Consider the following 57,186-nt stretch of genomic DNA (forward strand, 5'->3'; position numbering starts at 1 on the left):
CGGTGGAGCTGCGCTGGTACCCACCGATGTAGCGGGACCTCAGGACTCGGTGACCGTCCGGTAGACGTCCTCGATCCGGGCGGCCAGCAGGACCTCGCCCTCGGTCAGCGGCTCCCCGTTGCCATGCCCGACCCGGATCTGGGTACTGTCAGCGTGGCGGCTGATCTCGGGGCGCAGGTGCAGCGCGTCGGCGACGACCTTCACCCGTTCGGTCAGCGCCGCGTGTTGGGTATCGTCGATCACGAGAGTCCGCCGGATCTGCTCGCCTTCCCGCGTCCAACCAGATAGCAAGGTCAACGCGTCGGAAAGGTAATCGTGCTTGGCCCGGCTGTTGAACAGCACGCGCATAACCGCACCCCCCAAGCGCCGTTGCCGGCTTGTGGCCAAATCGTCGCCATCCCGTGTCTTGTCGGTGCCCTCTAGTCTGTCGTCGCACGGAAGGGGTGTCCACGCCCACACTTCCGGGTTCTATTGACCTAGCGGCCGGTTACGGTACCCAAACCGCCGATTGATCTGGCACCCTGGACGCCCGTGCGGACCGAACGGGCTAATGGTGGCGGGCAGGCCGAACGACGGGACCTGAAGGTGATCGTGGGTGCGGCGATCATCCGAGACGGGCGGGTGCTCGCCTGTGCGCGTTCCGCCCCGCCTGAGGTGGCGGGGATGTGGGAGTTCCCCGGCGGGAAGGTCGAGCCGGGGGAGGCCGAGATCGATGCGCTGATCCGGGAGTGTTCCGAGGAGTTGGCCGTACGCGTGGAGATCGGCGACCGGGTCGGCCGCGACGTGCGGATGGCCCACGGCCGCTCGGTGCTCAAGGTGTACGCCGCCCGCCTGCTGGACGGCGACGAGCCGCAGGCGCTGGAGCACTCGGCCATGCGCTGGCTCTCCGCCGCCGAGCTGGACTCGGTCACCTGGCTCCCGGCCGATGCCCCCATCGTTGCCGCGCTGCGTCCCGTCCTCGCCGAGGGCAGACCACCGAAGCGCTGATCGGGCTGGCGGGCTCGTCGAGCCAGGCACGTCCGCCAACGTCATGATCAACGCCGGAAATGGGGACGGGGCCCCCGGCAGTGCCGGTGGGCCCCCGTCCTGGTGGTCGTGCTCAGTGCTTGTCCTGCTCCGGGTGGGCGAAGTTGAGGTGCTCCGGAGGCAGCGGGAAGGTCACGTCGTCGCCGAACGGCGACGGCGCGGCGGCCCGGTCGAAGGTGAGCTCGGTCAGCGGCAGCTTGCCCCGGTCGTCGACCGCTGGCGCGGTCGGGTGGGGCACCTCCCGTTGCCAGTTGACGCCGCTCTGCGCCTGCGCCTCGGCCTGCGGGTCGTGCGAACGGCCCGCGTGCGAGTGCACCCCGCCCCCGGCCGCGCCCGGCGACGTCGCCGAGCCCTGACGGGCGGTGGTCACGCTGGTCTGGGGCGTCTCGCCCCGACGGAAGATCTTGCTACCAAGCCACACAAGGGGATCGTACCTGCGGTCTACGACCCGCTCCTTCATGGGGATGATCCCGTTGTCAGTGATCTTGATGTGCTCGGGGCAGACCTCGGTGCAGCACTTGGTGATGTTGCAGAAGCCGAGGCCCTGTTCGGCCTGTGCGTACTCCTTGCGGTCGGTCCGGGCGTCCAGCGGGTGCATGTCCAGCTCGGCCGCCCTGATGAAGTACCGCGGCCCGGAGAACGCCTGCTTGTTCTCGTCGTGGTCGCGGATCACGTGGCAGACGGTCTGGCACAGGAAGCACTCGATGCACTTGCGGAACTCCTGCGAGCGCTCGACGTCGACCTGCTGCATCCGGTAGTCGCCGGGGGCGACGTCCGCCGGAGGGGCGAACGCGGGCGTCTCCCGGGCCTTCTCGTAGTTGAACGAGACGTCGGTGACCAGGTCCCGGATCACCGGGAAGGTGCGCAGCGGGGTGACCGTGACGGTCTCCTCGTCACCGAAGGTCGACATCCGGGTCATGCAGCCCAGCCGCGGCTTGCCGTTGATCTCCATGGAACAGGAGCCACACTTGCCGGCCTTGCAGTTCCACCGGCAGGCCAGGTCGGGCGCGTCGGTGGCCTGCAACCGGTGGATGACGTCGAGGACCACCTCGCCCTCGTTCACCTCGACCATGTAGTCCTGCAGGTCCCCGCCGGTCTCGTCGCCCCGCCAGATCCGGAACTGACGCTTCGCGCTCATCGGTTGTCCGCCTCTCCAGCGTCGACGACGAGGGCGTCGAAGTCGGCGAGCTCCTCGTCGGTGAGGTACTTGGCCAGCTCCGCCCGGTCGAAGAGGCCGATCAGCTCCGGCCGCATCTTCGGCAGCGGCTTACGGCTCAGCCGCACGGCGTCGCCGTCCAGCGCGCAGACCAGGTTCACCTGCCGCCACTTCGGCTCCATCGCCGGGTAGTCCTCCCGGGTGTGCCCGCCGCGCGACTCCTGCCGCTCCAGCGCCGCCTTCGCGGTGCACTCCGAGACCACCAGCATGTTGCGCAGGTCCAGTGCCAGGTGCCAGCCCGGGTTGTAGCGCCGGCCGCCGGCCGCGCTCACCTTGGCGACCCGCTCCCGCAGCTCGGCCAGCCTGCCCAGCGCGTCGGCCAGCTCGCCCTCTCTGCGGATGATGCCGACCAGATCGCCCATGACCGCCTGCAGGTCCTGCTGCAGGGTGTACGGGCTCTCGCCGGTGTCGCGCTGCAGCGGCGCCAACGCGGTCTCCACCGCAGCCTCGACCGCGTCCACGGCCACCTTCGGCCGGGCGGCCAGCCCGTCGGCGTAGCTGGCCGCGTGCCCGCCCGCCCGCTTGCCGAAGACCAGCAGGTCGGACAGGGAGTTGCCGCCCAGCCGGTTGGAGCCGTGCATGCCGCCGGAGACCTCACCGGCGGCGAACAGCCCGCGCACGTGGCCGAAGGCGGCACCGGAGTCCGGGTCCACCTCGACGCCGCCCATCACGTAGTGACAGGTCGGTCCGACCTCCATCGGCTCGGCCGTGATGTCGACGTCGGCCAGCTCTTTGAACTGGTGGTACATCGACGGCAGCCGCCGGCGGATCTCGTCGGCCGAGCGCCGGCTGGCGATGTCCAGGAAGACGCCGCCGGCGGGGGATCCCCGGCCGGCCTTGACCTCGCTGTTGATCGCGCGGGCCACCTCGTCGCGGGGCAGCAGCTCCGGCGGGCGGCGGTTGTTGTCCGGGTCGGTGTACCAGCGGTCCGCCTCCTCCTCGGTCTCCGCGTACTGCTTGCGGAAGACGTCGGGGACGTAGTCGAACATGAACCGCTTGCCGTCGGAGTTCTTCAGCACGCCGCCGTCGCCGCGTACCGATTCGGTGACCAGGATGCCCTTCACCGAGGGCGGCCAGACCATGCCGGTCGGGTGGAACTGGAGGAACTCCATGTTGATCAGAGTCGCCCCGGCGCGCAGCGCCAGCGCGTGACCGTCCCCGGTGTACTCCCAGGAGTTCGAGGTGACCTTGTAGGACCGCCCGACGCCGCCGGTGGCCAGCACCACGGCCGGCGCCTCGAAGAGGATGAACTCCCCGGACTCCCGGTAGTAGCCGAACGCGCCGGCAACCCGGTCGCCGTCCAGCAGCAGCTCGGTGATGGTGGTCTCGGAGAACACCTTGATCCGGGCGTCGTACGAGCCGAACTCGCGCTTGTCCTCCTGCTGAAGCGAGACGATCTTCTGCTGGAGGGTGCGGATCAGCTCCAGGCCGGTCCGGTCGCCCACGTGCGCCAGCCGGGGATACTCGTGGCCGCCGAAGTTGCGCTGGGAGATCTTGCCGTCCTTGGTGCGGTCGAAGAGCGCGCCGTACGTCTCCAGCTCCCAGATCCGCTGCGGCGACTCCTTCGCGTGCAGCTCGGCCATCCGGAAGTTGTTGAGGAACTTCCCGCCGCGCATGGTGTCCCGGAAGTGCACCTGCCAGTTGTCCCGGCTGTTCACGTTCCCCATCGCGGCGGCGGCGCCGCCCTCGGCCATCACCGTGTGCGCCTTGCCGAAGAGCGACTTGGAGATGATCGCGGTCTTCTTGCCGGCGAGCCGGGCCTCGATCGCCGCCCGCAGGCCGGCGCCGCCGGCCCCGATCACGACGACGTCGTAGTGGTGTCGTTCGATTCGCGTGGTAGTGGTCATGTCGGGGCCCTTTAGTTGATGAACCGCAGGTCGGAGAACCACTCGGCCGCGAGCGCCATGATGTAGAAGTCGGCCAGCGCCAGGGTGCCGAGGGTGATCCAGGCGAGCTGCATGTGCCGGACGTTCAACGCCGAGACGAAGGTCCAGGCCTTGTAGCGCACCGGGTGCTTGGAGAAGTGCTTGAGCCGGCCGCCGATGATGTGCCGGCAGGAGTGGCAGGAGATGGTGTACGCCCAGAGCATCACCACGTTGACCAGCAGGACGATGTTGCCCAGCCCGAAGCCGAAGCCCTTGGGGGAGTGGAAGGCGAGGATCGCGTCCCAGGTGTTGATCAGCGAGATGATCGCGGCGGCGTAGAAGAAGTAGCGGTGCAGGTTCTGCCCGAGCAGCGGGAAGCGGGTCTCACCGCCGTACGAGGCGTGACCGTCCGGCACGGCGCAGGCCGGCGGGGACAGCCAGAACGACCGGTAGTACGCCTTGCGGTAGTAGTAGCAGGTGAGCCGGAACAGCAGCAGGAACGGCAGGGTCAGTGCGGCATCCGGGATGACCCACCAGCCGGGCAGGAACCGGCCGAAGTGCGAGGCTGCCTCGACACACCGGTCGGTCACGCACGGGGAGTAGAACGGGGTCAGGTAGTGGTACGCGTCCACCCAGTAGTTGTCATGCTGGAAGACCCGGACCGTCGCGTACGCGACCCAGGCGCTGAGCCCGATCACGGTGATCAGTGGGGCCAACCACCAGCGGTCGGTACGCAACGTTTTCGCCGCGATGGCGGCGCGCGCCCGCGCTCCCCGCGGCCTCGTTGCCGTTGAAGTCATTCGAGTCGTCTCCTCGACGGGCCCGTACGGGCGGGCTGATCTTTCTCCGGTCGGCACGCGGACCGGCGAACCCGCACCCGCTGCCACGTCATGCGCACACCAACGACCACGCCGGATCGACCGACGCAGCTAAGTGACACACGTTACGCCGATCTTTGCGGGCCGTCCGCGCAAGGGAGTGTCCCGTGTGTCTGGCCTGCGGGAAAGCCCCGTCACGCTGATCGATGACGCGTTGTTAGAAACCTCACTGCCGGCACCGGGCCCGATCACCCGGAGGCGCCCCCGGTGAAGTGCCAGGACGCCAGCCGCACCGGCGGCGCCGCCCACCATGCACCGTCCACCCGGTCGGGTTGGCGCACCGGCCGGCCGCCCAGCCCGAGCACCGCCCCCGGCCCGAGCGCCCGTGGGTACGACTCGGTGAACCGCAGGTCGCGGACCGCCCGCACGACCGTGCCGTCCTCGACCAGCCAGACGCCGTTGCGGGTCAGCCCGGTGACGACCAGGCTCTTCGGGTCGAGCACCCGGGTGTACCAGAGGTCGGTGACCAGCAGCCCTCGGCGTACCCCGGCGACCAGCGCGGCGGTGTCCGCGTCGACCACGGCACCGGCCGTTGTGCCGGTGGTGCTCCGGCCCACCGCGCTGGCCGGCCCGGCCGCCGCCCCGGACAGGCGCAGGTTGCGGGCCATCGGGCCCCAGGTGGCACCACCCGCGACCGCGTGCCCAGTGGACTCCGCGCCGGCGTCGGCGGCGGTCCGCCGATCGTGCGCCACCGCCCGGGTCGTGCCCGCCTCGACCAGGGTCAGCGCCCGCCGGCCGGTGCCCTCGGCGTCGAACGGCAGCCCCGACGCGCCCAGCGGATCGTCCACCAGGGTCACCGTCGGGTCGAACTGGGCCGCCCCCGGCTCGGCGAACGACTGCCGCTCGGCGTACCGCTTGCCGTTGAAGCCGTACCAGGAGAGGTTCTGCAACAGGTCCGCCACGGCGGCCGGCTCGAACACCACCTCGTAGCGCCCCGGGGGCAGCTCGATCGGGTCGGCCGCCGCCTGCGCCTTCGCCGCGGCGTGCGCGCCCAACTCGGCGCCGTCGAGGTCGGACAGCCGGTCGGCGCAGCGCCGGGCCACCCCGTCCGCGCCGTCGCGGCGGGCGATGCCGTCCATCGCCGCCTCGACCGAGCGGCCGTGCGCGGTGTGTCCGGCAGAGTTGGCGAACGCCGACGAGCGGTGCGCGGTGCGGCAGTAGCCGGCCGTGCTGAGGCCAACGGCGGCGGCCACGAACGCGCGGACCAGATCGGCCCGCTGATCCGGCTCGGCGTGCGCGGTGGCCTCGTCGACGGGTGGGGCGGCCGGCGCGGGCGTGGGCGGGGCCAGCCCCGGCCAGCCCGGGTCGGGCGGGCAGAGCCGCGCCGCGGCCAGGGTGCGCTCGACCAGCGCGCGCAGCCCGTCGGCGGTGACCACGCTGCCGCTGCCGGCGGCGGTCCGCCCGTCCACGTGCAGCCGCAGCCGGACTCCGACGGTCGACTCGGCGACGTTCTGGTGGATGACCGAGTTGGCGAACCGGGTCAGCGCCAGGTCGGCCCGGGTCACCACCGCCTCGGCCTGCGTGGCCGGGCCACCAAGCCGCCGGACCAGCTCGATGACCTGCCCGGCCAGCTCCACCTCGGTCGACCCACTCGCGCTCACGCCGAGACCTCTTTCGTTCGCGACTGCGGGGCTCGCAAACCCGGCTCACTCCTCGCGCTCACGCCGAGACCCCCACCCGGACGTTGCGGAAGCGGGCCGGCGCGGACGGATGGCCGGTGTGCCCGGTCTGGCCCGGCTGGCCCTTGCCGCAGTTGGGCGTCCCCCAGGGCACCGTCTCGCCGGAGAGCATGTCCATCGAGCGCCAGAAGAGCGGGCCGATCCCGGTGTAGGTGGGGTTGCGCAGCATCCGCCCCCGCCGCCCCTTCTTGATCTCCCAGCCGACCTCGCAGCCGAACTGGAAGTTGAGGCGCTTGTCGTCGATCGACCAGGAACGGTTGAGGTCCATCAGCACCCCGTCGTCGGTGGCCGCGATGATCTCCTCCAGGGTGTGCGGGCCGGGTTCCAGGCCGACGTTGGTCATCCGCACCATCGGCAGCCGGGCCCACCCGTCGGCCCGTACGCTGCCGCCGTAGTCGAGGCTGGCCATGGCGGCCGAGTCCCGGCCGGCGAGCACACCCACCCACCGCCCGTCACGGACCGCGTCCCGCTTGACCGCGGGCGAGCCCTCGTCGTCGAAGCCGAAGCTGCCCAGCGCGCCCGGGATGGTCGGGTCGATGGTGATGTTCATCAGCTCGGAGCCGTAGCGCAGCGAGCCGAGCTGGGCCAGGTCCAGCCAGGACGTGCCGGCGAACGCGGCCTCCCAGCCGAGGATCCGGTCCAGCTCGATGGCGTGCCCGACCGACTCGTGGATCTGCAGGGCCAACTGCTCGCCGCCGAGGATCAGATCCGTCTCGCCGGCCGGGCAGGGCGGTGCGGTGAGCAGCGCCCGGGACTCCTCGGCGATCTGCGCGGCGTGCGCGGCCAGGTCGAGCGACTCGACCAGCTCCCAGCCGGTGGTGCCGTACTGCCCCCGGTAGCTGGGCCAGGAGCGGCGCTGGGTCTCGCCGTCACCGATCGACGTGGCCGAGATGCCACCGCCGCACTCGCGGATCCGCTGGTCGATCCGGTGGCCCTCGCTGGAGACGAACCACTTGGCGGTGTCCCAGATCTGGTACAGCCCCTCGGCCAGGTCGGCGCCGTGCTCGGCCATCGTGCGGGTCGCGCCGACCAACAGGTCGCCCTTGTCCGACAGCGGAACTCCGAGCGGGTCGATCTGGCAGCCGGAGGCCCAGCTCGCGGTGACGGCCTCGATCGGCACCAGGTCGACCGGTGGGCCGGGCACCCGCGCGCTCGCCATGGCGGTCCGCGCCGCGCGCCGACCGGCGTCGCGGGCGGCGGCGTCAGAGAGATCGGGTACGGCGTGAAAGCCCCAACTCGAACCGACCAGCGCCCGGACGCCGAGCCCGATGCTCTCGTCCTGGGTCAACTCCTCCACGTCGCCGTTGCGCGCGGTCATCGACTCGTAGCGACGGTGCATCACGCGGGCGTCGGCGTACCGGGCGCCCGCGTCGAGGGCGGCCTGGACGGCGGCGGTGGCCGCGTCGAACTCGGTCATGCGACCGACCCTAGCGAGCCGACCGGCGCCCGTCAGGCGAGCAGATCCTCCGGCCGGATGACCGCCTTCACTCCACCTCATGCCGGCGGGAATCCTCCCGGTGCTGCCGCCAAGGTGGTCGCACCCGCCGTGCGATCAGGGCATGAATGGCCATGGATGGCGAGGTGAGGGGTGTTCAGGCCGATGCCGACTCGTTACGCTCGGGCCCGCTGACAGGTGCCGACTTTGTAGCTTATTTTCACCCTCGGGACTTTCCTGTAAGTTCTCTTCGTCACTGAGGGAGGCAGCCGTGGACAGCTCGGATCCGGCGCCGTCCGGGGAACCGGACGACCATCCCACCGTGCCGGAGCAGCGCAGCACCTCGGACGCCTACCTACGGGTGACCGACCTGCGAGTCCGGTTCGACACCGAGGACGGCGTGGTCCGCGCGGTCGACGGCGTGTCGTTCTCCGTCGAGCGGGGCCGCACCCTCGGCATCGTGGGCGAGTCCGGCTCCGGCAAGAGCGTCACCTCGCTGGCCATCCTCGGCCTGCACGACGCCAAGCGGACCACCATCACCGGGGAGATCTCGGTCGGCGGCCGGCAGGTGGTGGGCCTCCCCGACGAGGAGATACGCCGGCTGCGCGGTCGCGACATGGCAATGATCTTCCAGGACCCACTCTCGGCTCTGCACCCCTACTACACGGTGGGCCGGCAGATCGCCGAGGCGTACCGGGTGCACCACCCGAAGGCCCGCCGGCGGGAGGCCCGCCAGAGGGCGGTGGACATGCTGGACCGGGTGGGTATCCCGCAGCCTTCGCGCCGCTTCGACCAGTACCCGCACGAGTTCTCCGGCGGCATGCGCCAGCGGGCGATGATCGCCATGTCGCTGGTCAACGATCCGGCCCTGCTGATCGCCGACGAGCCGACCACCGCGCTGGACGTCACCGTGCAGGCGCAGATCCTGGACCTGCTCGCCGACCTCCAGGCCGAGTACCACTCCGCCATCATCCTGATCACCCACGACCTCGGCGTGGTCGGTCAGGCCGCCGACGAGGTGCTGGTGATGTACGGCGGGCGAGCCGTCGAGCAGGGCAGCGTCGAGCAGGTGCTCCGCACGCCGCAGCATCCGTACACCTGGGGGTTGCTCTCCAGCGTGCCGTCGCTGCACGGCGACGCGGACGCGGACCTGCTGCCGATCCGGGGCAATCCGCCCAGCCTGATCAACCTGCCGCCCGGCTGCGCCTTCCACCCGCGCTGCCGGTACGCGGACCGCAACGGCGACCGGTCCCGCACCGAGGTGCCCGAGCTGCGTCCGGCGGGCGCGGACGGCCACCTGGTCGCCTGTCACCTGACCGCCGAGGAGCGCGCCGAGCGCTACGCCGAGGACATCGCATCCGTGGGGGTGGCCCGATGACCGACGAGCCGTTGCTGCGGGTCCGCGGCCTGACCAAGCACTTCCCGGTACGCCAGGGGCTGCGCTCCACCGGCCTGGTGCGGGCGGTGGACGGGCTGGACTTCGACGTGCGACCGGGCGAGACACTCGGCCTGGTGGGGGAGTCGGGCTGCGGCAAGACCACCACCGGCCGGATGCTGGTGCGGCTGTTGGAGCCGACCGCCGGCACCATCGAGTTCGCCGGGCGGGACATCACCCACGCCGGCCGGCGGGAGTTGCGCCCGCTGCGCCAGGACCTCCAGATCATCTTCCAGGACCCGTACGCCTCCCTGAACCCCCGGCACACCGTCGGCCGGATCGTGGCGATGCCGTTGCAGGTCAACGGCATCAAGCCGCCGGGCGGGATCAAGGCCCGCGTGCAGGAGCTGCTGGAGCTAGTCGGGTTGAACCCGGAGCACTACAACCGGTACCCGCACGAGTTCTCCGGTGGCCAGCGCCAGCGCATCGGCATCGCCCGCGCGCTGGCCCTGCGGCCCAAGCTGATCGTCGCCGACGAGCCGGTCTCCGCGCTGGACGTCTCGATCCAGGCGCAGGTGGTCAACCTGCTGCGGGACCTGCAACGGGACCTCGGTCTGGCGTTCGTGTTCATCGCCCACGACTTGGCCGTGGTGCGGCACTTCTGCCAGCGGGTCGCGGTGATGTACCTGGGCCGGATCGTGGAGATCGGTGACCGGGCGGACATCTACGAGCGCCCGCAGCACCCGTACACCAAGGCGTTGCTCTCGGCGATCCCGGACGTCACCCGGCTCGGCCCGGCGGGCCGGATCCGGCTGACCGGCGACGTGCCCACCCCGCTCGACCCGCCGTCGGGCTGCCGGTTCCGCACCCGGTGCTGGAAGGCGCAGGACATCTGCGCGACCGAGGAGCCGGCGCTGGTCCCGCGCGACGGCGGCCACCAGGCCGCCGCGTGTCACTTCCCCGAAGGGGAATCGGCCAGCACGAGCCCCGAAGGGGAAGCGGCCAGCACGAGCCCCGAAGGGGAAGCGGCCAGCACGAGCCCCGAAGGGGACGCAGCCAGCACCAGCGCGGGGTCGACCGACGCGGTCGTCGAGGAGGTGTCGTCGTGAGCCTGTCTCCGGTGGAGGGTGTGGCGCTGGCCGAGATCGAGTCCAGCGCGGGCGGGGGCGAGCCCGCGGCGAAGGGCGTCGTCGGCCGTTCACCTGGTCAGCTCGCCTGGCTGCGGCTGCGCCGCGACCGGACGGCCGTGGTCAGTGGCGTGCTGCTCGTCTTCTTCATGCTGCTGGGACTGTCCGCCCCGCTGATCGAGATGGTCTACGGGATCGGCCCGCGTGAGCAGTTCCAGAACCTGCTGGACGGCTTCGGCATGCCGTTGGGCTACGCCGGCGGCGTCACCGGGGAGCACTGGTTCGGCCTGGAGCCGGGACTGGGCCGGGACATCTTCATCCGGCTGATCTACGGGCTGCGGACCTCGCTCTTCATCGCGTTCGCCGCGGCCCTGATCACCGCGACGATCGGCGTCGTGCTCGGCGCTCTCGCCGGTTACCTCGGTGGCTGGCTCGACGCGGTGATCAACTGGATCACCGACCTGACTCTGGCCATGCCGTTCCTGATCATCGCGCTGGCGCTCACCCCCACCCTGACGCTGCGTTTCTACGGCGAGCGCGGGCAGGTGTCGTCGGCTTTCGGGGTGGGCGTGCTGATCGCCGTCTTCGCCGTGTTCGGCTGGACCAGCACGGCCCGGCTGGTGCGCGGGCAGGTGATCGCGCTGCGCGAGCGGGAGTTCGTGGAGGCGGCCAAGGCCAGCGGTGCGGGGCTGGGGCACATGCTCTTCCGGCAGTTGCTGCCGAACATCTGGGCTCCGATCCTGGTCTCGTTCTCCCTGGCGGTGCCGCAGTTCATCACCAGCGAGGCCGCGCTGTCGTTCATCGGCGTCGGCCTCAGCGACGAGACTCCCAGCTTCGGTCGGATGATCTATCGCAGTCTGGACTTCCTCCAGACCGACCCGGCGTACGTGTTCTTCCCGGGCATCATGATCTTCGCGCTGGTGTTCGCCTTCAACCTCTTCGGCGACGCGTTGCGTGACGCGCTCGACCCGAAGTCGTCCCGGTAGGGGTTTTCCATGGCGCGATTTCTGATCAAGCGGCTCTTCTCCGCCACGCTGACCCTGTTCGCGGTGAGCGTGCTGACCTTCCTGATGTTCTTCGCCCTGCCGCGTGACCCGGTCACTGGCATGTGCCCGAAGAACTGCAACCCGGAGCGGTTGGAGCGGGTGCGCACCGAGTTGGGCCTGAACGACCCGCTGATCAGCCAGTACGCCGGCTACATGAAGGGCATCGTCATGGGGCGGGACCTGGGCAGCGCCCAGGGCGGCCGGTGTGACGCGCCCTGCCTGGGCTGGTCGTACGTCACCAACGAGGCGGTCTCGGACACCATCGCCCGGGTGCTGCCGGTGACGCTGAGCATCGTGATCCCGGCGGCCATTCTCTGGCTGCTGCTGGGGGTCGGGCTGGGCATGGTCTCCGCGCTGCGCCGGGGCACCTGGCTGGACCGGGCCGCCATCGGCTTCTCGCTGACCGGTGCCTCGTTGCAGCTCTACTTCGTGGGCGCGGTGCTGCTGCTGGTGTTCGTCTACAACCTGCGGCTTCTGCCGGTGCCGAGCTACACCTCCATCTTCGACAATCCGGCGAAGTGGGCCAGTGGGCTGGTGCTGGCCTGGGTGGCGTTGGCCTTCCTCTTCTCGGCCATCTACGCCCGGCTGTCGCGGGCGCAGATGCTGGAGACCCTGTCGGAGGACTTCGTCCGCACCGCGCGGGCCAAGGGCCTGGCCAAACCCAAGGTGTACGGGCGGCACGCGCTGCGCGCGGCGATCACCCCGGTGGTGACCATCGCGGGCCTGGACGTCGGCGGTGCGCTCGGCGGCACGGTGATCACTGAGACGACCTTCGGCATCCAGGGTCTGGGTCGCACGGCGGTGGACGCGGTGCGCTCCGGTGACCTACCCACGATCATGGCCACCGTGCTGATCGCGGCCGTCTTCGTGGTGCTGGCGAATGTGCTGGTCGACCTGCTCTACGCGGCCATCGACCCCCGGGTCCGGCTGCGCTGAGCCGGGCGGTCGGCCGGCGTGTCCACCACCCGGCTGGCGGCGAAATTTATCGACAACTGTTACACAATCCGTAGGTTTTCTTCTTTACGATCCTCGAGACGTCGGCGGTTCTCGCCCCGGCGAACCGCACGGCACATGGGTGAAGGAGGTACTTCATGCGACTACGCGTGGCGGCCGCCGCAGGCGGCGCAATCGCTCTGGTTGTGGCATTGGGTGCGTGCTCGGAGAACACGGGCGAGGGCACCACGGTGGACACCGAGCGGCAGCAGACCGGGGTCATCGCGACCGACCCCAAGGAGTCCCAGGGCCCGGCTGCCGAGGTGAGCGGGGCCGCGAAGGGCGGCACCTTCACCATCATCCGGGAGACGCCGATCTCCCACCTGGACCCGCAGCGGACGTACTCGTTCGCCGGTCTGATGACGAACCCGCTCTTCGCTCGCTATCTGACCACCTGGAAGGACGACGGCAAGGGCGGCCTGGTTCTCGTCGGAGACCTGGCCGAGACGCCGGGCACCAACGTCAACAAGGACTGCAAGGTCTGGGAGTTCAAGGTCAAGGACGGGGTGAAGTTCGAGGACGGCCGCCCGATCACCTCCAAGGAGATCGCGTACGGCATCGCCCGCTCCTTCGACCCGGACCTCTCCGGCGGCCCGACCTACATCCAGGAGTGGCTGGCCGACAGCCCGGAGTTCGACACCAAGTGGGACTTCAAGAAGAACAAGACGTCGCTGCCGCCGGGCCTGACCACGCCGGACGCCAAGACGCTGCGCTTCGAGTTCGCCAAGCCCCGCTGTGACCTCCCGTTCGCGGTCTCGCTGCCGACCACGGCGCCGCTGCCGCCGGACAAGGACACCGGCGTCAACCTGGACAAGCAGCCGTTCTCGTCCGGCCCGTACAAGGTCGCCAAGAACCAGGTCGGCGTGCAGATCACCCTGGACCGCAACCCCAACTGGGACCCGAACACCGACCCGGTCCGGCACCAGTACCCGGACCAGTTCGTGTGGAGCTTCGGCGCGACGGCGGACGCCGCCAACAACCGGGTGATCGCGGACAACGGTGCCGACCAGAGCGCGATCGCCTTCAACGCCGTGCCCGCCTCGCTGGTCGCCAGGGTGGCCGGGGACGCCTCGCTGAAGTCGCGCAGCATCCTCTCGCCGACCCCGAGCGCCAACCAGTTGGTCATCAACAACCAGCGCGTCAAGGACCTGAAGATCCGCCAGGCGCTCAACTACGCCATCGACCGCGAGGGCCTGATCAAGGCGCTCGGCGGGCAGACCGTCGCCGCGCCGCTGACCACGCTGATGCCGCCGGCCACCATCGGCTACAAGGCGTACGAGGCGTACCCGGCGGGTGCCAACGGCAACGTCGACAAGGTCAAGGAGCTGCTCGGCGGCCAGACGCCGGAGCTGGTCCTCGGTGTCGCCGACAACACGACCGAGCAGCAGGAGGGTGCCCAGCTCAAGGCCAACCTGGAGCGGGCCGGCTTCAAGATCACCCTGCGGAACATCCCGGACGACGCCAAGCTCGACGAGGTCAAGAAGAAGGACAACCCCTGGGACCTGTACATCGGTAACTGGGCGGCGGACTGGCCGAGCGGTGCCTCGATCCTGCCGGTGCTCTACGACGGCCGCACCATCAAGGCCGAGGGCAACAGCAACAGCGCGTTCTTCAACGACCCGACGATCAACGCCGAGATGGACCGCATCCTGGCACTGCCCCCGGCCGACCAGGGTCCGGAGTGGGGCAAGCTCGACGAGCGGATCATGAAGGAGCACGCCCCCGTGGTGCCGCTCTTCGTCGACGTGGCCTACAACGTGCACGGGTCCAAGGCGGGTGGGGTCTTCATCTCCAGCGTCTTCGGCTACCCGGCGTTCGTGAACGCCTTCGTCAAGCCGTAACACCGCAAGGACGGGCCCCCGGTCGACAACGCCGTCGACCGGGGGCCGCCCTTTGCGCGGGGTCAGAGCAGGTGGGTACGGAGGAAGTCGAGCTCCAGCGGAAGCAGGCGCTCGGCGGTGCCGTTCGCGGCCATGTGGGTGGCACCGGTCAACGGCAGCACGGCGTGCGGACGGCCAGTGGCCAGCAGGGCCGCCGAGAGCCGCAGCGTGTGCGCGGCCACCACGTTGTCGTCGGCCAGACCGTGCACCAGCAGCAACGGCCGGGCCTGGTCCGGCCCGGTGACCGGCTCGGCCGCCATCTCCACCAGCGAGTGGTGCGCGTAGACGTCCATCCCGTCCTCCGGCAGCCCGAGATAACGCTCGGTGTACGCGGTGTCGTACAGCGTCCAGTCGGTCACCGGGGCACCCGCGATCCCGCACCGGAACAGTTCCGGGTGGCGCAGCACCGCCAACCCGGCCAGCCACCCTCCGAACGACCAGCCACGCACCCCCACCCGGCCCAGGTCCAGGTCGGGGTGCTTGCCGGCGAGTGCGGTCAGCGCGTCCACCTGGTCGGTCAGGATCACGTCGGCCATCCGCCGGTGGATCGCCTTCTCGAACGACGGGGCCACTCCCGGCGTACCCCGGTTGTCGATGGTGACCACCGCGAACCCGGCTTCGGCCCACCACTGCCGCTCCAGCCAGGCCGCCCGGGCGGCCACCACCTCCTGGTGCCCCGGGCCGCCGTAGATGTCCAGCAGCACCGGCAGCCGCCGGCCCGTCACATGGTTGTCCGGGTAGAGCACCGCCGCCGGCAGCCGCCGGTCGGTCACCCGTTCCAGCAGCGGCAGCGGAGAATACGGCGGGGTGGCGGCCAGCGAGCGCAGCTCGGCCACCTCCCGGTCGCCGCGGCGTACCGTCCACCGCACCCCGGCGTGGTCCAGCGACGCGAGGCCGACCGCCAGCACGTCCCCACCCACGGCGGCGGTGTGCCAGCCGGAGTCGGTGGTGAGCCGGCGGGCGTCCACCCCGCCGCCGATGGTGGTCCGGACCCGGAACAGGTGCCGCTCGCTCGGCTCGCCGTCGCTCGCCTCGACCAGCAGGTCCGCCGGGCCGCTGCCGTTCGGCAGCCGACCCACCACCCGCCGCACGTACAGCGACGGCGGGGTGAGCAGGGTGCCATCGGCGAACAGGCACCGCGCGTCGTACCCGTCGTGGGCCAGCTCGCCGCCGACCAGCACGCGGCCGTCCGGCAGGTGCGCCGGTGTGCCGGCGATCGGCTCGACCCAGCGCGGGTCGGCCAGCTCGGCGTGCACCTGCGTCTCACCGGTCCGTGGGTCGACGGCCAGTACCAGCCCGTGTTGCTGCGAGCGCCGCAGCACGGTGATCAGCGGGCTGCCCTCGGTCCAGCTGACGGCCGTCAGGTACGGGTAGGTCTCCCGGTCCCAGTGCACGTCGACCCAGCCGTCGTCCAGGTCCAGCAGGTGCAGGCTGACCTCCGCGTTCGGCCCGCCCGCGCGGGGGTACGCGACGGCGGTCGGCGGGCTCGCCGGCTCGGCCGGGTCGTGCAGGTGCCAGCGGGGCAGCCGGGTCTCGTCGACCCGCGCGGCGAGCACCGAGCGGCCGTCCGGCGCCCACCAGTAGCCCCGGAACCGGCCGAACTCCTCGGCCGCGATGTGCTCGGCCAAGCCCCAGCTCACCCCGGCGTCCTCGCCCGCCAGGAGGGTGTCGGTGCCGTCGGGGTCGATCACCCGCAGCTCGCCCCGGCGGACACCCTCGGCGGCGTCGGTCACGTACGCCAGCCGCTGCCCGGTCGGGTCCGGCCGTGGGTCCAGCACCGGGCCGTGGGCGGCCACCTCCACCACGTCGCCGTGCACCAGGTCGGCCCGGAACAGCCGGCCGGCCAGCGCGAACACCGCCACCCGGCCGGCGGCGTCCAGCGCGTGCGAACCGATGCCGGCGGCGCTGAGCCGCAGCCGCTCGCGCAGCGCACGCTCGCCGGGGGAGAGCACAGCGGCGTCGCCGGTGTCGCTGAGCAGGGTGGCCGGGTCGGCGACCAACCGTTCCTCGGCGGTGGCCACGTCCAGCAGCCAGAGCGCGTCCGCCGAATCCTCCGGGCCGGCGGAGCGCAGGAAGATCACCCGGGAGCCGTCCTCGGCCACGGAGACAGCACGCGGCGCGCCGTGGCTGAACCGGCGTGTGCGGGCGGCCAGCTCCGGAAAGTCCACAGGCCAAATCGTAGAGCCGTGCCGGGCGTGATGTGGCCGACCTGGGTGGACGCGTCGACGACTCCCGGCCGGAACCGCCGGTTAGAGTGACCGTCGTGACGACGCTGCCCGACCGCCGCCTGCTGCTGGTCCACGCGCACCCCGACGACGAGTCGATCGGCACCGGCTCGACGATGGCCCACTACGCCGCCGCCGGCGCGCACGTCACGCTGGTGACCTGCACCCTCGGCGAGGAGGGCGAGATCCACGTCCCGGCGCTGGCGCAGCTCGCCGCAGCCGAGGCCGACCAGCTCGGTGGGTACCGGGTCGCCGAGTTGGCCGCCGCCTGCGCCGCGCTGGGCGTCAGCGACCACCGCTTCCTCGGCGGCGCCGGCCGCTACCGCGACTCGGGGATGATGGGGCTCGCGACCAACGAGCACCCCCGCGCCTTCTGGCAGGCCGACCTCGACGAGGCCGCCGGGCATCTGGTGGAGATCATGCGGGAGGTACGCCCGCAGGTGCTGATCACGTACGACCCGAACGGCTTCTACGGCCACCCCGACCACATCCAGGCGCACCGGGTGGCGATGCGCGCCGTCGAACTGGCCGCCGCCGAGGGCTGCGCCCCGCTCAAGGTCTATTGGACGGCCATGCCGAGCAGCGTGATGGAAGCCGGCATGACGCACTTCGCCGAGTCCTCGGACAACCCGTTCGGCGGCATCGAGGACCTCGCCGACCTGCCCTTCGGCACCCCGGACGACCAGATCGCCGCCCGGATCAACGCCACCGACCAGCACGTGGCCAAGGAGGCCGCGATGCGGGCGCACGGCACCCAGATCCCGGCCAACTCCTGGCTCTACTCGATCGCCGGCAACTTCGGTGGCGAGTTCATGGGCGTGGAGTACTTCACCCTCGCGGTCGGCGAGAAGGGCCCGGGCGCCGGCCCGTACGGCTGGGAGGACGACCTCTTCGCCGGGCTGCCCGAGGAGACCGCCCCGGACCGGTCCCCGGCCGCGGCGGCCGGTCTCCGGTGACCCTGCCCGCCGCGCCGATGTCGGTCATGCCGGACCAGGACACCCCGCCGTCGGCGGGGCCACCGCCGCGACTGCTGGACCTGGGTCTGCGGCTGGCCGGAGGGCTCGTCGTGGTGGTGGCCGGGGTGCTGACCGGGGTGCTGGAGCTGCTGTTCGCCACGGTCCGCGTCGGCGGGCAACTGGTCGGTGTGTCGGTGCTGCTCGCGGTCGGGGCCAACATCGCGCTGGCGTGGTTCGCGCACGAGGTGGTCGGCCGTCGGTGGGCGGTGGCGCTGCCCGCGGTGCCATGGTTCGCGCTGATGGCGGTGGCCGCCATCCGGACCACCGAGGGCGATCTGCTGCTGGCCGGCGACAACTGGGTCGGCCTGGCCATGATCGTGGCCGGTGCGATGACCTTCGCGGTGATGGGCTTCCGGCAGATCCTCGCCCCGCCGCCCGCACTCGGTGGATGATGACGCCACACAGGTACGAGTGGTAGATATTCCTGCCAGGGATGCCGCCCCGCAACGGGGCGTACGGCAGGAGGTCGTGCGATGGACAGACGGTGGCGTGACGTCGGGGTGCTCGCGGGAGCGCTGTTCGCGGTCAACGTGGTCGCCCGGCTGATCATCCGGCTTGGATTTGACGGTGACGACACCGTCGCCGACCGGGTGTCGCTGGCGATGTTCGTGGTGATCGGGCTGACCTTGGCCGTGGTCGCCTTCCGCTGGGGTCGCCGCCGGCCGCTTTCCGAGTGGTCGACCGACATGGTCGTCGTGGTGCTGGTGGCGATGGCGCTGACCGTGCTGGTCGGGCCGCTGCTCGTCGGCCACAACCCGTTCGGTGGCGGGGCGGGCACGTTCTTCGCCCAGATCTGGCTCTATCTGCTCGCCAGCGGTGCCGGCACGCTGATCGGGTACCTGGTGCTCACCGCGCTCGGGCGCGACTACCGCTCCCAGCAGCTCAAGCGGTACGCCGAGGTCAAGGCCGCCAAGCCGCGCCGGGTCGTCCGCCGCTGACCCGCGGCTGGCCCGACCCGCGTTGGTCCGCGGCGCTTGATCAACTCGCCTTCGCCGATCCGGCGGTATCCCGGCGTCCGGATACCCCGATATCGGGGATGTCGAGTTGATCAAGCGCTGCGCGGGGCGGTCGGGTCAGTGCGGGGCGGGTCGCGTCTGTGCGGGGCGGCCCGGGTCAGTGCGGGGCGACCCGGGTCAGGTAGGTGTGGTGGGTGGTGAAGCCGAGCCGCTGGTAGAGCGCGACCGCCGCCGTGTTGCGCTGCTCCACCTGGAGGAAGGCGTGCGTCGCCCCGGCGGACGCACCCCAGGTGGCCAACGTGTCGATGACGCGGCGGGCCAGCCCTTGCCGGCGTGCTGCCGGCAGCACCTCGATCAGGCTGAGCCCGAGCCAGCGGCCCTGCCCCGTCACCGTGCCCCGGCCGATCGCCACCAGTGTGCCGTTGGCGTACCCGTGGGCGAAGCGGACCTGGTCCACGGCGGTGAGCACGTGCCGGGCGGCGTCCGGCAGGCCACCCTTGCGGCCAGCGGCGACGGCCAGCCACTCCTCGCTCGGCGCGCCGGCCAGTTCGATCATCACGCTGGCGTGGTCGAGTGCCGCCTCGTCCGCAGCGCCGGGCCGTTCGTCGGGGCTGCCGGCGGCGGTCGCTGATCCGGCCCGGGGCGTCCGGCCGGCGCCCGACAGTGACAGGGGCAGGCGCGCGGTCTGTACCAGCGTCGGCGGGCGGCTGCCCCAGCCCCGGCCGTCCAGCTCGGCGCCGACCGGCGCGGCGAGCGGCAGCGGTGTGTTGATCATCGCAGGTTGGCCCTGCTGGGCGTACCAGCGCTCGACCGCGTCCACTGCCGCCGGCAGCGGCCGGTCCGGGTCGCCGATCGGCAGTGCCGAGTTGGCCCGACCGGTCCAGCCGTCGGCCGCCCGGAGCAGCCAGTCGCCGAGCCCGCCCCGTGTTGGTGCCGGCCAGGCCTCGTCGGCGGCGCGCTCCAGCGCCACCACGGCGGCGGCGGTCGGCCGGCGGGTCGGCGGCACCCGCTTGGCCCGGTGCACCTGCGCCACCGGGACCCGCAGCGGACCCTGCGCGGTCGCCAGCGTGAGATGAGTCTCGCTCAGCTCCACCAGCTCCCCGAGAGCATCGGAGAAGAGCGGGCGGCCTTCGCGAATCCCCACAATCCGGCGGACCACGATCCGGTGTCCCAAGTCCTGCTGTCGGAGCACGATCGACCCCCTCCCCGGCGAGATACTAGGCTCTTACCGTCGCGGGAGATCGCGGCGAGTCTTGCGGAGGAGAAGACCGGTGACCTACATCATCGCCGAGCCGTGCGTGGATGTGCTCGACAAGGCATGTATCGAGGAGTGCCCGGTCGACTGCATTTACGAGGGCAATCGGATGCTCTACATCCACCCCGACGAGTGCGTCGACTGTGGTGCCTGTGAGCCCGTCTGCCCCGTGGAGGCGATCTTCTACGAGGATGACGTGCCGGAGCAGTGGAAGGACTACACCGGCGCCAACTACGAGTTCTTCGAGGACCTGGGCTCGCCCGGGGGCGCCTCGAAGATCGGCAAGGTGGAGAAGGACGCCACCTTCGTCGCCGCGCAGCCGCCGCGCGGCGAGGGCCACTGAACCGGCCCGCGCCGGTCTCGTCACGGCTGCCCGAGTTCACCTGGGACACCCTGGACGCCGCGGCCGTTGTGGCCGCGGCGCATCCGGAGGGCCTGATCAACCTCTCCATGGGCACGCCGGTCGACCCGGTTCCCGAGATGATCCGGCAGGCGCTCGCTGACGCGTCCGACGCTCCTGGCTACCCGCTGACCGCCGGCACGCCGGCGCTGCGGGACGCGATCACCGCGTGGGTCGCCCGGGCCTGTGGCGCCGGGGTCGACGGTCTCGGCGTGTTGCCGACGATCGGCTCCAAGGAGCTGGTCGCCTGGCTGCCCACCCTGCTCGGCATCGGCCCGGGTGACGTGGTGGTGGTGCCGTCGATCGCGTACCCCACGTACGAGGACGGGGCCCGGCTGGCCGGCGCGACCGTGGTCCGCGCCGACTCGCTCACCGCGGTCGGGCCGACCTCCCGGGTACGGCTGGTCTGGGTCAACTCGCCCGGCAACCCGACCGGTCGGGTGCTGCCCGCGGCGCACCTGCGCAAGGTGGTCGACTGGGCCCGGGAACGTGGCGCGGTGGTCGCCAGCGACGAGTGCTACCTGTCGCTCGGCTGGTCGGCCGAGCCGGTCTCGGTGCTGTCCCCGGAGGTCTGCGGCGGCAGCTACGACGGCGTGCTCGCCGTGCACTCGCTCTCCAAGCGGTCCAACCTCGCCGGCTACCGGGCCGGCTTCGTGGCCGGCGACCCGGCGCTCGTGGCCGAGCTGCTGAAGGTCCGCAAGCACGCCGGCATGATCGTGCCCGCACCGGTGCAGGCGGCCATGGTGGCCGCACTGCAGGACGAGCGGCACGCCGACGAGCAGCGGGAGCGCTACCGCGCCCGGCGTGAGGTGCTGACCGCCGCGTTCACCGGCGCGGGCTTCACGGTCGAGCACTCGGAGGCCGGCCTGTACCTCTGGCTCACCCGTGGTGAGGACTGCTGGCAGACGGTCGACTGGCTGGCCCGACGCGGCATCCTGGTCGCCGCGGGCGTCTTCTACGGCCCCTCCGCCGGGCAGTACGTCCGGGTGGCGCTGACCGAGTCCGACGAGCACGTCGCGGCGGTCGCCGGCCGGCTGCGGGCCTGACCCCGGGCGGCCCGGCGATGACCGACGGTGTGACCGGGCGGTACGCCGGGGTGCGGGCTGCTGTGGTCGGCACCGGCCTGATCGGCGGTTCGGTGCTGCTGCGCCTGGCCGACGCGGGCCTGGACGTGACCGGTTGGGATCCCGACCCGGCGACCCGCGAGCGGGCCCGCGCCCGGGGGGTGGCCGCCCCGGCCACGATCGAGCAGGCGGTGGCCGGCCGGGACGTGGTCTTCCTCTGCGGCCCACTGCCCACCCTGCCCGGGACGCTGGCCCAGGTGGCCGCCGCGACCGCGCCGGGCTGTGTACTGACCGACGTCGGCAGCACCAAGATCGAGGTGGCTGAGGCGGCCGCCCGGCTCGGGCTGACCGACCGGTTCGTGCCCGGGCACCCGATGGCCGGCGCGGAGTCCGCCGGCCTGACCGCCGCCACCACGACCCTGCTGGCCGGTGCCGCCTGGGTGCTCTGCCCAGCTCCGGGCGCAGCGACCGACGCCTTCCGCTGGCTGGCCGGGCTGCTGGTGGAGCTGTTCGGTGCCCGGGTGGTGCCGATGTCCGCTCCAGCGCACGACTCGGCGGCCGCGCTCGCCTCACACGTGCCGCACCTGCTGGCCGGCGCGCTGGCCGGAGCGACGCAGCGGGCGCGGCTGCGCGACGCGGTGCTCGCGCTGGCCGCGGGCAGCTTCCGGGACGGCACCCGGGTCGCCGGCACCCCGGCGGAGCGGACGGCGAACATGCTGCTCGGCAACCGGGACCGGGTGCTGCACGAGCTGGCCGAGGTCCGCGTGTTCCTGGACGAGCTGGCCACCGCCCTGACCGACGGCGACGCCGCGGTGCTCACCGCCCGGTACGCGGAGGCCCGCGCGGCCCGGTCGGCGCTGCTCGACCGGCGTTTCGCCGAGCGGGACCGGGAGTTCCCCGCCGACGGCGATCATTCCGCCGAGGTGACCTGGCTGCGCGGGCTGGGCGACGACGGCGGGCACCTGACCGGCTGCCGGGTCGGCACGGACGTCGTCTCCTACACGGCATGGCTTCCGGTGACTGACTAGGGTGATGGGCATGGCGGTGGACGGTCCGGTGGTGCAGGTACGCGGCGAGGCGTACCGGGAGGTGCCGCCGGAACTGGCCCGATTCGCGGTCACCGCGACGGCCCGGGACCGCGACCGGGAGGCCACCCTGACCCGGCTCGCCGAGCGCGCCGCGGCGATCCGGGTGCTGTTGGACGGCGCCGGGCCGGTGGTGGCCCGGCGGGAGACCGGCGACCTGCGGGTCCGGCCGGAGACGCGGCGCTCGGGCGAGCGGGTGGTGGCCTGGCACGGCAGCGTCACCACCACGGTCACCGTCACCGACTTCACCGCCCTCGGCGAGCTGATGCTCCGGCTGGCGGACCAGGATCAGGTCGAGGTGGCCGGTCCCTGGTGGGAGCTGCGGCCGGACAGCCCCGCGCACCGGGAGGCGCGGCACGCCGCGATCACCGACGCGCTGCAGCGCGCCCGCGAGTACGCGGAGGCGCTCGGCGCCCAGGTCACCTCGCTGATCGAGCTGGCCGACGCCGGCGCTGCCGACCGGCCGATGTTCGCCCGCGCGGCGCTCGACGTGGGCTCCGGCGGAGGCCCGCCGGAGCTGGAGTTGGACCCGCAGCCGCAGACCGTCCAGGCGGCCGTGCAGGCGAGGTTCACCATCAGCGACCCGGTCCTGGGCTGATGCCGCCGCCCCGGGTGCTGTCGGTCGACGAGCTGGTGGCCCGGGCGCGGGCATTGGCCGAGGCCGGTCCGCGACAACTGCTCGGCATCACCGGCGCACCGGGCGCCGGGAAGTCCACGCTGGCCGAGCAGGTCGTGGCCGAGATCGGTCCGACCGCCCGGCTGGTGCCGATGGACGGCTTCCACCTGGCGCAGGCGCAGCTGGTCCGGCTGGGCCGCGCCGGTCGCAAGGGCGCGGTGGACACCTTCGACGCCAACGGGTACGTCTCGCTGCTGCGCCGGGTGCGCCGGCTGGAGCCGACCTCGGTCTACGCGCCGGAGTTCCGCCGGGAGCTGGAGGAGCCGATCGCCGGGGCGATCGAGGTCCCGCCCTCGGTCCGCCTGGTGGTGACCGAGGGCAACTACCTGCTGCTGCCGGACTTCCCGTGGCAGGAGATCCGGTCGCTGCTGCACGAGGCCTGGTTCCTCGACCTGGACGCCGAGGTGCGGCTGCGTCGGCTGACCGCCCGGCACGAGGCGTTCGGGCGGTCACCGGAGCAGGCGCGAGCGTGGGCGCTGGGCAGCGACGAGGTCAATGCCGCCCTGGTGACCGGCACCGCCAGCGCCGCCGATCTGGTCGTCCGACTGACCGAGCCACCGGCGGCCTGACCGGAGTTCCGGGTAGAAGCCGTGCCGGGCAGGCAGCCGTGCCGGCGTCGGTGCTGTGCCGATCAGTCCAGTTGACGGACCGGCCGGGCCGGGTTGCCGACCGCGACCACGTTGGCCGGCAGATCGCGGGTCACCACCGCGCCGGCACCGACGACGGTGTTCGCGCCGATCGTCACCCCGGCCAGCACGATCGCGCCGCCGCCGAGCCAGACGTTGTCGCCGATGGTGATCGGTTTCGCCGCCTCCCACTTGTCGCGGCGCGGCCCGGGCTCCACCGGGTGGGTCGGGGTGAGCAGCTGCACGTTCGGTCCGACCTGGACGTCCGCGCCGAGGGTGATCGGGGCGACGTCGAGGAAGACCGCGTGGTAGTTGACGAAGCTGCGGGGCCCGATCCGGATCTGCCAGCCGTAGTCGCAGTAGAACGGTGGCCGGATCCAGGTGCCCTCGCCCAGCTCGCCGAGCAGGTCGCGCAGGGCGGCGAGACGAGCCGCCTCGTCCGCCGCGGAGCTGGTGTTGAAGCGTTCCATCAGCCGGGCTGCCCGGTCCAGGTCGGCGATGATCTCGGGGTCGTCGGCGAGGTAGGGCTCGCCGGCGAGCATCCGGTCCTTCATGGAGGTCACCCCGTCGATGATGCCGGTTCAGCCCCGGTGCATGTTGGTTGGTCCGTCATTTTTCGGCCCACATTATGCATACCCGGTATGTAACACTGACGGTGGTCAATGCGTCTCCAGTAGTACCGACGCTCCACCAAGGAGGATCCGTTGCATCGACGTAGCAGAATGGCCGCCGTCGCCGTAGTCGCCCTCGTGCTGGGCACTCCGGCGACTGCCGTCGCCAGCCCGCCCACCACCACCACCGCCCCGGACGCCGCCCCGCGCACCGCGATCGGCACCGCATCCCCGACCACCGTCACCCTGCTCACCGGTGACCGCGTCACCGTCACCGCTTCCGGGTCCGCCGCGGTCAGTCCCGGCCCCGGACGTACCCATCTCCGCTTCCTCACCACCCGCGACCGCGGCCACCTCACCGTGCTGCCACAGGACGCCCTGCCGCTGGTCCGGGCCGGTCGGGTCGACCGGCGGCTGTTCGACGTGACCGGGCTGATCGCCGCCGGCTACGACGACAGCCGCCGGGACCACCTGCCGGTGCTGGTCACCGGCGACGCGGGCGCCCGGCAGCGCACCGCCGTACCGGCCGGGCTGACGGTCACCGTGCAACTGCCGGCCATCGGCGGGGTCGCCGCGACGGCCGACAAGCAGCGGGCCACAGCGGTCTGGGCGGCGCTCACCGGCGCCGGCGCCCGGGTCGGCACGGCGGGGGGTGCCGACCGGATCTGGCTCGACGGCCGGCGGCAGGTCAGCCTGGACCACAGCGTGCCGCAGATCGGCGCGCCGGCCGCGCACCAGGCGGGCTTCACCGGCCAGGGCGTACGCGTCGCGGTGCTGGACACCGGCATCGACGCCAACCACCCCGACCTGACCGGCCGGGTCGCCGAGTCGCACAACTTCAGCGAAGCCGCCGAGGCCGGTGACACCGTCGGCCACGGCACCCACGTCGCCTCGATCATCGCCGGCAGCGGAGCCGCCTCCGGCGGTAAGTACCGGGGCGTCGCGCCGGACGCAACCCTGCTCAACGGAAAGGTCTGCGAGGACCAGGGCTGCTCGGAGTCGGCGATCCTGGCCGGCATGCAGTGGGCCGCCGTCGACCAGCACGCCGACGTGATCAACATGAGCCTGGGCGGTCCCGACACGCCCGACGTCGACCCGCTGGAGGCGGCGGTCGAGTCGCTGACCGCGCAGACCGGCGCGCTCTTCGTGATCTCCGCGGGCAACGTCGGCAGCGACGGCTCGGTCGGCTCGCCGAGCACGGCGGAGGCCGCCCTCGCGGTGGGCGCGGTGGACCGTGACGACGCGCTGGCCGACTTCTCCAGCCGAGGGCCTCGGGTGGGCGACGGCGGGCTGAAGCCGGATCTCACCGCCCCCGGGGTGGAGATCGTCGCCGCTCGCGGCGACGGCACGCTGCTCGGCGATCCGGTGGGGGAGAAGTACGTCTCGCTCTCCGGTACCTCGATGGCCGCGCCGCACGTCACCGGCGCGGTGGCGCTGCTCGCCCAGCAGCACACAGGCTGGGCGGCGGGCCAGCTCAAGGCCACCCTGATGGCCTCGGCGAAGCCGCACCCGGCGCAGACCGCCTTCCAGCAGGGCGCCGGCCGGGTCGACGTGGCCAGGGCGATCACCCAGCGGGTGGTCAGCGACCCGGTCAGCGTCTCCTTCGGCCAGCCCGCCTGGCCGCACGACGACGACACCCCGGTCACCCGGGAGGTTGGCTGGCGCAACGACGGCCCGGACCCGCTCACCCTGGACCTGTCCCTCGAGGTGACCGGCTCGGACGGCCAGCCGGCGCCGGCCGGCATGTTCGCCCTCGGAACGACCCAGCTCACCGTGCCCCCGAGCGGCACCGCCGGCACCACCGTCACGGCGAACACCCGGCTCGGAACGGACGGCTACTGGACCGGGCGGATCGTGGCTCGCTCCGGGACGGCCGTGGCGGTCACCCCGGTCGCGGTCAACCGGGAGGTGGAGAGCTACCAGCTCACCGTGCGGCACCTGGACGCCACCGGTGCGGCCGCCACCGACCACGTCACCGCTCTGGTCGACCTGGACACGTTGGCCACCTACGACCTGTACGACCCGGACGGCACCGTCGACACCCGGTTGCCCAAGGGCCGCTATGGACTCGTCAGCCTCCTCTTCGCCGAGGACGGGCTCGCCCAACTGGCCCAGCCGGAGCTGGTCGTGGACGGCGACACCACGGTCACCGTCGACGGCCGGAAGGCCCGGCCGGTGCGTACCGCCGTCCCGGAGCCCTCGGCCGTGCCGGCGCTGGTGGACATCGGGGCCAACTGGGTCACCGACGACGGCGGCTCCTACGGGTTCGGCCTGCTCGCGCTCGACTTCACCGGGCTGGCCACCGGACAGATCGGCCGGCCGGTCTCCGGTGAGCGGTTCTTCGCCACGGTGAACAGCCAGTGGGCGCAGCCGGAGGTCGCCAACAGCCCGTACCTGTACGCGCTCGCCGAGAAGTTCCCCGGCCGGATGCCGACCGGCTTCGACAAGACCTACCGCAGCCGGGAGTTGGCCAGCGTCACGCACCAGTTCCGGGGCGGTTCTCCGGGCCTGGTCGCGGAGCGGGTGGTCTTCCCGCACCTCGATCCGGACCTGGGCGGCTGGGCGGTCGGCCTGCCCACCGCGGTGCCCGGGCAGCGGGTCGAGCACTACAACACCCGATCGGTGCGCTGGTCCTCGGAGCTGATGTTCGGGGTGCCCACCGACGACGGTTGGACCGACCTGAAGGCGACGCTGAGCGCCGAACCACGGGTGTACCGGGCCGGCCGGCACACCCGGGAGAGCTGGGGCAGCGCCCCGTACGGGCCGTCCTTCCCGGTGTCGCGCTGGCCCGGGCAGGGCGTCACCCGGCTCGCTGACGAGATCCAGGCGGACCTGCCGCTGTACAGCGACGCCGAGGGGCACGCTGGCCGCTCGGTCGCCGACACCGCCCGGACGGCTCTCTACCGCGACGGCGTGCTGGTCGGCGAGCAGCCGACGCCGGGCTACGGGCGGTTCACGGTGCCGCCCGGCGACGCGGGCTACCGGCTGGAGACGTCGTCCAAGCGGAGCTTCACCGATCTCAGCACCGAGGTCAGCACGGCGTGGACGTTCCGGTCCCGGCACGTTCCCGGCGAGGACTATCGGCCGCTGCCGGTGTCGGCCATCCGGTTCACGCCACCGCTGGACGCGGCCAACGCCGCCCCGGCCGGCCGGAGCCTGGTGATCCCGGTGCAGGTGCGGCGGCAGCCCGGTGCCGCCGGGTCGCGGGTGACCGGGCTGACCGTCGACGTCTCCTACGACGGCGGCCAGAGTTGGCAACCCGCCCGCGTCCGGCACGGCGGGCACGGCTGGACCGCCACTGTGCGGCATCCCGCCGGTGCCGGCTACGCGTCCCTGCGGGCCACCGCTCGGGACGCCGCTGGTAACACGGTGACCCAACGGATCATCCAGGCGTACCGGCTGCGCTGAGGCGTACCCCGTCCGGGTCCGCGGCCGAGCGCCGCGGACCCGGCGGGACCGTCAGTCGTTGGCGTGCAGGGCGGCGTTCAGCTCGATGCCCCGGCCGGTACGCGGGCGGGCCTCCAGCGCGCCGGTCACCGAGTTGCGCCAGAACAGCAGGCCGTCGACGCCGGAGAGCTCGCGGGCCTTGACCACCCGGCCGTCCGGCAGGGTGATCTTGGAGGCGGCGGTGATGTAGCAGCCCGCCTCGACCACGCAGTCGTCGCCGAGTGAGATGCCGACGCCGGCGTTCGCGCCGATCAGGCTCCGGTCGCCGATGCTCACCTTCTCGGTGCCGCCACCGGAGAGCGTGCCCATGATCGAGGCGCCACCACCGACGTCGGAGCCATCGCCCACCAGCACGCCCTGCACGATCCGGCCCTCCACCATCGAGGTGCCCACGGTGCCGGCGTTGAAGTTGACGAAGCCTTCGTGCATGACGGTGGTGCCGGCGGCGAGGTGGGCGCCGAGCCGGACCCGGTCCGCGTCGGCGATCCGTACACCGGCGGGCACCACGTAGTCGGTCATCCGGGGGAACTTGTCCACTCCGTACACCGCCAGGTGACGGCCGGCGGCCCGCTCGATCACCCGCAGCTCGTCCACCCGCTCGGGCGGGCACGGCCCGGCGGAGGTCCAGGCCACGTTGGCCAACTTGCCGAAGATGCCGTCCAGGTTGAGCTGGTTGGGCCGGACCAGGCGGTGCGAGAGCAGGTGCAACCGGAGGTACGCGTCGGGGGCGTCCTTGATCGGGTCGTCCAGGGAGCCGATCACGGTGACCACCTGCACGGTACGCAGACCGGGTAGCGACCGGTCGCCGAGCGCGGTCGGCGGCAGGTCGAGCACGTCCGCCTTGTCCTCACCGGCGACCAGCGGCAGCTCACCGAGGCCCAACTTTCCGGTCGGGTACCAGGTGTCGAGCACCTGCTCATCTGCGGTGACGGTGGCCAGGCCGATGCCCCAGGCGGAATCTGCGGACGTCACTGTTTCACCTTTCGGTCGCGGCCGGGCTGGCCTCTGCTCACGACTGCGGGGCTCCTCGCGCTCGCCCCAGGGGCCCGCAAGCTCGCTCCTCGCGCCGACAGACCTGAAGGTACCGTGCGAACCATGGAGAACCCGCTGACCCCCGAGGTCCTCGCCGATCCGGTGGCGTTGACCCGCGCTCTTGTCGACATAGAGTCCGTGTCCCTCAACGAGAAGGCGATCGCCGACTGCGTCGAAGAGGTGCTGCGGGGCGTACCGCACCTGACCACCCACCGGCACGGCAACACGGTGATGGCGCGCACCGATCTGGGTCGGTCGCAGCGCGTCGTGCTGGCCGGGCACCTGGACACGGTGCCGCTGAACAACAACTTCCCGTCGACCATGCGCGGCGACCTCATGTACGGCTGCGGCACCTCCGACATGAAGTCCGGCGTGGCGTACGCGCTGCACCTCGCGGTGAGCCTGCCCGAGCCGCGCTACGACGTGACGTACTTCTTCTATGAGGCCGAGGAGATCGAGTCTCGGTACAACGGGCTGACCCTGGTCGGCCAGGCGTACCCGGAGTGGCTGGAGGCGGACTTCGCGGTGTTGCTGGAGCCCACGTACGGCATCGTCGAGGCGGGCTGCCAGGGCACCATGCGGGCCATCGTGACCACCTCGGGTGAGCGGGCCCACGCGGCGCGCTCCTGGCACGGGGTGAACGCCATCCACGCCGCCGGTGAGGTGCTTCGGCGGCTCCAGGCGTACGAGGCACGCCGGGTCACCATCGAGGGGTGCGACTTCCGCGAGGGTCTGAACGCGGTCCGGATCATCGGAGGCGTCGCCGGAAACGTGATCCCCGACCACTGCGAGATCGAGGTCAACTACCGGTACGCACCGGATCGCGACCCGGCGGCGGCGGAGGCGCACCTGCGGGAGGTCTTCGCGGGCTTCGAGCTGGCCGTGACCGACGCGGCGGCCGGCGCGACCCCCGGGTTGGAGGCGGCCCCGGCGAAGGAGTTCCTGGCGGCGGTCGGCGCGGCGCCGATCGGCAAGCTGGGCTGGACGGACGTGGCCCGGTTCGCGGCGATGGGCATCCCGGCGCTGAACTTCGGCCCGGGGGACCCCAACCTGGCCCACCACAAGGACGAGCACGTCGAGATCAGCAAGATCCGTGACGGCGCGGCAACCCTGCACCGCTGGCTAGCCCCAGCCTGACCCCGCCGACCCCGACCCCTTGACTCCGGTGATCAAGAGGTTTGCGTCAGCCGGGCCCGTTGTCGGCGACGCAAACCTCTTGATCAGCTCCGGAGGGTGCGGCGGCTGTGGGGGCTAGGGGTGGGTCCAGTTGGCGGGTGCGGCGGCGTTCGGCCACCACGTCTCGGATCCGTCGCTGCATCTGGCGACGGATCCGGATCATCTCGCTGTTGCTGATCACGCTGTCTCCTCCCCCGAAGGCGCGCGCCGGGGCATACCCGGTATGTGAATAGTAAGACGTACGGGCGAGCCGAATAGTTGCCCAAGATCTCGAACTATTTCTCGGCGTCTTCTCCGCGTCCGCACCCCGCCCATCCGACAGGTGCCGCTCCACTACGGTTGCTCCATGAGCCAGAGCAACGGGCGGGAGGCCGGCCGCGGTCCGGGACAGGAGCGGCATCGGGGCGCGGTCACGCTGCGCCGGGGGGCGATCCCGAGCAGCACCGCCGATCAGCGGCTGCTCGACTCGCGTGGGCGGGGCGACTGGAAGACCAGGGACGCCTGGCGTGCGCTGCGCATCCTCTCCGAGTTCGTCGAGGGTTTCGACACCCTGGCCGACCTGCCTCCGGCGGTCAGCGTCTTCGGCTCCGCGCGCAGCGGCCCGGACACTCCCGAGTGCCGGTTGGCCGAGCAGTTGGGCGGTGCACTGGCCCGGGCCGGCTACGCGGTGATCACCGGAGGTGGGCCGGGGGTGATGGAGGCCGCCAACCGGGGTGCCAGTGAGGCCGGCGGGCTCTCCGTCGGGCTCGGCATCGAGCTTCCGTTCGAGCAGGGCATCAACGAATGGGTCGACCTGGCCATCGACTTCCGCTACTTCTTCGCCCGCAAGACCATGTTCGTCAAGTACGCGCAGGCGTTCGTCGTACTGCCCGGTGGGTTCGGCACCATGGACGAGCTCTTCGAGGCGCTCACCCTGGTGCAGACCGGCAAGGTCACCCGGTTTCCGGTGGTGCTGATGGGTGTCGCCTACTGGCAGGGCCTGCTCGACTGGTTGCGCGGCACGATGGCAGCCGACGGCAAGATCGGCCCGGTCGACCTGGAGCTGATCTGCCTCACCGACGACGTCAACGCGGCGGTCCGGCACATCGTCGAGGCCGAGGCGGCGCTCTCCGCTGAGCAGGAGGCGGTCCGTGACGAGGCCGTCGCCCGCGCCGCCGCCGACCAGCAGTCCGCCGCCGAGCAGGCAGCCGACCAGCCGCGGGAGGGCTGATGGCGGCGATCTGCGTCTTCTGCGCCTCCTCCCGTACCCTCGACCAGCGCTGGCTGGACCTGGCCACCGAGACCGGCGCGGAGTTGGCCCGGCGCGGGCACACGCTGGTCAGTGGCGGCGGCTGTGTCGGCATGATGGGCGCGCTGGCGGACGGCGCTCGGGCTGCCGGCGGGCGCACCCTGGGCGTGATCCCACAGGCGCTGGTCGACCTGGAGGTCGCCGACGTGCGCTCGGACGAGCTGCTGGTGACCGACTCGATGGCCAGCCGCAAGACCGTGATGATCGACAAGTCGGACGCCTTCCTCGCCCTGCCCGGCGGGCTGGGCACCCTGGACGAGCTGTTCGAGGTCTGGACCACCGCCACTCTCGCCCTGCACACCAAGCCGATGGTGCTGATCGACACCGATGGCTTCTACCGCCCGCTGCTGGACTGGCTCGGCACGCTCGGCGAGCAGCACTTCCTCAAACCCGCAGGCCTCGACCTCCTCACCGTGGCCGACACCATCCCCACCGCCCTGGACGCCCTGGAATCCCACCTAACCTGACCCCACCCGTCCCCCCTCTCCCCGTCCCCCCGTCCCCCCGGCCTCCGGCCGGCTCCTCCGGGGCTGTCTCGCTAACGGTGTTTCCGGCGATCTTGGTTAGTAGGTTTCAGCGGCTGGGAAGCGGTCGCTGAAGGTGATGGCGAAGGCGTTCAACGCGGGTTTCCAGCGCATCGTCCATCGGGTTCTTCCTGCTCCGGTGGGATCCAGGGACCGGGTCACCAGGTACAGACACTTCAACGCGGCCAGCTCGTTCGGGAAATGCCCACGGGCTTTGACCGCTCGGCGGTAGCGGGCGTTGAGGGACTCGATCGCGTTGGTCGAGCAGATGACCGTGCGGATTTCGAGGTCGTAGTCGAGGAACGGGATGAACTCGGCCCAGGCGTTGTCCCACAACCGGATCACCGCGGGATACCGCCCGCCCCACTTGTCGGCCAGGTCGTCGAACGCGGCCCGGGCCGCGGTGGCGTTGACCGCGGTGTAGATCGGCTTGATGTCCCGCTTCAACTCGTCCCAGTACCTGCGTGAGGTCAGCCGGAACGTGTTGCGGATCAGATGGATGATGCAGGTCTGCACCACCGTGCGGGGCCACACGTTCGTGACGACCTCGGGTAGGCCTTTCAGGCCGTCGCAGACGAGGAAGAACACGTCTTTGACGCCCCGGTTGCGCAGGTCGGTCAACACGCTCATCCAGAACTTCGCACCCTCACCACCCGTGCCGGCCCACAGCCCGAGGATGTCCTTCTCCCCGTCGAGGGTGACCCCGATCGCGGCGTAGAACGGCCGGTTCGCGACCTGCCCATCGCGGACCTTGACCACGATGGCGTCGATGAACACGGCCGCGTAGATCTCATCCAGGGGCCGGTGCGACCAGTCGGTCATCTCCTCGATCACCTTGTCAGTGATCCGGGAGATGGTCTCCTTGCTGACCGAGGCGCCATAGATCTCGGCGAAGTGCGCGCTGATCTCCCCAGTCGTCAAACCTTTGGCATACAACGACAACACCACCTCGTCGACCCCCGACAGGCGGCGCTGCCGCTTACGGACAATCTGGGGCTCGAACGTGCCAGCCCGATCCCGCGGCACATCGATTGGCACCGGCCCCGATGCGTCGGTCAGCACCGTCTTCGGCCTGGTGCCGTTGCGGATGTTGCCCGCGCCGACGCCGGCCGGATCATGTTTCTCGTAGCCGAGGTGCTCGGTCATCTCCTCGTTCAACGCGGTCTCCAGGACCGTCTTGGTCAACTGCTTCAGCAGCCCATCCGGGCCGGTCAGCGACAGGCCCTGCTCCTTCGCGGCCCGCACCAACTCGGCCGCGGCTTTCGCCTCCGCCGACGGCTCGGGCCGCTTCTTACGTCCAGTCTGGTCGTTCAGTGTCGCGGTCATCACGGCACCCTCCTCACCAGGCACAACGCCCGGCAGGTCAGGCCGGAAACACCTTTAGATCCACAGACCCGCTCCTCCCGTCGATCATGAAGTTAGCGGCGCCGCTGTCGGCGTGTCGCGCCGCTAACTTCATGATCGACGGAGCTGGATGGGGTGGGGTGGGGACGGGGGGTGGGGAGAGCCGGGGGGCGGGGTGGGGCCGGGAGGTGGGGTGGGGTTGGTGTCGTATGGGCGTGATGGGATGAGCTGATGCAGGCGTACCGGTTGGTGCGGCGGTCTGGGGGGCCGGCGCGGGGGGACGGGAGCGTGCCTGGCGGCAGCACCGTGGCCGCCGGTGGCACCGTGCTCTCCGACGACAGCTCCGTGCTTTCCGACGACAACTCCGTGCTTTCCGACGACAACACCACGGCGGGTGGTGGCGTCGTCGGCAGCGGGGTGGCAGACCGGGGCGACGGGGCCGGGTCGGTGGATGGTTCGCCGGGCCGGCGGGTCGACCCGGTGCAGGCAGAGGTGGTCGCGCACACCGACGGACCGATGCTGGTGCTCGGCGGGCCGGGCACCGGCAAGACCGGCACCCTGGTGGAGGCGGTCGCCGCCCGGGTGGCCGAGGGGGTCGACCCCGAGCGCATCCTGGTGCTGACCTTCGGCCGCCGAGCGGCCACCGCCCTGCGCCAGCGGATCGAGGCCCGGGTGGCCGAGGACGGCCACCGGGTGCTGCGCGAGCCGTTGGTGCGCACCTTCCCGGCGTACGCCTTCGGGCTGCTCCGCCGGGCCGCCGCCGAGCGTGGCGAGCCGTCGCCCCGCCTGCTCACCGGCCCCGAGCAGGATCTGATCATCCGCGAGCTGCTGGACGTGGTGGGCGAGGAGCCCGAGGACGACCCGGTCGGCTGGCCGACCGATCTGCGCCCCGCCCTGCGGACCCGAGCCTTCGCCGGCCAACTCCGCGACCTGCTCATGCGCGCCGCCGAGCGCGGCGTGGGCCCGGTCGACCTGGCCCGGCTGGGCGAGAAGCTCGGCCGCGCCGACTGGCCGGCGGCCGCCCGGTTCCTGCGGGAGTACGTGGCGGTGCTGGCGCTGCGCGACGTCAGCAACCGGGGCTCGATCGCGTACGACCCCGCGGAGCTGGTCCGGGCGGCCACCGGGCTGCTGCGCGACGACGAGGAACTGCTGACCGCCGAGCGCCGCCGGCTCGCCCATGTGTACGTCGACGAGCTGGCCGACACCGATCCCGCCCAGCTCGAGCTGCTCTCGGTGATCGCTGGCGGGGGTAAGCCGCTGGTCGCCTTCGCCGACCCGGACTCCTCCACGTACGCCTTCCGGGGCGCCGACCCGGCCGGGGTGACCACCTTCCCGCACCGGTTCCGGACCGCCTCCGGCGCGCCGGCAGCGCAGGTGCTGCTGACCACCTCCTACCGGGCCGGGCCGGGCCTGCTCGCCGCGATCGCCCGGCTGGGCCGCCGGCTGCGGGGTCCGGCGGCGCACCGCCGTCTGCACCCGCTGCCGGACGCCCCGGCCGGCGTGGTCGAGGTGCACACGTTCCGCTCGGCGACCAGCGAGGCCGCCTGGCTGGCCCATGCGCTGCGCTCCGCCCACCTGCTCGACGGTGTGCCCTGGTCACGGATGGCGGTGCTGGTTCGGTCGACCGCGTTGCAGCTACCCACCCTGCAACGGGCGCTGCACGCGGCCGGCGTACCGACCACGGTGCACGGCGAGGATCTGCCGCTGCACCTGCAACCGGCGGTGGCGCCGCTGCTGCTCCTGCTGCGGAGCGCGCTGGAGCCGGCCCGCCTGGACGAGGAGGCGGCGGTCGCGCTGCTGCACTCGCCGCTGGGCGGGGCCGACCCGCTGGCCGAGCGGCGACTGCGGCAGGGCCTGCGTGCGCTGGCGCTGGCCGGCGGGGACCGCCGCCCGTCCGGGGAGCTGATCGTCGAGGCGTTGCGTGACCCGGCCGAGCTGGCCGGCATCGACCGGCGGTGGGCGGAGCCGGCGCAGGCGGTGGCCGGGCTGCTGGCCACCGCCCGGGACATCGCCGCCCGTCCGGGCGCGACCGCCGAGGACGTGCTCTGGGCCGTCTGGCAGGCCAGCGGTCTGGCCGAACGCTGGGCCGGCGCGATCGGCCAGGGGCGGCCGGAGGCCGGTGAGGGAGATCTGGCCCGACGGCGACGGGCCGAGGCGGCCGACCGCGACCTGGACGCGGTGCTGGTGCTCTTCGACGCGGCGGCCCGGTTCACCGACCGGCTCCCCGGTGCCCGCACCGAGGTCTTCCTCGACCACGTGCTCGGCCAGGACCTGCCGGCGGACACCATCGCCCCGACCGCCGACCGGGGCGCGGCGGTCCGACTGCTCACCGCGCACGCCGCGAAGGGCCTGGAGTGGGACCTGGTCGCGGTGGTCGGAGTGCAGGAGGGCATCTGGCCGGACCTGCGGCTGCGCGGCAGCCTGCTCGGCTCGGAGCGGCTGGTCGACGTGCTGGCGGGTCGGTCCGTCGGCGGCGCCACCGCCGCGAACGTGGTGGGTCAGACCTCGGCGTTGCTCGACGAGGAACGCCGCCTCTTCCACGTGGCCGTCAGCCGCGCCCGACACCGGCTGCTGGTCAGCGCCGTGGCCTCGGCCGCAGTCGGCGGCGACGACCACGAGGAGCAGCCGAGCCGTTTCCTCTACGAGCTGGGCCCCACCGCGCCGCCCACCCCACCGGGGGGCACCGGGCCGGTCGACCCGTCCACACCGCCCGGTCCCCGCACCGGCCCGCCGACCAGCGATCCCGCCGGCGGCGGCAGCCCGAGCACCGCGCCTACCGGCGGCGGCAGCCCGAGCGCCGCGCTCACCGGCGGCGGCGCCCCGAGTACCCCACGCGCCGACGGCGGCGCTCCGAGCACCGCGCCTACCGACGGCGGCGCTCCGAGCGCCGCGCCTACCGGCGGCGGTGCGGTCGAGGGCGGCGATGCGACTCACGGCGACGGCGAGCCGGACCGGCCCGGGGCACTGCCGGTCACCCGGCCGCCTCGGGCGCTCACCCTGCCGGCGCTGGTGGCCGAGCTGCGTACCGCGATCACCGACCCGGCCGCACCGGCGGCCCGGCGGCGCGCCGCGGCGACCGAGCTGGCACGGCTCGCCGCCGCTGGCGTGCCCGGCGCGCACCCCGACGACTGGTGGGGGCTGCGGGCGCTCTCCGACGACCGGCCGTTGGTGGATGACGGCGAGCCGGTACGGGTCACTCCGTCGGCGATGGAGAGCGCACTGCGGTGCAGCCTGCGCTGGCTGCTGGAACGGCACGGCGGCAGCGGCCCGACCAGCACGGCGCAGGGGGTGGGCAATCTGGTGCACGCCGCCGCGATGCTCGCCGAGGACGCCAGCGCCGACCGGGGTGCCCTGCTTGACTACGTGGCCGCCCGGTTCGACGCGATCGAGTTGGCCGCCCGGTGGATGGCCGGCCCGGAGCGGGAGCGGGCCGAGGCGATGGTCGACAAGCTGCTGCGCTGGCTGGCGACCAACCCGCGCCGGCTGCTCGCCATCGAGCACGAGTTCGCGGTCCGCCTGGATGACCCGCAGCGGCCGGTCGACCTGACCGGTCGGGTCGATCGGCTGGAGGTCGACGAGGACGGTCGGCTGGTGGTGATCGACCTGAAGACCGGTAAGTCCACGGCGGTCACCGGCACCGACCTGGCGGAGCATCCGCAGCTGGGCGCATACCAGGCGGCGGTGGAGGCGGGGGCGTTCGCCGAGTTCGGCGACGAGTCCGGGGGTGCTGCGCTGGTGCAGCTCGGCACCTCCGCCAAGGACGCCAGGGAGCAGAACCAGCCGGCGGTCGGCGAGGGGCCGGCGGCCGGCTGGGCGACCGCGCTGGTCCGGCGGACCGCCGATACGATGGCAGCCGCCACGTTCGCCGCGGTGGCCAACTCGAAGTGCCGGGTCTGCCCGGTGCGCACCAGCTGCCCGGTCTCCGGGCAGGGGCGCCAGGTCGTCGAACCGCCGACCACCCGGAGCATCCGTGAAGGCGAGGAGTGAGCGTGCGATTCCCGCAGTCACGAACGATGTCGCCGTGAGCGCGAGGAGCGAGCCGGTCCTGCGAGCCACGCAGTCGCGAGCTGAGGCGGGACGGTGACCCAGCCCACCCTGTTCGGCGCCGGCCCCGCTCCGGCGCCCCGACTCGCCGATTCCGGCCCCCGGTACACCCCGGTGGAGCTGGCCAAGCTGCTGCGGCTGCCGGCGCCCACCCGGGAGCAGGCCGCGATCATCGCCGCCCCGGTGGAGCCGCTGCTGGTGGTCGCCGGGGCCGGGTCCGGCAAGACCGAGACGATGGCCGCGCGGGTGGTCTGGCTGGTGGCCAACTCGTACGTGCGCCCGGAGCAGATCCTCGGGTTGACCTTCACCCGTAAGGCGGCCGGTGAGCTGGCCCACCGGGTACGGACCCGGCTCGACCAGCTGATCCGCCGGGTCGGCCGGCAGCGCCGGGACCCGCTGGACGATCCGCTGGCCGGCGAGCCCACCGTCTCCACGTACCACTCGTATGCCGGGCGGATCGTCACCGAGCACGGGCTGCGGGCCGGCTACGAGCCGTCCACCCGGCTGCTCACCGAGGCGTCCCGCTGGCAGTTGGTCGACCTGCTGGTGCGCAACTACGACGGCGACATGTCCGAGGTGGACCGGATGCCGAGCACCATCACCGACGCGGTGCTGGCGCTCGCCGGGGAGCTGGACGAGCACCTGGTCGCTCCGGACCAGTTGGCGGCCTGGACCGGGCGGTTCTTCGCCGAGGTGCAGTCCCGGCCGGGTCGGGTCTACGCCGACGTGCGCAAGGCGCTCGCCCTCCAGCAGACCCGGCTGCGCCTGCTGCCGCTGGTGCGGGCGTACGCCCGGCGCAAGGAGGACTTCGAGGCGATGGACTTCGCCGACCAGCTCGCTCGGGCGGCCCGGGTGGCCCGGGACCACCCGGGGGTCGGCGAGATCGAGCGGGACCGCTTCCGGGTGGTGCTGCTCGACGAGTACCAGGACACGAGCCACGCCCAGGTGGTGCTGCTCAACGCTTTGTTCGGCGGCGGGCACCCGGTGACGGCGGTGGGGGACCCGTGCCAGTCGATCTACGGCTGGCGGGGGGCCAGCGCCGGAACGTTGGACCGGTTCCCGACCGAGTTCGCCCGGGCCGACGGTCAGCCGGCCGCAGCGCTCGGGCTCACCACCAGTTGGCGCAACCGCCCGGAGATCCTCCGGGTGGCGAACGCGCTGTCCACACCGCTGCGCGCGGCCGGCGCCCGGGTGCCGGAGCTGCGCTCCGCGCTGACGGTCCGGGACCCGATCCCGCACCGCAGCCCCGGTGGGGCCGCGGGTGGCACGGTGCACTGCGCACTGCTGCCCACGTACGCCGATGAGGCGGATTGGATCGCCGACAGCGTGCTCGCGGCGTGGCGTGGCGCGGCCCGGATGCCGGGCGCGGCGCCCGAGCACATCCCGGTGGCGCAGCGCCCGACCACCGCCGTCCTGGTCCGGGTCCGCAGCCAGATTCCGGCGATCGAGTCGGCGCTGCGCGAGCGCGGTCTCCCGGTCGAGGTGGTCGGGCTGGGTGGCCTGCTGGACACCCCCGAGGTCCGCGACGTGGTGTGCACGCTGCGGGTGCTGGCCGACCCGACCGACGGTGCCGCCCTGCTGCGGCTGCTCACCGGTGCCCGCTGGCGGATCGGGCCGCGCGACCTGGTGGCCCTGCACCGGCGGGCTCGGGCCATCGCCAACGCCCGGCGGCGGTTGGCCGCCGACGACACCTCGGAGATCAGCCCCGACCTGCTGGACGAGGCGACCCTGGTGGAGGCGCTGGCCGACCTCGGCCCGGCGCAGGCGTACTCGGCGGAGGGTTTCGCACGGCTGCGCGCGTACGGCCGGGAGCTGGCGCTGCTGCGCTACCGCCTGGACCAGGCACTGCCGGACCTGATCGCGGACATCGAGCGGACCATCGGCCTGGACGTCGAGGTCGCGGTACGGGCCGGCCGGGACGGCGCTGGCGACGCCGGCCTGGCCCGGGGGCACCTGGACGCCCTCGGCGACGTGGCGGCCCGGTTCAGCGGGGAGACCCCCGGCGCGACCCTCGCCGGCTTCCTGTCCTACCTGGCCGCCGCCGAGGACGAGGAGCGCGGCCTCGCCCCCGGCGAGGTCGAGGTGGTGGAGGGCGCGGTGCAGGTGGTCACCGCCCACGCCGCCAAGGGGCTGGAGTGGGACGTGGTGGCGGTGGCGGGGCTGAGCCGTGGGCTGTGGCCGGGGCCGGTGCGCAACTCCGACCACTGGCTGGGCGGGCTGGGCGTGCTGCCGTTCCCGCTGCGCGGTGACGTCGACGGGTTGCCCGAGCTGGCGCTCGACGAGGCGGCGGACCAGCGGGCGGTGGCCCGGGCGGTGACCGACTTCACCGACGCCTGGCGTGCTCACGACGAGCGGGAGGAGCGCCGGCTGACGTACGTGGCGGTGACCCGGCCGCGCCGGCTGCTGCTCTGCTCGGCGTACTGGTGGGGGGAGGGGACCAAGCGGCCGCGTGGCCCGTCGGTCTTCCTGCGCGAGGTGTACGACGCCTGCCTGGACGGCGGCCCGGGGCACCTGGTCGACGCGTGGGCGCCGGAACCGACCCCGGATGCGACGAACCCGACCGCCGAGGTGGTGCTCCGCGCGGAGTGGCCGGCCGATCCGCTGGGTGGCCGTCGGCCGGCGCTGGCCGAGGCTGCCGGTCTGGTCCGCCGGCTGATGAGCGATGGCCCGGCGGAGTTGGTGGTCGCCGGCGGGTCGGAGGCGGATCCCGAGGTGGTGCGCTGGCAGCGCGAGGCGGACCTGCTGCTGGCCGAGCGGGCCGAGTTGACCCGGCTCTCCGGCGCGGTCGAGGTGGCCCTGCCCGGCCAGCTGAGCGTCACCCAGCTGGTCGCGTTGCGCCGCGACCCGGCGGCGCTGGCCCGGACGCTGCGCCGCCCGGTGCCCACCGAGCCCAACCCGTACGCCCGCCGCGGCACGGCCTTCCACGCCTGGCTGGAGCAGCGCTTCGGTGCCGACCGGCTGCTCGACCTGGACGAGCTGCCCGGCGCGGCCGACGCGGATGCCGCGCCGGACGAGGCGCTCGTCGAGCTTCAGGAGCGCTTCCTGGCCAGCGAGTGGGCCGACCGGGCACCGGTGGAGGTGGAGGTGCCGTTCGCCACGGTGATCGCCGGAGTGGTGGTCCGGGGGCGGATGGATGCTGTCTTCGCTCGGCCGGGCGGCCGGTTCGACGTGGTCGACTGGAAGACCGGTGCGCAGCCCTCCGGTCCGGCGGCGGAGGTGGCCGCGGTGCAGTTGGCCGTCTACCGGCTGGCGTGGGCGGAGCTGGCCGGGGTACCGGTCGACCGGGTGGGTGCGGCGTTCCATTACGTCCGGGACGGGGCGACGGTGCGCCCCGCCGACCTGCTGGACGTGACCGGGCTCACGGCCCTGATCGCCAAGTTGCCCGAAGATTCCGCCCGACATTGACCATGGCGGGAAAATCCGTGGTAGGTTGAACGGGTTGCAGTTTTGGTTACCAGAGACTCTGTGTGCGCCTGGCGGGATTGTGGCCCCAGGCGCTCTTTGTTGTGTCCGGAGTTCTCCGGGCGGGGCGACCAGAAGCGACAGGCGATTCGCGCATTCCCGCGCGGAGCGCTCCTCTTCGGGCTCGCAACAAGTGCGAGTCCGACGTTCCGTCAAGGAGACGAAACACATGGCTATTGGCACCGTGAAGTGGTTCAACGCTGACAAGGGCTTCGGCTTCATCACCCCGGACGGCGGCGGCGCTGACGTCTTCGCCCACTTCTCGGCGATCCAGTCCTCCGGCTACCGGAGCCTGGACGAGAACCAGCGGGTCGAGTTCGAGGTGACCCAGGGCCAGAAGGGCCCGCAGGCGGAGAACATCCGCCCGATCTGATCTTCGGATCGGTCGGCATTACCTGTCGCGCCCTCCGGGCGCGGCGGTGACGGGACCGGCCCGCTCCGCCGTCGACCTGCGTAAGCAGGCGGCGGCCCGGCGGCGGGCCGGCCCGTACCCCCTTCGGTTCGTGCTTGTGAGTCCTGGCGGCTTTTTCCGCTGGCGACAGCGCCGACTTCGGCGCCCTCCCTCGACACGTGCCGCGTCGAGGAAGGCTTTTGCGTGACCACTGTTATTCCTTCGTTCGCCCATACCGGTCTGGCACCCGCGCTGCTCAGCGCGCTGACCGCGCAGGGCATCACGGAGCCGTTCCCGATCCAGTCGGCCACGCTGCCCGACTCGCTCGCCGGCCGGGATGTGCTCGGCCGGGGTCGTACCGGCTCCGGCAAGACCCTCGCCTTCGGGCTTCCGCTGCTCTCCCGCACCGCTGGCCACCGGGCCCGCCCGGGCCGCCCGCTGGCCCTGGTGCTGGTGCCGACCCGCGAGTTGGCCCAGCAGGTCACCACCGCGCTGGCCCCGTACGCCCGCGCCGTCGGGCTGCGCTGCGTCACCGTCGTCGGCGGGCTGTCGTTGCAGCGTCAGGCGGACGCCCTGCGCGCCGGCGCCGAGGTGGTCGTGGCGACCCCCGGCCGGCTGCACGACCTGATCAACCGCGGCGACGCCCGGCTCGACCAGGTCGAGATCACCGTGCTGGACGAGGCCGACCAGATGGCCGACATGGGCTTCCTGCCGCAGGTCACCAAGCTGCTGGAGCAGGTCGCGCCGCAGGGCCAGCGGATGCTCTTCTCGGCCACCCTGGATGGCGGCGTGGACCGGTTGGTCCGCCGCTTCCTGAGCAGCCCGGTGACCCACTCGGTCGACCCGGGCACCGCCACGGTCACCGCGATGACCCACCACGTGCTGCACGTCGACGCGGTGGACAAGCCCGACGCGCTGACCCGGATCGCCGCCCGTGAGGGCCGCACCATCCTGTTCATGGGTACGAAGCACCGCGCCGACCGGCTCGCCCGCCAGTTGCTCTCCAAGGGGGTACGCGCGGCCGCGCTGCACGGCGGCAAGTCCCAGCCGCAGCGCACCCGCATCCTGGAGCAGTTCCGCAACGGCCAGGTGACCGCTCTGGTCGCCACGGACGTGGCGGCCCGGGGCATCCACGTCGACGGCCTGGACATGGTCGTCAACGTGGACCCGCCGACCGAGGCGAAGGACTACCTGCACCGGGGCGGTCGGACCGCCCGGGCCGGAGAGTCCGGCAGCGTGGTCACCCTGGTCCTGCCGGAGCAGCGCCGGGACGTGTCCCGCCTGATGGCAGTCGCTGGCATTCGGCCCGAGTCGGTCCAGGTGCGCCCGGGTGACGAGGCGCTGGCCCGGGTGACCGGTGCCCGCGAGCCTTCCGGCGTGCCGGTGACCATCGTCGCCGCCCCGCAGGCTGCCGCTGGTCGGGGACGTACCGCCGGTGGGTCCGGCGGCTCAGTCGCCGACGGTGCCGGCCGCTCGGCGCACCGTGCGTCGGGTCGGTCCCGCCGCCCGCGCCGCCCCCGCACCGTCTGATCCGTACGCCCGACCGACCCGCCCCGCTTCGGCTGGGCGGGTCGGTCCGTTTGTGGCGCCGTGGTGGCGGGGTGGCCGCACCTTCGGCCCGTCCGCCGTGCCGCCCGTTCCGCTCGGCTGAGTCGGTAATCAGCCTCAGTTGGGTCGGCTGGCTGACTGCGTCGCGGGCGTCGGTGGTCGAAGCTGACCGGCGGGGGGAAAGTCGGGCGGGGGGCCCGGCACGGGAGGGGTGACCATGGCGGGCGAAGCCGGCTCGGGGGCGCTGCGCGAACTGATCCTGGTGGTCGCGGTCGCGCTCGCCGGGCTGTTGCTCGCCATGGTTGCGGCCTTCGCACCCTGGCATGCCACCCCGGCGGGTAACGCTCCCGCCGGTCTGGTGGAGCTGCACAGCCCCGGTGACCCGGGCTCCGGCCCGACGGTCGCACACGTGGGCTGAGCAGCGGCCGGCCCGACCGGTGCCGGCGGAGGGGCAGGCCCGGTCCGGATCGGTACGAGGTGTGGTCGGGTCGGCGGGGCACCGGCCCGACCACACCGCCCTGATCAGGAGGCTGTGGGGGCGCGGTCCGTCGAGTGATGGGTGAGCAGGTCGGCGAGGGTGGTGCTGTCGACCACGGTGGCGATCGCCCCGTGCACCGCCAGCCAGACGTCGGTCAGGCCGGCGGCCACCCCGTGATATCCGGCCCGCTCGGCCGGCAGTCCGCGGACCGTGGTCAGCGAGCCGCCGACCGCTCGGAGTACGTCCCCGACGGTGATCTCATCGGCCGGGCGGGTCAGCGCGTACCCACCGTCGCTGCCGCGATGGCTGAGCAGCAGGCCGGCTCGGCGCAGGTCGAGCAGGATGCCCTGGAGGAAGCTGAGCGGTATTCCCTGCACCTCGGCCAGACTGGCCGCCTTCACCAACTCGCCGCCACCGCCACCGTCACCCTCTCCGCCACCGCCCTCTCCGTCGCCGCCGACACTGGCGGCGGCGGCGACGGCGAGCATCGCCCGGAGCGCGTAGTCGCTGCGCGCGGAGACGTACACGTCACTGACCAGCCTGGTCCAGCACGCCCCAGCGGCGTCGGATCGCCCGGTCCGCAGCACCGAACGCGGCGTCCACGACCAGGCCGAGCACCAGGATGACGATCATGGTGGAGAGCAGCCAGGGTGCGTCGGACAGCTCGCGGGAGTAGGTGAGCTGGGCGCCGAGCGAGGTCTGCGAGATGCCGACCACGATCAGCTCGCCGGCCATCAGGCTGCGCCAGGAGAACGCCCAGCCCTGCTTGAGCCCGGCGACGATCGCCGGCAGCGCGGCCGGTGCGATGACGTACCGGTAGAGGTTGAGCCCACGCGCGCCCAGGTTGCGGCCCGCTCGCAGCAGCAGCGGCGGTACGTAGTCCACACCGGAGATCACCCCGTTGGCGATGGACGGTGCCGCACCGAGCACCACCACGAAGAAGATCGCCTTCTCGCTCAGCTCGAACAGCAGGATTGCCAGCGGGAACCAGGCGATCGACGGCATGGTCTGCAACGCGGTGATCATCGAGCCGATGGCGGCCCGGAGCACCGTGGACCGGGCCACCGCCAGGCCCAGCAGCAGACCGACCGCGACCGAGAAGAGGTACCCGACGGCGGCCCGGCGCAGCGTGGTGAGCAGGCCCTCCCAGAGCTGTGGGCCCTGGGCCTGGGCCAGCAGCTCGCGGCCGACGACCAGCGGCCCCGGCAGCGAGTACGGCGGCTTCCAGCCCGACCAGACCACCAACTGCCAAGCCGCGATGACGATGGCCAGCGCGGCCAGCTTGGGCCAGGTGGCCGCCCAGAGCCGGGTGGCCCGGGATGTCTCCTTGTCCCGGCCGGCGATCTCCAGCGCGTCGAGGCCGGATATCTGCGCGTCGGTGCGCGCCGTGTTGGTGAGGGTGTCACTGGCCATGGCGGCCCACCTCCGTACGGAGCCGCTCGGTGACCTCGGCGGCGATGGCGGCAACGTCGGGGGAGTCGATCCGACGTGGACGCGGAATGTCCACTTCGGTGGAGTAGATGATCCGGCCGGGGCGGCTGGAGAGCAGGATGATCCGGTCGGCCAGCCGGGCGGCCTCCCGGACGTTGTGCGTCACGAAGAGCACCGAGAGTTTGCGCTCGGACCAGATCCGTTCGAGTTCGTCGTGCAGGATGTCCCGGGTCATCGCGTCCAGCGCGCCGAACGGCTCGTCCATCAGCAGCACCGGAGTGTCCAGGGCCAGCGTGCGGGCCAGTGCGACCCGCTGCCGCATCCCGCCGGACAGCTCGTGCGGGCGCTTGCGACCGAAGTCGGACAGGTGCACCGTCCGCAGCAGTTCGGCCACCCGCTCACGGCGCTCGGCCCGGGGCAGCCCACGCAGCTTGAGCGGCACCTCCACGTTGGCCTCGACGGTCAGCCAGGGGAAGAGCGCCGGCTCCTGGAACATCAGCCCCGGGTTGGCGTCACCGGCCAGCCCGACCTGCCCGCCGCTGGGCCGGTCCAGCCCGGCGACCAGGTTGAGCAGGGTGCTCTTGCCGCAGCCGGAGGCGCCGACCAGACAGACGAACTCACCCGGCGCCACGTCCAGCGACACGCCGTCCAGGGCCAGTACGGCGTTCGCCCCGCGTCCGTACACCTTGGTCACGCCCGAGAGCGCGACCGCGGTGGTCGCGCTCCCGGGCGTCGTCGTGGTCGACGTCATGGCTGGACGACCTCGGGCTTGCCCTGCGCCTTGAGCGCGTTGTTGAGGTACGTGAGGTCGTACAGGCCCTTGAGGTCCACCGGGTCGGTCAGCTTGACCTCGACGGCGTGGTCGAGCCCGGTCTTCAGGGAGGAGGAGATCGGGTCGTTGGTGAACTCCAACGTCGGCCACGCCTGCTTGATCAGCTTCAGGTCCAGCGGCTTGCCGGTGATCTTCCCGATCGCGTCGGAGATGGCCTGTTGGGCCTCGTCCGGCTTGCTGTTGACGAACTCGTTCGCGGCCACCTGACCGTCGACCAGCTTCTGCACCACGTCCGGGTGCGCCTTGAGGAACTTGGTGCTGACCAGCAGGTTGGTGATGACGAACTTCCGGTCCGGCCACAGGTCGCGCTCGTCGACCAGCACCTTGCCGCCGGCGTTGATCAGCCGGGAGACGAAGGGCTCGGGCACCCAGGCGCCGTCGATCGCGCCGCTGTTGAACGTCTCCACCGTCTGGGCGTTCTCCTGCGGCACGATCTTGACGTCGCCGCCGCCCTCCTTGGTGGTGGTGAGCCCGTGCTCCTTGAGCCAGTAGCGGATCGCCACGTCCTGGGTGTTGCCCAGCTGCGGGGTGGCGACCTTCTTGCCCTTCAGGTCCTGGGGGCCGTTGATGCCGGGCTTGACCACCAGCGCCACGCCACCGGAGGCGGCGCCGGAGACGACCCGCACCGCCTCGCCCTTGGACTTGGAGAACGCGTTCACCGTCGGGTTCGGGCCGATGTAGGTGGCGTCCAGCGCCCCGGAGAAGACGGCCTCGATGGCGGCCGGGCCGGCGTTGAAGGTCTTCGGATCCAGCTTCACGTTGGCGCCGAGCTTCTCGGCGAAGATGCCCTTCTCGACGCCGACGACGGCCGGCGCGTGGGTGATGTTGGGGAAGTAGCCGAGTCGCAGCGTCACCGGGCCCGAGCTGCCGCCCGCGCCCTCGCTGTCGTCGCCGCACGCGGCGGTGGTGCCCAGGGTCGCCGCGCCGACCACGGCGAGGGTGGCCAGGGTGACCAACCGGCGCAGGGGGAGCCGTCTCATCGTCCATCCAATCCGCAGTATTCCTACTTAGTTGGTAGGAAGAGTGGGCCAGGCCGAGGTCAGCGTCAAGACCCATCCACATGCCGGGATGTCGGGTCTCAGATATGTCGGCATTTCCTACTGGCTTGCTAGGGTAAGTGCCACCTCGGCGACCGGTAGAGAGGCGACTCCGCGATGACCTTCCACTGGTTCCTGCCCACCTCCGGCGACGGCCATCAGGTCGGCGCCGCCACCGTCACGGCGGGTGCCGCCCGGCACGACCGGGCCGCCACCGTGGCGTACCTGGCCGAGGTCGGCCGGGCAGCCGAGGCGCACGGCTTCACCGCCGTACTCACCCCGGTCGGCGCCGGCTGCCCCGACCCGTGGATCGTCTGCGCGGCGGTCGCCCAGCACACCGAGCGGCTCGGCATGCTGGTCGCGGTCCGGGCCGGCTTCGCGCTGCCGACGCTGATCGCCCAGCAGGCCGAGGCGTTCCAGGCCGTCTCCGGTGGCCGGCTGTCACTCAACATCGTCACCGGGGGCGACCCCGCCGAACAGCGCGCGTACGGCGACTTCCTCGGGCACGACGACCGGTACGCGCGCACCGGCGAGTTCATCGAGGTGCTCCGCCGCGCCTGGGCCGGCCGGCCCTTCGACTACGACGGCGCGCACTACCGGGTCGACGGCGGCGGCCTGGCCAGCCCGCTGGCCGACCCGCCGCCGGTCTACTTCGGTGGTGCGTCCCCGGCCGCCGAGGCGGTGGCGGCCCGCCAGGCCGACGTGTACCTGATGTGGGGTGAGCCACCGGCGGCGATCGAGGCCCGGGCGACGCGGATCCGGGCACTGGCAGCCGAGCACGACCGCGTCGTGCGCACCGGGCTCCGGCTGCACGTCATCGCCCGGCCGACCAGCGCCGAAGCGTGGGCGGAGGCCGATCGGCTGCTGGCCGGGATGAGCCGCGAGAGGATCGCCGCCGCCCAGGCCCGGTTCCGTCGGATGGACTCCGTCGGTCAGGCCCGGATGGCCGCGCTGAACGCCGGCCGCACCGACGGGCTCACCGTCGCACCGAACCTCTGGGCCGGGGTCGGCCTGGTCCGCGAGGGCGCCGGCACCGCGCTGGTCGGCAGCTACGCCGAGGTCGCGGCCCGGATCGATGAGTACGCCGCGCTCGGCGTCGACGAGTTCGTCCTCTCCGGCTGGCCGCACCGGGAGGAGGCCGAGCGGGTCGGCGCCGAGGTGCTGCCCCTGGTGGCCTACCCGGTGGCGGCTGCTCCGCGGAGGTCGCCGGTAGCGGAGGTGCTGACGCGCTAGGGTCGATCCCGTGGCGGCGCGGAGATCCAGAATTCCAGCGACGAAGTATCCGGTCGAGCGGTTCACCCTCGACAACGGCCTGCGGGTGGTGCTCACCCCCGATCGCAGTGCCCCGGTGATCGGGGTGGCGGTGGTCTACGACGTCGGCATCCGTTTCGAACCGGAGGGGCGTACCGGCTTCGCCCACCTCTTCGAGCACCTGATGTTCCAGGGTTCGGAGAACCTGGAGAAGCTGGCCCACTTCCGGCACGTGCAGGGCGCCGGTGGCACCTTCAACGGCTCCACCCACCTCGACTACACCGACTACTTCGAGACGCTGCCGAGCAACGCGCTGGAGCGCGCGCTGTTCCTGGAGGCGGACCGGATGCGCGGCCCCCGGCTGACCGAGGAGAACCTGCGCAACCAGGTCGACGTGGTCAAGGAGGAGATCCGGGTCAACGTGCTCAACCGGCCGTACGGTGGCTTCCCCTGGCTGACCCTGCCGCCGGTCATGTTCGACACCTTCCCCAACGCGCACGACGGCTACGGGTCCTTCGTCGACCTGGAGTCGGCGACCGTCGCCGACGCCGCCGACTTCTTCCGCCGCTACTACGCCAGCGGCAACGCGGTGCTCGCGGTCAGCGGCGACATCGACGTGGCCGAGGCGACCGAGCTGGTCACCCGGCACTTCGGCGACGTGCCGGCCCGTGCGGCTCCGCAGCGGCCCGACTTCACCGAGCCCGACCTGACCACCGAGCGGCGCACCTCGTACACCGACAAGCTGGCGCCGCTGCCGGCGGTGGCCGGCGCCTGGCGGGTGCCCGACCCGATCAGCGACTTCGCCGGCTACCTGCCGTACGTGGTGCTGGCCGAGGTGCTCACCGACGGCGACGCGTCGCGGCTGGTCGAGCGGTTGGTCCAGCGCGACCGCACGGTGACCAGCCTCGGTGGCTACCTCGGCTTCATGGGCGACCCGTTCGACGTGCGCGACCCGACGGCGCTGCTGCTCCAGGCGCACCTGCCGCCGGGTGGCGACGTGGACAAGGTGCTGCGCACCATGGACGAGGAGATGGAGCGGCTGGCCACCGACGGGCTGACCGAGGGCGAGCTGGCCCGGACCCAGGCCCGGATGGCGACCCACCTGCTGCGGGACACCGACGCGGTGCTCGGCCGAGCGCTGCGGATGGCCGTCCTGGAACAGCAACGCGGCGAACCGGGTCTGCTCAACGACCTGCCCCGGCTGGTCGGCGAGGTCACCGAGGAGCAGGTCCGGACCGCTGCGGCCACCCTGCGCCCGGAGCGCCGCGCAGCCGTCGAGGTCATCGCCGGAGGTGCTCGGTGAGCGCGAGGAGTGAGCCGGTTTTGCGAGCCCCGCAGTCGCGATCGAAGGTGACTCAGTGACCACCACCGCTCCCGCCGGGCCGCGTACGCTGCCGCCGCTCGGCCCCACCCGCAAGCTCAAGGTGCCCAAGCAGGCCGAACGCACGCTGAGCAACGGCCTCACCGTGATCGCGGTACGCCGGCCCGCCGTGCCCCTGGTCGAGCTGCGGCTGTGGGTGCCGTTCGGTCGGGCCCACCTGGCCCGCGGTGCGATGCTCTCGCAGACCATGCTCTCCGGCACCGAGTCGATGACCAGCGTGCAGATCGCCGCCGAGCTGCAGAAGGTGGGCGGCGGGCTCTCCGCGGGCGTCGATCCGGACCGGCTGATGCTGTCCGGCGCCGGCCTGGTCACCGGCCTCGACCGGATGCTGGAGCTGCTGGCCGAGGTGCTGACCGGTGCCAGCTACCCGAGCGAAGAGGTGGCCACCGAGCGGGACCGTCTGGTCGACCGGATTCAGGTGGCGCAGAGCCAACCGGCCTTTCTGGCCCGGGAGGCGCTGCTGAAGCGGATCTACGGCCGGCACCCGTACGCCACGCAGACCCCGGAGCCCGGTCAGATCCGCGCCGTCCGGCCGGCTGCGCTGCGCAGCCTGCACTCCGAGCGGGTCCACCCGGCCGGCGCGCAACTGGTGGTGGTCGGCGACGTGCAGCCGGAGAAGGCCCTGGACGCGGCCGAGCGGGCGCTCGGCGGCTGGGCCGGCGCCGGGCGCACCGCCGAGCTGCCGCCCACCCCGCCGCTGGAGCCGGGGCCGCTGCTGCTGGTGGACCGGCCCGGCTCGGTGCAGTCCTCGCTGCGGATCGCGCTGCCGGCCGTGTCGCGCACCCATCCCGACCACGCCCCGCTGCAACTGGCCAACCTGGTCTTCGGTGGCTACTTCTCCTCCCGCTGGGTGGAGAACATCCGTGAGGACAAGGGCTACACGTACGGGCCGCACTCGGTGATCGAGCACTCGGTGGCCGGGTCGGTGCTGGTCGCCGCCGCCGAGGTGGCCACCGAGGTCACCGGCCCGGCGTTGCTGGAGACGACGTACGAGTTGGGCCGGCTGGCGTCGTTGCCGCCGAAGCCCGAGGAGCTGGAGCAGGCGCGCCAGTACGCCCTCGGCACCCTCCAGCTCGGCATGTCCACCCAGGCCGGGCTGGCCGCGCTGACCAGCGCGTACGCCGGCAACGGGCTGCGCCTGGACTTTCTCGCCGAGTACGCGGCCCGGCTGGCGAAGGTGACCATCGACGACGTCGCCCGGGCGGCGGCCGACTATCTCGCGCCGGCCCGGGCTGCGGTCGTGGTGCTCGGCGACGCCGAGCGGGTCACCCCGGGGCTGGCCGCGCTGACCACGGTCCGGACCGAGCCGGTGCAGCAGTGAGCCGGGCGGCCGCGCCGGCGGGGGAGGGCGCGCCGTGAGTGGGGAGACGGAGCCACCGCTGGCCCGGTCCACGCTGGACCGGGCCGCCCACCGGCGGGGCGACTCGCTGTGGCTGACCGAGGCGTGGCTACGGGCCCGGGTGCTGCTGCTCGACTCGACCAACGAGGGGCGGACGCTGGCCCGTACCAACGGGTCGCCTCCGTCGCTGGTGCTGTTCGGGGCGGCCGACGTGCCGGTCGGGTCCGAGTCGGTGGCGATGTTCCTCGGTGTCGAGCCGGACGGGGTGCCGGTCTTCGCGGTCGACACGCCGCTGCCGGCGTTGCCGGGCACCCGGGCGGTCAACCTGCGCGAGGTGGGTCATCTGCTCGCCGACCGGGAGGCCGGCATCTTCACCACCGCGCTGGCGCTGGTCAACTGGCACACCCGGCACGGCTACTCGGCGGCGACCGGAGCGCCGACCGCGATGGACGAGGCCGGTTGGTCCCGGGTGGACCGCAACGGCGGGCGGGTCTGGCCGCGTACCGACCCGGCGATGATCGTGCTGGTGCACGACGGTGTCGACGGCCCGGACGGGCGCTGCCTGCTGGGCAACAACGCCGGCTGGCCGGGCACCCCGGGCGGTCGGCGCTACTCCTGCCTGGCCGGCTACGTCGAGCCGGGGGAGTCGGCGGAGGCTGCCGTGCTGCGCGAAGTCCGCGAGGAGGTGAGCATCGGGGTCGAGCGCATTCGGTACGTGGGTAGCCAGGCCTGGCCGTTCCCCGGCTCGCTGATGCTGGGCTTCCTGGCCACTGCCGACCCGGCCGACCCGGTGCGGGTCGACCCGTCCGAGATCGCGTACGCCCGGTGGTTCTCCCGTCGGGACATCGGGGCTGCGCTGGCCGGGCGGACCGTGGACGTGGGTGACGGGGCCCGGCTGATCCTGCCGCCGCCGTCGTCGATCGCGTTGTTCCTCATCCACCGTTGGCTGGACGGCTGGGTGGACGTCGACCAGTGAGCACGGTCCCGGCCCGTGGCCGTCGTTGCCGCGGCGGTCACGGGCCGGGAACACGGGCCGTCGTGGTCGGCTAGGGCGAGAAACGCGGCGGGGGAGCCGATCCGACCACGACGGACGTCTGGTTGGTCAGGTGCCGGTGCGACCCGGCCGGTGTCGGAAGGTGGGCCGGGGCTCGCCGAGGGGCACGACCTTGACCCGTTGCTTGCCTGCGCGGACCGCGCCGACCGTGGCCAGGGCTCGAGCCAGCAGCAGCGCCGCGTCCAGATCGTCGGCGTGTACGGTCTGCCGGCGCGGCTCTGGGGTGGTCGTCTCGTCGCGGAGTCGGTGGCCGTCGGCCCAGGCAGCGGCGATGTCCCCGTCAGCGACGGCGCGGATGTCGGTGCGAACTATCAGGAACCGCATAAGGGTCTCCGGATGAACCGCGACAGATGAGCCAGAATGGAAGTTCCACGTACTCGTCGGCCATGTTACGCCGCGTGTTCGTCTCGGCAACTGAAACGCACCTATTGGTCTCGAGCCTCGGCTGATCGGCGGATGGCTGGTCAGCGGGGTCGGCAGCCGGAAAAAGCGACAGGGCCGCCGGCAGTGCGCCGACGGCCCCGTCCGATCACCGGATCAGTTCAGATCGAACTGGCCCTTCTTCGCTCCGGAGATGAAGCCGAGCCATCCCGCCCGGTTGAACAGCAGCACCGGGCCGCCCCGGTCCTTGCTGTCGCGCAGCGCGACAGCCGACGGGCCGGTGCCCAGCGGGGCGACCTCCACGCAGTTGGAGGTCTGGCTACGGGTGCTGGTACGCCACGGGGCATCCGCCAGGTCGAAGGCGGGAACGGACGGTGTGTTGCGGATGTCGTTCATGGTTCCACTCCTGATGTGAACCGCTCCGATGGGACGAGTGGTGCCGCACGCCCCGACGGAGGGTCCCCCGTGGATCACCGTTCCGTCAGCCGCCCCGAAGCCCGGCGGCGTTGGGTCGGCGCCGTTGCCGGCCCGAACGCCACTGTGGATGGGGGCGCCGCCTCGGTCAGCCGTCCCGTCGCCTCGATCAGCCAGGAGAGGGTGTCCGATGCGTTCAGTGCCGCCGTGCATAGCCACTCGAACACTACTTTATAGCGATTTAGTGCGATTGCCTCGGTCGACATGACGTCGGTGAACCCCCCTTCGATGGCCAGCGTCTCCGGATCGAGCGGATCGGCGAACCGGTAGAGGGAGAATGCGGTCGGCGGAAGGTACCAATTACCGATTTGAGTGTCACGAAGCAACACGTGCAGCGTCACGTTGGGTAGTAGGGCCAGCTCGCAGAGTTGAAGCAGTTGCTCGTGCAGCACCTCGGGCGGCCCAGCCCGGCGGCCGAGGGCCGCCTCCTCCAACACCGCCGTGTAGCGCGGCGCGTCGGGCTCCCGGGTCAGCAGCGACTGGCGGGCCAGCCGCGCCTGCACCTCGGTCTCCGGCTCCTCGCCAGGCGTCGGCTCGCCGGCGCCCTCACCCACCTGACGGGCCGAGACGATCCGGACCTGGGCGTACCCGGGGGTCTGCAGTAGACCCGGCACCAGCACCGGGTTGTACTCGGAGATCTCGGCGCAGCCCGCCTCCAACTCGGCCCAGCTGCGCTGCTGCTGCGTCATCACCGGGAAGTTCTTCAACCAGCCCCGCATGTCACCGGCCTCGCCGGTGATCCCGAGCAGCTCCTCGTGCAGTGCCTCGTCGGCGCCGTAGAGGTCGAGCAGGTCGCCGACATCCTGTGGGTCGGGTCGGCTGCGGCCGTTTTCCAGACGGGACAGTTTGGACGCGGAGGCCCAGCCGATCCGCTCGATGACCTGATCGCCGGTGAGGCCCGCGGCCTCGCGCAGGCGGCGCAGCTCTACGCCCAACCGGCGACGACGCAGGATCGGGCTGGGTGCGGCAGGAGGCACAGTGTCCTCTTTCCCGTCGACCGCTGCAGACGCAACGGTAACTGTATGAGATTCGCCCCCCACGGTCAGTATGGACGGCGCGGCCGGCGTCGGAGGTTCCGGCGGGGGCGTGTCTTGCAGAAAAAGACGACCACGGGTACGCCGAATCACGGCGGACCCGTGGTCGCGGCCCGTCGACCACGCCTACCCGGGCACGCCATCCCGCCGGAGGGACCCATGCGCACCGTCCTGCGCCGACCCGACTTCCGCCTGCTCTTCGGCGGCCTGCTGGCCAGCATGACCGCCGAGTCGATCCTGCTGCTCGCACTGGCCATCTGGGTCAAGGACCTGACCGGCTCCGACGGGCTCGCCGGCGCAACGATCTTCGCCGTCATCGCACCGATGACGCTGGCGCCGCTGGTCGGCTGGTTCGTCGACCGGTACCCGCGTCGGCCCTTCTTCGTGGCCGCGAACCTGGTCACCGCGGCGCTGCTCACCCCGTTGTTCATGGTCCGGGACTCGGGCGACGTCTGGCTCGTCTACCTGGTGGCGGCCCTGTACGGCCTGTCCCACATCACGCTCAGCGCGGCACTCAGCGGGCTGATCCGGCAGTTGGTGCCGGTGGAGCTGCTGGCCGAGGCGAACGGCGTGCTGCAGACCGTACGACAGGGGCTGCGGCTGATCGGCCCGCTGGCCGGCGCGGCGCTCTACGCGGCGATCGGCGGGTGGGCGCTGGCCGGAATCGGCATGGTCGGCTTCCTGACCGCAGCGGCGGTGGTGACCGCGCTGCCCACCCCGCACCCGGCGCCGCCGACCGTGCGGCTGCGCTGGCCGGCCGAGCTGGGTGCCGGGCTGCGACACCTGGCCGGTGAGCCGGCACTGCGCCGGGCACTGCTCGGCTACGGACTCGGGTCGCTCGTGATGGGCTTCAGCGAGTCGCTCATCTTCGCCTACGTCGACCAGGGGCTGAACCGGGACGCCGCGTTCGTGGGCGTGCTGGTCACCGTGCAGGGCGTGGGTGGGCTGCTCGGTGGGCTCTGCTCGCCGGCGCTGATTCGCCGGCTCGGCGAGGTCGGCACGTTGGCCACCGGCGTTGCCCTGTTCGGGCCGGCCGCGCTCGCGCTCGCGTACCCCGATCTCCGGCTCGGGTTCGCGGCGGTGCTGCTGGCCGGCGTCTCGCTCCCGCTGACCATGGTGGGCCTGCACACGCTGATCCAGCGACGTACCCCGCCGGGGCTGGTCGGCCGGGTGGCCGCGGCCACCGAGGCGGTGATCAGCGGGCCGCAGGCGTTCTCCATCGGCGCGGGCGCCCTGCTGGTCGGGTTCCTGGACTACCGGGCGCTGTTCGCGCTGATCGGGGTCGCCACCATGGCCGCTGGCGGCTACCTCTGGCGGGGCCGGCACCTGAGCGCGCCGCCCGGTGCCCGCCCGCCCACGCCGCCGAGCCGTCCGACGCTTCCGGCACCCCGGCGCCCGGCCGAGGACGCCGAGCGGCAGGTGGCCGGCACCCACCGACCGCCGGGGCGGTGACGGATACCGGACACGACGAGCGGCCGCCCCAGAGGGCGGCCGCTCGTCGAGGGTGAGCCGACCGGTCAGGCGGTGAGGGCCGCCAGGTGCTGCTTGACCTGGTTGATCGAGGGGTTGGTCAGGGCGCTGCCGTCGGCGAAGCGCAGCGTCGGCACCGTCTGGTTGCCGCCGTTGACGCTCATCACGAAGTCCGCGGCCTTCGGGTCCTGCTCGATGTCGACCACCTCGTACCCGATGCCTTCCCGGTCGAGCTGCGACTTCAGCCGGTGGCAGTAGCCGCACCAGGGGGTGGAATACATCGTCAGCATGGTCGGATCCTCCAACTCCTTCGGCCGGCGGCTTGCGGATCAAGCCGAGGCTGTTCGCTGCAACGTCCGGGGTAGCTGAGATGATTCCTGGTTGTGGTGGTTCACTCAGCGTCGGAACGCGTGCTCGCCGGGCTGGACCCTGAGCAACGCTCCGCGGTGACCGCGCCCGCCGGGCCGGTCTGCATCCTGGCCGGCGCCGGCACCGGTAAGACCCGCGCGATCACCTCCCGGATCGCCCACCGGGCGCTCTCCGGCGAGATCTCCCCCCGGCACGTGCTCGCGGTCACCTTCACCGCCCGGGCCGCCGCCGAGCTGCGGAGTCGTCTCACGGTGCTCGGGGTGGGCGGTGTCCAGGCGCGCACGTTCCACGCCGCCGCACTGCGCCAGGTGCGCTACTTCGCCCCCCGGCTGTTGGCCGGCCGGGCCATGCCCGAGCTGCTGGACAGCAAGGTGCGCCTGGTCACCCTCGCCGCCGCCCGGGTCGGCCTGCGTACCGACCGGGCCGCCGCACGGGACCTGGCCGGCGAGATCGAGTGGGCCAAGTCGTCGCTGGTCGAGCCGGGGGAATACGTGGTGGCGGCGGCCCGGGCGCTGCGCGACACCCCGCACGAGCCGACGAAGGTGGCCGACGTGTTCACCGCGTACGAGCAGCTCAAGCGCTCCAACGGGGTGATCGACTTCGAGGACATGCTGCGCGCCGCCGTCTGGGGCATCGAGGAGCACCGGGACGTCGGCGAGCAGGTCCGCAGCCAGTACCGGCATTTCGTGGTCGACGAGTACCAGGACGTCAACCCGCTCCAGCAGCGGTTGCTGGACGCCTGGCTGGGCGGCCGGGACGACCTGACCGTGGTCGGCGACGCCAGCCAGACGATCTACTCGTTCACCGGGGCGACCTCCGGATACCTGGTCGACTTCCCGCGCCGGCACCGGGGAGCCACCGTGGTCCGGCTGGTCCGCGACTACCGCTCCACCCCGCAGGTGGTCGGCCTGGCCAACGCGGTGATCTCCCAGGCCCGGGGCACCGAGGCACGGCTGCGCCTGGAGTTGAGCGGGCAGCGCCCGGCCGGTCCCGAGCCGGACCTGCGGATCTTCACCGACGAGCCGGCCGAGGCGACCGCGGTGGCCACCCGCTGCCGGGCATTGATCGACTCGGGCACGCCGGCGAAGGAGATCGCCGTGCTGTTCCGGACCAACGCGCAGTCCGAGGCGTACGAGAAGGCGCTCACCGAGGCCGAGGTGCCGTACGTGGTGCAGGGCGCGGAGCGGTTCTTCGAACGGACCGAGGTACGCCAGGCGATGGTCGCGCTGCGCGCCGCCACCCGGTCGATCCCGGGGGAGACCCCGCTCCCGACCGCCGTCGTCGAGGCGCTCACCGCGGTCGGCTGGGCCCCGGACGCACCCCCGGCCGGCGGCGCCGCCCGCGAGCGGTGGGAGGCGCTGGCCGCGCTGGTCCAGCTGGCCGAGGAGTACGCGGCCACCCCCGAGGTGCTGCCGATCGGCGATGCGGCCTCGGTGGAGCGCGCGGTCACCCTGACCGACTTCACCGAGGAGCTGGCCCGCCGGGCCGCCCAGCAGCACGTGCCGACGGTGGACGGGGTGACGCTGGCTTCGCTGCACTCGGCCAAGGGGCTGGAGTGGGACGCGGTCTTCCTGGTCGGCCTCGCCGAGGGCACCCTGCCCACCACGTACGCCAAGACCGTCGAGCAGGTCGAGGAGGAGCGTCGGCTGCTCTACGTCGGGATCACCCGCGCCCGGCAGTGGCTCTGGTTGTCGTACGCCGCCGCACGCTCGCCGGGCGGACGGGCCCGGCGGCCGTCGCGGTTCCTCCCCCAACTGGACCGCTCCGGTGGGACCGAGCGGGCCGTCGCCAGCGCCGGTCCGGCCCGCCGCCCCGAGCGGCGCCGCACCCAGATCGTCTCCTGCCGGATCTGCGGCGCGACCCTGCTCGCCGGCCCGGATCGGAAGCTGGGCCGTTGCCCCACCTGCCCGTCCGATATCGACGATGAGCTGCACGAACGGCTGCGCGAGTGGCGTCAGCGGGTGG

General features: G+C 72.4%; 49 protein-coding genes (2 of these 49 only partly in view). 30 read left to right on the forward strand and 19 right to left on the reverse strand.

Going from position 1 to position 57,186, the window contains the following annotated elements:
* On the forward strand, nucleotides 1-32 hold the 3' portion of the coding sequence (locus OG990_RS34155; protein ID WP_406078345.1) for a VOC family protein. Its footprint begins 355 nt before the window's first position; the window shows 32 of its 387 coding nt (coding positions 356-387); the start codon falls outside the window, past its left edge; it ends in the stop codon at nucleotides 30-32.
* Between the two features lie 7 nt (nucleotides 33-39).
* Here OG990_RS34155 and OG990_RS34160 read toward each other — a convergent pair whose 3' ends face one another.
* Entirely contained in the window at nucleotides 40-348 is a 309-nt protein-coding gene (locus tag OG990_RS34160; RefSeq protein WP_328420175.1) for a 4a-hydroxytetrahydrobiopterin dehydratase, read from the reverse strand.
* Nucleotides 349-531: 183 nt separating this feature from the next.
* Here OG990_RS34160 and OG990_RS34165 point away from each other — a divergent pair, with 183 nt between their 5' ends.
* Nucleotides 532-987, forward strand: coding sequence for a (deoxy)nucleoside triphosphate pyrophosphohydrolase (locus OG990_RS34165; protein ID WP_328420173.1), 456 nt, complete (start codon nucleotides 532-534; stop codon nucleotides 985-987).
* Nucleotides 988-1,099: 112 nt separating this feature from the next.
* Here the strand turns inward: OG990_RS34165 and OG990_RS34170 are convergent, their stop codons facing one another.
* From OG990_RS34170 to OG990_RS34190, 5 genes are all read right to left on the reverse strand, one after another.
* Nucleotides 1,100-2,164, reverse strand: a complete 1,065-nt coding sequence (locus OG990_RS34170) for a succinate dehydrogenase/fumarate reductase iron-sulfur subunit (protein ID WP_328420171.1) — start codon at nucleotides 2,162-2,164, stop codon at nucleotides 1,100-1,102.
* Complete coding sequence (locus tag OG990_RS34175; protein ID WP_406078346.1) at nucleotides 2,161-4,089, reverse strand: fumarate reductase/succinate dehydrogenase flavoprotein subunit; 1,929 nt, start codon at nucleotides 4,087-4,089, stop codon at nucleotides 2,161-2,163. Before OG990_RS34175 ends, OG990_RS34170 begins: the two co-directional genes overlap by 4 nt.
* 11 nt (nucleotides 4,090-4,100) lie before the next feature.
* Nucleotides 4,101-4,907, reverse strand: coding sequence for a hypothetical protein (locus tag OG990_RS34180; protein ID WP_406078347.1), 807 nt, complete (start codon nucleotides 4,905-4,907; stop codon nucleotides 4,101-4,103).
* 266 nt (nucleotides 4,908-5,173) lie between these two features.
* Nucleotides 5,174-6,586: a TldD/PmbA family protein gene (locus tag OG990_RS34185; protein WP_406078348.1), complete on the reverse strand. Its 1,413-nt coding sequence runs from the start codon at nucleotides 6,584-6,586 to the stop codon at nucleotides 5,174-5,176.
* Nucleotides 6,587-6,644: 58 nt separating this feature from the next.
* The gene (locus OG990_RS34190) at nucleotides 6,645-8,081 is read right to left on the reverse strand and encodes a TldD/PmbA family protein (protein WP_406078349.1); all 1,437 of its coding nucleotides are present in this window, start codon (nucleotides 8,079-8,081) and stop codon (nucleotides 6,645-6,647) included.
* A gap of 340 nt (nucleotides 8,082-8,421) precedes the next feature.
* Between OG990_RS34190 and OG990_RS34195 the strand changes: the two genes are divergently transcribed.
* The 5 genes from OG990_RS34195 to OG990_RS34215 all read left to right on the forward strand — a co-directional run bounded on the left by OG990_RS34195 (nucleotide 8,422) and on the right by OG990_RS34215 (nucleotide 14,481).
* Nucleotides 8,422-9,477, forward strand: coding sequence for an ABC transporter ATP-binding protein (locus OG990_RS34195; protein WP_406081967.1), 1,056 nt, complete (start codon nucleotides 8,422-8,424; stop codon nucleotides 9,475-9,477).
* Nucleotides 9,474-10,583: an ABC transporter ATP-binding protein gene (locus OG990_RS34200; RefSeq protein WP_406078350.1), complete on the forward strand. Its 1,110-nt coding sequence runs from the start codon at nucleotides 9,474-9,476 to the stop codon at nucleotides 10,581-10,583. Before OG990_RS34195 ends, OG990_RS34200 begins: the two co-directional genes overlap by 4 nt.
* Nucleotides 10,580-11,587, forward strand: coding sequence for an ABC transporter permease (locus OG990_RS34205; protein WP_386987480.1), 1,008 nt, complete (start codon nucleotides 10,580-10,582; stop codon nucleotides 11,585-11,587). The genes OG990_RS34200 and OG990_RS34205 overlap by 4 nt, the downstream gene beginning before the upstream one ends.
* Before the next feature lie 9 nt (nucleotides 11,588-11,596).
* Nucleotides 11,597-12,583 (forward strand): ABC transporter permease, encoded by a 987-nt coding sequence (locus OG990_RS34210; RefSeq protein ID WP_328420158.1) that lies wholly within the window; start codon nucleotides 11,597-11,599, stop codon nucleotides 12,581-12,583.
* A 155-nt stretch (nucleotides 12,584-12,738) separates the two neighbouring features.
* Nucleotides 12,739-14,481, forward strand: a complete 1,743-nt coding sequence (locus OG990_RS34215; RefSeq protein WP_328420156.1) for an ABC transporter substrate-binding protein — start codon at nucleotides 12,739-12,741, stop codon at nucleotides 14,479-14,481.
* Between the two features lie 62 nt (nucleotides 14,482-14,543).
* On the opposite strand, the gene OG990_RS34220 is transcribed toward OG990_RS34215, so the two are convergent.
* Nucleotides 14,544-16,688: a prolyl oligopeptidase family serine peptidase gene (locus OG990_RS34220; RefSeq protein WP_406078351.1), complete on the reverse strand. Its 2,145-nt coding sequence runs from the start codon at nucleotides 16,686-16,688 to the stop codon at nucleotides 14,544-14,546.
* A gap of 86 nt (nucleotides 16,689-16,774) precedes the next feature.
* On the opposite strand from OG990_RS34220, the gene mshB reads away from it, so the two are divergent.
* From mshB to OG990_RS34235, 3 genes are all read left to right on the forward strand, one after another.
* On the forward strand, nucleotides 16,775-17,701 hold the full coding sequence (gene mshB / locus OG990_RS34225; RefSeq protein ID WP_406078352.1) for an N-acetyl-1-D-myo-inositol-2-amino-2-deoxy-alpha-D-glucopyranoside deacetylase: 927 nt from the start codon (nucleotides 16,775-16,777) through the stop codon (nucleotides 17,699-17,701).
* Nucleotides 17,702-17,718: 17 nt separating this feature from the next.
* A complete protein-coding gene (locus OG990_RS34230; protein WP_328420150.1) occupies nucleotides 17,719-18,153 on the forward strand; it encodes a hypothetical protein in 435 nt (144 codons plus the stop codon).
* An 81-nt stretch (nucleotides 18,154-18,234) separates the two neighbouring features.
* Nucleotides 18,235-18,699, forward strand: a complete 465-nt coding sequence (locus OG990_RS34235) for a hypothetical protein (protein WP_328420148.1) — start codon at nucleotides 18,235-18,237, stop codon at nucleotides 18,697-18,699.
* A gap of 175 nt (nucleotides 18,700-18,874) precedes the next feature.
* On the opposite strand, the gene OG990_RS34240 is transcribed toward OG990_RS34235, so the two are convergent.
* Nucleotides 18,875-19,909 (reverse strand): GNAT family N-acetyltransferase, encoded by a 1,035-nt coding sequence (locus OG990_RS34240; protein ID WP_406078353.1) that lies wholly within the window; start codon nucleotides 19,907-19,909, stop codon nucleotides 18,875-18,877.
* 79 nt (nucleotides 19,910-19,988) lie between these two features.
* Between OG990_RS34240 and fdxA the strand changes: the two genes are divergently transcribed.
* From fdxA to OG990_RS34265, 5 genes are read left to right on the forward strand one after another with little or no spacing between them, the layout of a single operon-like run.
* Nucleotides 19,989-20,315: a ferredoxin gene (gene fdxA, locus OG990_RS34245; RefSeq protein WP_007464872.1), complete on the forward strand. Its 327-nt coding sequence runs from the start codon at nucleotides 19,989-19,991 to the stop codon at nucleotides 20,313-20,315.
* Nucleotides 20,312-21,418 carry a succinyldiaminopimelate transaminase gene (gene dapC / locus OG990_RS34250; protein ID WP_406081968.1) on the forward strand — a complete coding sequence of 369 codons (1,107 nt, stop codon included), beginning with the start codon at nucleotides 20,312-20,314 and terminating at the stop codon, nucleotides 21,416-21,418. Before fdxA ends, dapC begins: the two co-directional genes overlap by 4 nt.
* 17 nt (nucleotides 21,419-21,435) lie before the next feature.
* A complete protein-coding gene (locus tag OG990_RS34255) occupies nucleotides 21,436-22,464 on the forward strand; it encodes a prephenate dehydrogenase (RefSeq protein ID WP_386987466.1) in 1,029 nt (342 codons plus the stop codon).
* Between the two features lie 10 nt (nucleotides 22,465-22,474).
* A complete protein-coding gene (locus OG990_RS34260) occupies nucleotides 22,475-23,119 on the forward strand; it encodes an SIMPL domain-containing protein (protein ID WP_406078354.1) in 645 nt (214 codons plus the stop codon).
* On the forward strand, nucleotides 23,119-23,766 hold the full coding sequence (locus OG990_RS34265; protein ID WP_406078355.1) for a nucleoside/nucleotide kinase family protein: 648 nt from the start codon (nucleotides 23,119-23,121) through the stop codon (nucleotides 23,764-23,766). Before OG990_RS34260 ends, OG990_RS34265 begins: the two co-directional genes overlap by 1 nt.
* Before the next feature lie 62 nt (nucleotides 23,767-23,828).
* Here the strand turns inward: OG990_RS34265 and OG990_RS34270 are convergent, their stop codons facing one another.
* A complete protein-coding gene (locus tag OG990_RS34270; protein WP_328420139.1) occupies nucleotides 23,829-24,386 on the reverse strand; it encodes a sugar O-acetyltransferase in 558 nt (185 codons plus the stop codon).
* 159 nt (nucleotides 24,387-24,545) lie between these two features.
* On the opposite strand from OG990_RS34270, the gene OG990_RS34275 reads away from it, so the two are divergent.
* Nucleotides 24,546-27,842, forward strand: coding sequence for a S8 family serine peptidase (locus tag OG990_RS34275; RefSeq protein WP_406081970.1), 3,297 nt, complete (start codon nucleotides 24,546-24,548; stop codon nucleotides 27,840-27,842).
* 51 nt (nucleotides 27,843-27,893) lie between these two features.
* On the opposite strand, the gene dapD is transcribed toward OG990_RS34275, so the two are convergent.
* Entirely contained in the window at nucleotides 27,894-28,853 is a 960-nt protein-coding gene (gene dapD / locus OG990_RS34280) for a 2,3,4,5-tetrahydropyridine-2,6-dicarboxylate N-succinyltransferase (protein WP_406078356.1), read from the reverse strand.
* Between the two features lie 123 nt (nucleotides 28,854-28,976).
* On the opposite strand from dapD, the gene dapE reads away from it, so the two are divergent.
* The 3 genes from dapE to OG990_RS34295 all read left to right on the forward strand — a co-directional run bounded on the left by dapE (nucleotide 28,977) and on the right by OG990_RS34295 (nucleotide 31,844).
* Nucleotides 28,977-30,050 (forward strand): succinyl-diaminopimelate desuccinylase, encoded by a 1,074-nt coding sequence (gene dapE / locus OG990_RS34285; RefSeq protein ID WP_406078357.1) that lies wholly within the window; start codon nucleotides 28,977-28,979, stop codon nucleotides 30,048-30,050.
* A 385-nt stretch (nucleotides 30,051-30,435) separates the two neighbouring features.
* Nucleotides 30,436-31,299, forward strand: coding sequence for a TIGR00730 family Rossman fold protein (locus tag OG990_RS34290; RefSeq protein ID WP_328420131.1), 864 nt, complete (start codon nucleotides 30,436-30,438; stop codon nucleotides 31,297-31,299).
* Nucleotides 31,299-31,844: a TIGR00730 family Rossman fold protein gene (locus OG990_RS34295; protein WP_328420130.1), complete on the forward strand. Its 546-nt coding sequence runs from the start codon at nucleotides 31,299-31,301 to the stop codon at nucleotides 31,842-31,844. The genes OG990_RS34290 and OG990_RS34295 overlap by 1 nt, the downstream gene beginning before the upstream one ends.
* Before the next feature lie 96 nt (nucleotides 31,845-31,940).
* Here OG990_RS34295 and OG990_RS34300 read toward each other — a convergent pair whose 3' ends face one another.
* Nucleotides 31,941-33,227, reverse strand: coding sequence for an IS256 family transposase (locus tag OG990_RS34300; RefSeq protein ID WP_406078358.1), 1,287 nt, complete (start codon nucleotides 33,225-33,227; stop codon nucleotides 31,941-31,943).
* A gap of 306 nt (nucleotides 33,228-33,533) precedes the next feature.
* Between OG990_RS34300 and OG990_RS34305 the strand changes: the two genes are divergently transcribed.
* From OG990_RS34305 to OG990_RS34325, 5 genes are all read left to right on the forward strand, one after another.
* Nucleotides 33,534-37,232 carry an ATP-dependent helicase gene (locus OG990_RS34305; protein ID WP_406078359.1) on the forward strand — a complete coding sequence of 1,233 codons (3,699 nt, stop codon included), beginning with the start codon at nucleotides 33,534-33,536 and terminating at the stop codon, nucleotides 37,230-37,232.
* A 93-nt stretch (nucleotides 37,233-37,325) separates the two neighbouring features.
* Complete coding sequence (locus OG990_RS34310) at nucleotides 37,326-40,694, forward strand: ATP-dependent helicase (RefSeq protein WP_406078360.1); 3,369 nt, start codon at nucleotides 37,326-37,328, stop codon at nucleotides 40,692-40,694.
* A gap of 226 nt (nucleotides 40,695-40,920) precedes the next feature.
* Complete coding sequence (locus tag OG990_RS34315; protein ID WP_101369720.1) at nucleotides 40,921-41,124, forward strand: cold-shock protein; 204 nt, start codon at nucleotides 40,921-40,923, stop codon at nucleotides 41,122-41,124.
* Between the two features lie 222 nt (nucleotides 41,125-41,346).
* On the forward strand, nucleotides 41,347-42,672 hold the full coding sequence (locus tag OG990_RS34320; RefSeq protein WP_355614593.1) for a DEAD/DEAH box helicase: 1,326 nt from the start codon (nucleotides 41,347-41,349) through the stop codon (nucleotides 42,670-42,672).
* A 235-nt stretch (nucleotides 42,673-42,907) separates the two neighbouring features.
* Nucleotides 42,908-43,108, forward strand: a complete 201-nt coding sequence (locus tag OG990_RS34325; protein WP_121652693.1) for a hypothetical protein — start codon at nucleotides 42,908-42,910, stop codon at nucleotides 43,106-43,108.
* A 104-nt stretch (nucleotides 43,109-43,212) separates the two neighbouring features.
* On the opposite strand, the gene OG990_RS34330 is transcribed toward OG990_RS34325, so the two are convergent.
* From OG990_RS34330 to OG990_RS34345, 4 genes are read right to left on the reverse strand one after another with little or no spacing between them, the layout of a single operon-like run.
* Entirely contained in the window at nucleotides 43,213-43,695 is a 483-nt protein-coding gene (locus OG990_RS34330; RefSeq protein ID WP_406078361.1) for an RrF2 family transcriptional regulator, read from the reverse strand.
* Nucleotide 43,696: 1 nt separating this feature from the next.
* The gene (locus OG990_RS34335) at nucleotides 43,697-44,581 is read right to left on the reverse strand and encodes an ABC transporter permease (RefSeq protein ID WP_328420113.1); all 885 of its coding nucleotides are present in this window, start codon (nucleotides 44,579-44,581) and stop codon (nucleotides 43,697-43,699) included.
* On the reverse strand, nucleotides 44,571-45,350 hold the full coding sequence (locus OG990_RS34340) for an ABC transporter ATP-binding protein (protein ID WP_406078362.1): 780 nt from the start codon (nucleotides 45,348-45,350) through the stop codon (nucleotides 44,571-44,573). The genes OG990_RS34335 and OG990_RS34340 overlap by 11 nt, the downstream gene beginning before the upstream one ends.
* Nucleotides 45,347-46,411, reverse strand: coding sequence for an ABC transporter substrate-binding protein (locus OG990_RS34345; protein WP_355614584.1), 1,065 nt, complete (start codon nucleotides 46,409-46,411; stop codon nucleotides 45,347-45,349). The genes OG990_RS34340 and OG990_RS34345 overlap by 4 nt, the downstream gene beginning before the upstream one ends.
* 174 nt (nucleotides 46,412-46,585) lie before the next feature.
* On the opposite strand from OG990_RS34345, the gene OG990_RS34350 reads away from it, so the two are divergent.
* From OG990_RS34350 to nudC, 4 genes are read left to right on the forward strand one after another with little or no spacing between them, the layout of a single operon-like run.
* Complete coding sequence (locus tag OG990_RS34350) at nucleotides 46,586-47,701, forward strand: LLM class flavin-dependent oxidoreductase (protein WP_406078363.1); 1,116 nt, start codon at nucleotides 46,586-46,588, stop codon at nucleotides 47,699-47,701.
* Nucleotides 47,702-47,711: 10 nt separating this feature from the next.
* Nucleotides 47,712-49,022 carry a M16 family metallopeptidase gene (locus tag OG990_RS34355; protein WP_406078364.1) on the forward strand — a complete coding sequence of 437 codons (1,311 nt, stop codon included), beginning with the start codon at nucleotides 47,712-47,714 and terminating at the stop codon, nucleotides 49,020-49,022.
* A gap of 55 nt (nucleotides 49,023-49,077) precedes the next feature.
* Nucleotides 49,078-50,421, forward strand: coding sequence for a pitrilysin family protein (locus OG990_RS34360; RefSeq protein WP_355614576.1), 1,344 nt, complete (start codon nucleotides 49,078-49,080; stop codon nucleotides 50,419-50,421).
* Nucleotides 50,422-50,455: 34 nt separating this feature from the next.
* Complete coding sequence (nudC, locus tag OG990_RS34365) at nucleotides 50,456-51,415, forward strand: NAD(+) diphosphatase (RefSeq protein WP_386987434.1); 960 nt, start codon at nucleotides 50,456-50,458, stop codon at nucleotides 51,413-51,415.
* A 126-nt stretch (nucleotides 51,416-51,541) separates the two neighbouring features.
* On the opposite strand, the gene OG990_RS34370 is transcribed toward nudC, so the two are convergent.
* The 3 genes from OG990_RS34370 to OG990_RS34380 all read right to left on the reverse strand — a co-directional run bounded on the left by OG990_RS34370 (nucleotide 51,542) and on the right by OG990_RS34380 (nucleotide 53,325).
* Entirely contained in the window at nucleotides 51,542-51,817 is a 276-nt protein-coding gene (locus OG990_RS34370; protein ID WP_386987431.1) for a hypothetical protein, read from the reverse strand.
* Between the two features lie 213 nt (nucleotides 51,818-52,030).
* Complete coding sequence (locus tag OG990_RS34375) at nucleotides 52,031-52,270, reverse strand: DUF397 domain-containing protein (protein WP_328420100.1); 240 nt, start codon at nucleotides 52,268-52,270, stop codon at nucleotides 52,031-52,033.
* 74 nt (nucleotides 52,271-52,344) lie between these two features.
* Nucleotides 52,345-53,325, reverse strand: a complete 981-nt coding sequence (locus OG990_RS34380; protein WP_328420099.1) for a helix-turn-helix transcriptional regulator — start codon at nucleotides 53,323-53,325, stop codon at nucleotides 52,345-52,347.
* A gap of 216 nt (nucleotides 53,326-53,541) precedes the next feature.
* On the opposite strand from OG990_RS34380, the gene OG990_RS34385 reads away from it, so the two are divergent.
* Nucleotides 53,542-54,834 carry an MFS transporter gene (locus tag OG990_RS34385; protein WP_406078365.1) on the forward strand — a complete coding sequence of 431 codons (1,293 nt, stop codon included), beginning with the start codon at nucleotides 53,542-53,544 and terminating at the stop codon, nucleotides 54,832-54,834.
* A 65-nt stretch (nucleotides 54,835-54,899) separates the two neighbouring features.
* Here the strand turns inward: OG990_RS34385 and OG990_RS34390 are convergent, their stop codons facing one another.
* Nucleotides 54,900-55,142 (reverse strand): mycoredoxin, encoded by a 243-nt coding sequence (locus OG990_RS34390; RefSeq protein WP_328420097.1) that lies wholly within the window; start codon nucleotides 55,140-55,142, stop codon nucleotides 54,900-54,902.
* A gap of 93 nt (nucleotides 55,143-55,235) precedes the next feature.
* Here OG990_RS34390 and OG990_RS34395 point away from each other — a divergent pair, with 93 nt between their 5' ends.
* Nucleotides 55,236-57,186: the 5' portion of an ATP-dependent DNA helicase UvrD2 gene (locus tag OG990_RS34395; RefSeq protein WP_406078366.1), read on the forward strand. It continues 215 nt past the right edge of the window; the window shows 1,951 of its 2,166 coding nt (coding positions 1-1,951); its start codon is at nucleotides 55,236-55,238; its stop codon lies beyond the right edge, outside the window.

The sequence above is a fragment of the Micromonospora sp. NBC_00858 genome, from assembly GCF_045207365.1.
Taxonomy (GTDB): domain Bacteria; phylum Actinomycetota; class Actinomycetes; order Mycobacteriales; family Micromonosporaceae; genus Micromonospora.

What these genes read in the sequence shown, in the direction of transcription:
- OG990_RS34160 (WP_328420175.1), bottom strand. Translation starts at nt 348, where the DNA reads ATGCGCGTGCTGTTCAACAGCCGGGCCAAGCACGATTACCTTTCCGAC.
- OG990_RS34170 (WP_328420171.1), bottom strand. Translation starts at nt 2,164, where the DNA reads ATGAGCGCGAAGCGTCAGTTCCGGATCTGGCGGGGCGACGAGACCGGC.
- OG990_RS34175 (WP_406078346.1), bottom strand. Translation starts at nt 4,089, where the DNA reads ATGACCACTACCACGCGAATCGAACGACACCACTACGACGTCGTCGTG.
- OG990_RS34180 (WP_406078347.1), bottom strand. Translation starts at nt 4,907, where the DNA reads ATGACTTCAACGGCAACGAGGCCGCGGGGAGCGCGGGCGCGCGCCGCC.
- OG990_RS34190 (WP_406078349.1), bottom strand. Translation starts at nt 8,081, where the DNA reads ATGACCGAGTTCGACGCGGCCACCGCCGCCGTCCAGGCCGCCCTCGAC.
- OG990_RS34200 (WP_406078350.1), top strand. Translation starts at nt 9,474, where the DNA reads ATGACCGACGAGCCGTTGCTGCGGGTCCGCGGCCTGACCAAGCACTTC.
- OG990_RS34210 (WP_328420158.1), top strand. Translation starts at nt 11,597, where the DNA reads ATGGCGCGATTTCTGATCAAGCGGCTCTTCTCCGCCACGCTGACCCTG.
- OG990_RS34215 (WP_328420156.1), top strand. Translation starts at nt 12,739, where the DNA reads ATGCGACTACGCGTGGCGGCCGCCGCAGGCGGCGCAATCGCTCTGGTT.
- OG990_RS34230 (WP_328420150.1), top strand. Translation starts at nt 17,719, where the DNA reads ATGTCGGTCATGCCGGACCAGGACACCCCGCCGTCGGCGGGGCCACCG.
- OG990_RS34235 (WP_328420148.1), top strand. Translation starts at nt 18,235, where the DNA reads ATGGACAGACGGTGGCGTGACGTCGGGGTGCTCGCGGGAGCGCTGTTC.
- OG990_RS34255 (WP_386987466.1), top strand. Translation starts at nt 21,436, where the DNA reads ATGACCGACGGTGTGACCGGGCGGTACGCCGGGGTGCGGGCTGCTGTG.
- OG990_RS34260 (WP_406078354.1), top strand. Translation starts at nt 22,475, where the DNA reads ATGGCGGTGGACGGTCCGGTGGTGCAGGTACGCGGCGAGGCGTACCGG.
- OG990_RS34265 (WP_406078355.1), top strand. Translation starts at nt 23,119, where the DNA reads ATGCCGCCGCCCCGGGTGCTGTCGGTCGACGAGCTGGTGGCCCGGGCG.
- OG990_RS34275 (WP_406081970.1), top strand. Translation starts at nt 24,546, where the DNA reads ATGGCCGCCGTCGCCGTAGTCGCCCTCGTGCTGGGCACTCCGGCGACT.
- dapE (WP_406078357.1), top strand. Translation starts at nt 28,977, where the DNA reads ATGGAGAACCCGCTGACCCCCGAGGTCCTCGCCGATCCGGTGGCGTTG.
- OG990_RS34290 (WP_328420131.1), top strand. Translation starts at nt 30,436, where the DNA reads ATGAGCCAGAGCAACGGGCGGGAGGCCGGCCGCGGTCCGGGACAGGAG.
- OG990_RS34295 (WP_328420130.1), top strand. Translation starts at nt 31,299, where the DNA reads ATGGCGGCGATCTGCGTCTTCTGCGCCTCCTCCCGTACCCTCGACCAG.
- OG990_RS34300 (WP_406078358.1), bottom strand. Translation starts at nt 33,227, where the DNA reads ATGACCGCGACACTGAACGACCAGACTGGACGTAAGAAGCGGCCCGAG.
- OG990_RS34315 (WP_101369720.1), top strand. Translation starts at nt 40,921, where the DNA reads ATGGCTATTGGCACCGTGAAGTGGTTCAACGCTGACAAGGGCTTCGGC.
- OG990_RS34325 (WP_121652693.1), top strand. Translation starts at nt 42,908, where the DNA reads ATGGCGGGCGAAGCCGGCTCGGGGGCGCTGCGCGAACTGATCCTGGTG.
- OG990_RS34335 (WP_328420113.1), bottom strand. Translation starts at nt 44,581, where the DNA reads ATGGCCAGTGACACCCTCACCAACACGGCGCGCACCGACGCGCAGATA.
- OG990_RS34340 (WP_406078362.1), bottom strand. Translation starts at nt 45,350, where the DNA reads ATGACGTCGACCACGACGACGCCCGGGAGCGCGACCACCGCGGTCGCG.
- OG990_RS34345 (WP_355614584.1), bottom strand. Translation starts at nt 46,411, where the DNA reads ATGAGACGGCTCCCCCTGCGCCGGTTGGTCACCCTGGCCACCCTCGCC.
- OG990_RS34350 (WP_406078363.1), top strand. Translation starts at nt 46,586, where the DNA reads ATGACCTTCCACTGGTTCCTGCCCACCTCCGGCGACGGCCATCAGGTC.
- OG990_RS34370 (WP_386987431.1), bottom strand. Translation starts at nt 51,817, where the DNA reads ATGCGGTTCCTGATAGTTCGCACCGACATCCGCGCCGTCGCTGACGGG.
- OG990_RS34375 (WP_328420100.1), bottom strand. Translation starts at nt 52,270, where the DNA reads ATGAACGACATCCGCAACACACCGTCCGTTCCCGCCTTCGACCTGGCG.
- OG990_RS34385 (WP_406078365.1), top strand. Translation starts at nt 53,542, where the DNA reads ATGCGCACCGTCCTGCGCCGACCCGACTTCCGCCTGCTCTTCGGCGGC.
- OG990_RS34390 (WP_328420097.1), bottom strand. Translation starts at nt 55,142, where the DNA reads ATGCTGACGATGTATTCCACCCCCTGGTGCGGCTACTGCCACCGGCTG.